Raw genomic sequence first — 57,671 nt, 5'->3', positions numbered from 1 at the left:
ACACCCTGAACGCCTTGGCCGCCATGTGCCTTGCTCTGGCGCTGGACCTACCCCTTCAGGCAGTGCGAGATGGATTGGCCGGTTTCAAACCCGATGCAAAGGACAATCCGGGGCGCTGCAACGAGTTCAACTATCATGACGCCCGTGTTTTTGTAGATTTCGCACATAACCCGCACTCGATCTCTGCCGTGTGCGAAGCGCTGTCAGGACTTCCGGCAAAACGTCGCTTTATCATGCTCAGCCATGCGGGCGACAGATCGGATCAGGACATTCGGGACGTTACCGCGACGGCTTTGAAATTCCAACCTGACGTAATCGTTGCAGCCGAACTGGAAGGCTATCTGAGAGGCCGGGCGTTGGGAGAAATCCCGGACCTGATCGAAGGGACGGCCTTGAAGCACGGATACAACGCTGATCAGATCCAAAGGGCCCAATCCCCTTCTCAGGCCGCGGCCAGGATTCTTAAACAACTTGAGCCGGGCGATCTTGCTTTGTTGCTTGTCCTGTCAGAACGCGACGCCGTTCTTGAGATGCTGGGCGCTTAGGTACGACACCTATTGGCGTACCCCGGCGATCTATTGGAAAACAAACAAACCCCGCAATGGGTTTGTGGCATCCAAGAAATCACGGCCACGAATGACTGTCGGCCTGATCATGGGTTTTCTATATTTGTGAGGACGTAATCCACCGTTCAATCTCGCCTGGGGAAACTGAGCGAAACCAATCGCCCGAGTTGTCAGGTCACGGTGGATCTCAGCGGGCATTCGGCGATCATGAAGCTTTGGAACACAGTCCGGGCCTGATAACACAACCCTGTTGTTGTTCGATTGCCGATTATCCCGGTGCGCCACTTACTCGCTCAACAGCTGCGACAGTTTTTCTGCACCCCGGCGCAAGGTGTCGAGAAATGACTTCAGACTGCCGACGTCATGCCGTTGCGTCGGGGCATGAACTGAAAGCGTGGCAACCAGCCTGCCCTGCGCGTCCTGCACCGGTACGGCAATCGCCACCATGCCCGCCATGAATTCTTCGTCGTCGGTGGAAAATCCCCGCTCGGCCGTGATCTCGATTTCACTCAGCAGGGCCTTCGGCTTTGTTAAAGAACGGGCGGTCTGCTCCTTCAGCTTTCCGGCTAACAGAAACCCGTTCAGAGTTTTGGGACGCAAGGTGGAAAGGTACATCTTGCCACTGGCCGTGCAGTGGAACGGCACCTGGGTTCCGATCGGCAATTGAATCCGCAACGGCCATTTGGTTTCCACCCGGTCTAGATAGATCATGCCTTCGCGATCCGGGATGGCCAGATTGCAGGTTTCGCCCACTTCGTCGGCCACACCGCGCAGGATGGCGAGACGCGCAGTCCGCAGGTGTTCGGCGGACATGGTATTCACGGACAACAGCCGCAATCGTCTGCCCGGACCATAAGACCGTCCGTCAAGATCGCGTTGCAGGAACCCTTCTGCCTCTGCCGTTTGCAGCAAACGATGGATGGTGGGTTTGGCCAATCCCAATGCATCGATCAGATCCGAGGGTTTGACCGCAACGCCGCGCCGTGCCACCTCTTCCAGGATCAGCAACAGGCGCAGGTTGGTGGGAATCTGAGTTTCTCTGTCTTTAGTATCAGTCTCGGCCATCCTTCAACATTCTAGTTATTTGGCAGAAGGATCAAGGCCAGTTCGGGGACCAGCGACACCAATATCCAGACGGATAGCAGGGACACCAAGTAAGGCACCGTATAGCGCAGCAACCGGAAGTACGGCACGCCCGTCACGCCTGAAGCGACATACAGGTTAAGCCCGTATGGTGGTGTGATAAACCCGATGGACGCCCCGACCAGGAAGATGACCGAGAAATGGATTGGATCAATTCCAACCGAGGCTGCGATCGGCGCAAGGATCGGGGCCAGGATGATGGTGACCGGAAGGCTTTCCAGCACCATGCCTGAAAAGAAGACGATCACCATCGATGTGAACAGAACCGCATGGTACCCCCCCATGGAGGTCACGAAGTTTCCGATTGTTTCCTGTGCGCCAAGCAGGGACAGGATCTGCTGCATCACCACCGAAATTGCGATCAACGGGGCCAGGATACCCGTAATCTGGGCAGACCTGATGACGATTGAGGGGATCTCTGGGATCGTGAACCCTTCGACCACGAACATTTCAGCGAAGCTCTTTTCGGTTGGCGGTATATCGTTCCGGGCCCCCATGATGCGGTTGATCGGGTAGCTGACCAGCCCCGCGATGACACAAAAGCCCACGGTCACGCCGGCGGCCTCTGTCGGAGAGAACTTGCCGGTATAAATGCCCCAGAGCACAAGACCGATGGCGAAAAAGCCGAGCCAGGCACCAAAGGCGGTTTTCAGCACCCGGTTCAATTGCAGCGGGATCAGATAGCCCCACCCGTTCATGCGGCAGATGATCCAGCATGCCAGTTGCATCCCGATGACCATCAGCGCACCGGGCAGAATACCGGCCACGAACAATTCGGAAATCGGCAGGTTCATCAGAAAGCCATAGACGATGAAGATGATCGAAGGGGGGATGATGATACCGACAGTGCCGCCCGCAGCAGCGGTCGCGGCGCTGAACCGTTCGTCATAGCCGCCCTTTACCATCTCGGGGTGCAGCATCGACCCGATGGTCGCCGTCGTGGCCGAGTTCGACCCGGAAATCGCCGCGAACAGCCCACAGGCACCCAGCGACGCCATTGCCAGCCCGCCGCGTATCCAGCCCAAACAGGCATAGGCAAAATCACTGAGCCTTCGCGCGATACCGGATTTGTTGATCAGATCTCCGGTCAGGATAAACAGCGGCATTGCCAACAGGGCGAAGCCCTTGTTGAAGACGTTCAGCAGTTCGGCCCCCATATTGTCCAGCGTCAAACCAAGGACAAAGGAACATCCAATGACCCAGTAACCGATGACCAGCAGCACCGGCACGCCCAGCATGAACAGAAAGGTGACCCCCAACGAGATCAGTGTAACAAGTGTTCCGTCTGTCATCAGTCTGCCCCGATCACGGCCTGCTTGATCAGCGGCTCGCCTGTTTTCCAGTTGTGCAAATCATCGGCGAGGTTCTGAAACACGCGACCGACCATCAAGAAGAATGACAATGGTGCAGCCAGCAGGAACCACCACTGCATGATATTGTCCGTGCCCAGAACGATCTGAAAGTTCGAGGCCGAAAGCGCCACCAGTCGCGAGGTGGTCACGATAACGATCACCGCAAAGATGAACCACAGTACCGCGTCAAGAAACAGGCAGGCCAATTGCCCGCCGCGGGGCATAGCGGTGCGGAATTCACTGAAACTCAGATGCGTGCGCAAGCGTACGTTGTAGGACGCTCCAAACCAGGCCATCACCATGAAAAGAAGCGGAGGAATGGTCGTGGACCAGGGTTCCTGATCATTGAAGACAAACCGGTCGATCACGCCCCAGAAAATGATCAGCGCGATGGCAAGATAAGAATACACCATGACCGACCGTTCCAGATGACGTTCGATCAACGGCACCTTGCGATAGATCAGCATGACCAGCAAACCCCCGATCGCGGCAACGACCGCACCGACGATCCAAGCGGCGTCGGATTCCAGAGCAAGTTGAATCTCGAAAGAATCCTGGCTGAGAAAAGCGCTGAATATTGCGCCAATGTCTGCCCAAAGTGACATGAAGCCCGTCCTCCCAGTGGGTATTGATTGAACCGGCCCGTTCGGGCCGGTTCTGGCAGTCTAATCAGGCCTCGCCCTTCCACCAGCGGCGCGGCTCGACATTTTCCGGCAGCGTGTCCGCGGGGATCTCTCGCGCGATGTCGTAAATCTCCTGGTATGTGTCGATGCCACCGGCCCATTTGTTCAGCCGCTCGCGCCACTGCGCCCACGGCTCGGGGTTGTAGTTCGGAGCACACATTTCTTCGGCCAGTTTGATCTGATCGTCCGGCAGGAAGGCCGGGCGGACACCGTTTTCGGCAAAGATCGTGTTGGGAAGCTGCGGCTCCGAGAAGCCAACTGTGTTCAACAACGCAGCCTCATTCGCACCTTGGATCAACGCCTGTGTGAAGTAGGAAGACTCCATCACTGCGTCCTGCAACTCGCCGCCGAGGCTGTCGAAGACCTTGGCCGACATCGAGGTATGCTCGGTGCCACAGAAGAACTTCAGGTTCACTGACTGCGAAACCACAGGCGCCATGTTCGCATAAGCCACCGCCGAGGCCCAGGTTTCCGCACCATCGATCAGACCGGTCTTGAGCGCATCCAGCGTTTCTTCCCATGCCACTGGAACAGGGTTCAGATTCAGCAGTTGCATCGCGATCCGACCCAGCTGCGTGCCCGTCACGCGGTTCTTGGTCCCGAACAACTCTTCCAGCTTGGTAACGGTCGGCTTGTCGGCAAAGGTCGAGCCCATTTGCAGACCGCGCAGTTCACAATGGGTGAACAGGAATTTCAGCCCGTGACGCTTTTCAAGCGGGTCGCGCAGGATGCGTTGGCTGGCGGGGCTGTAGAAGAAATGATACTGCGCCGCCCGGCTGGGGAACATGTAGGCATAGTCCAGGACGTTCAGATAAGGCGCACCGCCGGCCGAATTCTGGGTCGAGGCTGCGTAGATATCGACGATTCCCTGCTGGGTTTTTTCAACACAGCTGAGTTGTCCGCAGATCTGGTTGTCGCCGATGAACTCGATCCGAATCTCGCCATCCGTGCGCTCTTCCAGATCGCGTGCAAACTCGATGGCGCCGGCGCGCTCGATCAGCAGGTTGCGGGTGTTGAAGCCCGACGCACCAAATTTCAACGTGTGCTTCGGTTCTTTCGAAAAGCGTTTTTCATACGTGGATTCCGCCGCTTGCGCCAGATTGGCCAGGCTCATCGCCCCGCCAAACCCTCCTGCTGCAAGCAGCGTCGAGCTCATACCATAGCGCCCTGCCACCCGGAAAAAATCCCGCCGCGAAATACCACTCAGTTTCCGACCAATCTCCATTGCTTACCTCCCTGTTCGCAATTATTGAGACGTTTTGTATCAAAAAAGGCTAGTATATTTCTTGCATCTTGCATAGAGTTTTTTTCAACGACGTTGGAAGGAGGCGGTCATGGAAGTGGATTATGCGGTAGTTGGCGCGGGGTCTTCGGGCTGTGTCATCGCCAATCGGCTCAGCGCCGACCCCAACACGACCGTCGCGTTGTTGGAGGCTGGCGGCCGCGACACCAACCCCTGGATCCACATCCCGGTTGGCTATTTCAAAACCATGCACAACCCTTCGGTGGACTGGTGTTACAGGACCGAGCCCGATCCGGGCCTGAACGGGCGCTCGATCGACTGGCCACGCGGCAAGGTGCTGGGCGGCTCATCCTCACTGAACGGTCTGCTCTATGTGCGCGGCCAAAAAGAAGATTATGACCGCTGGCGCCAGATGGGGAATGTCGGCTGGGGCTGGGAAGACGTGCTGCCTCTGTTCAAACGCAGCGAAGACCAAGAGCGTGGCGAAGACCCGTATCACGGTGTCGGTGGGCCGCTGTCGGTGTCGAACATGCGCATTCAGCGACCGATCTGCGACGCATGGGTCGCGGCAGCGCAAGCCGCCGGATACCCGTTCAATCCGGATTACAACGGCGCAGATCAGGAAGGCGTAGGGTATTTTCAGCTGACCACCCGCAATGGGCGCAGGTGCAGCTCGGCCGTGGCGTATCTGAAACCCATTCGAAACCGACAAAACCTGAACATCATCACGAACGCATTGGTGACACGCATAACGCTGGATGGGAAACAGGCGACCGGACTTGTCTATCGGGATCGCGCAGGCAATGAGAAAACCCTGAAGGTACGACGCGAAATCATCCTGTCCGGCGGCGCAATCAACTCTCCTCAGATTCTGATGCTGTCGGGTATCGGCGACCCGGACCACCTGAAGAAAAACGGCATCGATCCGGTCCATGCCTTGCCCAATGTCGGCAAAAGACTACAGGATCACTTGCAGGCCCGTCTCGTTTTCAAATGCAATGAGCCCACATTGAATGACGAGGTGCGCAGCCTGATCAATCAGGCCCGTATCGCGCTCAAATATGCTTTGTTCCGCGCCGGTCCGATGACCATGGCGGCCAGCCTTGCGACCGGATTCATGAAAACGCGCCCGGACGTGGAAACACCCGACATTCAATTCCATGTACAGCCTTGGTCCGCCGACAGCCCCGGCGAAGGCGTGCACCCGTTTTCCGCCTTTACCATGTCCGTGTGCCAGCTGCGGCCGGAAAGCAGGGGTGAACTGCATCTGAACGGCCCGGACCCATCACAGCATGTAAAGATCATTCCGAACTATCTGTCGACGGAAACGGATTGCCGAACCATCGTCGACGGCGTGAACATCGCCCGCAGAATCGCACAGCACAATCCGCTGGCATCGAAGATTTCCGAAGAGTTCCGCCCGACGTCACAACTTTCGACCGACGATTACGAGGGCACGCTGGACTGGGTCAGGTCGAATTCCGTTTCGATCTATCACCCGACAGGGACCTGCGCGATGGGTACGAATGAAACCGCAGTCGTTGACCCCGCGCTAAAGGTGCGCGGCATCGGAAACTTGCGGGTCGCGGATTGTTCGATCATGCCGGAAATCGTCAGCGGCAACACAAACGCCCCCGCGATCATGATCGGAGAAAAGGCAAGTGACTTGCTTGCCGCAGGAACATAGCGCAGCAGGCCGCGTATCCGGATCCGAGGAAAACTGGGCAACTCGGCTTGCAGATCTCAGGGAAAGTCCGGTGATGCCATCCCTGCCCTGACCTAGCGCAGAGGCGGTGTCAGCCACTGCGCCGACATCCCATAGTTGGAATTCTTCAACTCCTGTTTGGCGATAGCCTGAAGATGGACCTCATCCGGTCCATCCGCATAGCGCAACGCCCGGGCCCAAGTGTAACTGTCGGCCAATGGCGTGTCGGGTGTCATGCCCATTGCGCCAAAGACCTGCATTGCACGATCCGTAACCTTTGCATGTACCTGGGGCGCCACGACCTTGATCAGGGATATTTCGCGGAAGGCCTTTTTCGCCCCCACCTGATCGATTTTCCAGGCCGCCTTCAGGGTCAACAGCCGCGCCTGTTCAATTTCCAACCGGGATTTGGCGATCCATTCACGGATCACGCCTTGTTCCGAGAGTTGCTTGCCAAAGGTCTTCCGTTCCTGGGCACGTTCCACCATCAGGTTCAATGCCATTTCCGCCGCCCCGATCGAGCGCATGCAATGATGAATTCGCCCGGGCCCAAGCCGCGCCTGAGCCAGTGCAAAACCGCTGCCTTCTTCGCCCAGCAGATTGCCGGCCGGGACGCGCACGTCCCTGAACACCAGTTCAGCATGGCCTTCGGGATCGTGCATGTTCAGGATCGTCGGATTGCGCACGATCTCCAAACCGGGCGTGTTCCTTGGAACGATGATCATGCTTTGCTGTTTATGGCGATCGGCGTTCGGGTCGGTTTTGCCCATGACGATGAACAGTCTGGTATTGGGGTGGCACGCATTGGTGATGAACCACTTGCGGCCATTGATGACGTATTCATCTCCCTCGCGCCGGATGGATGTCGTTATGTTGGTCGCGTCCGAACTGGCCACGTCGGGTTCGGTCATGGCAAAGGCCGAGCGGATCTTGCCGTTCAACAGCGGCACCAACCAGTCTTCGCGCTGCTCGGGCGTGGCGAACATGTGCAGCAATTCCATGTTCCCGGTATCCGGCGCGTTGCAGTTGAAGACCTCCGAAGACCAGCTCACCTGACCCATCAGCTCGGCCAAGGGCGCGTAATCAAGATTGCTGAGCCGCGTTCCGGGCTCATCATCCCGCAGGGAGGGCAGGAACATGTTCCAAAGCCCTTCGGCGCGGGCCAGCGACTTGAGGTCTTCCATGAACGAAACAGGGAAATTGCCGGCTTCTATTTCCTCTTTGTGGTCGCGAATGCGCGGATAGATATGCGCCTGCATGAAGGCTTTCAGCCGGTCGTGCATTTCCGTGGCGCGTGGCGATGGAGCAAAATCCATTGTGATCCTCTTCAGTGCGTTGCAGCAGCGATTTCGTCGAGCGCCATTTGCGCCAGAGGGGCCACCAGCCCCTTGAACGCCATTGCGTTCTCGTTCGATGCGTTTCCCGCCAGCGCACGGCTGTAAACACCCTGTGCAATCGCAGCCATCCGGAAAAAGGAAAACGCCAGATAGAACGTCCAGTTTTCAATCTCTGGCAGGTCACGCAGCGAACAATACCGCTCGATCATCTCAGCTTCGGAAGGGATGTTCAAAGCAGCGCGATCCAGCCCTTGCAGCCCCCGGATCAGACCGGTGGGCGGCAATCTGAGACACACACAGAAATACCCCAGATCAGCCATCGGATGGCCCAGAGTCGACAGTTCCCAATCCAGAACCGCGGTGATCTGCGGGGCATCCGAAGCGAAGATAAAATTGTCTATGCGAAAGTCACCGTGGATCAGACTGACCGAACCGTCACCATCGGGCAGGTTGCGCGACAGCCAGCCCATAAGCTGTTCCATCTCGGGAAGGGTACTTGTTTCTGCGGCGCGGTACTGTTTGGTCCAGCGGCTGTACTGGCGTTGGAAATAGTTTCCCGGCTTGCCGAAGTCGGACAGACCGACGGCGCCTGTGTCAACCGAATGCAGCGCGGCCAGAACCCGGATCATTTCGTCGAACACCGGATGATGGTCGGCCACGTCCAACTCGGGCAGCGCCGGGTTCCAGAAAATCCGGCCTTCCTGGAAGCTCATGACATAGAACATGGAACCGATGACTTCCGTGTCCTCACACAGCACGTAAGGTTTGGCGACCGGAACCGCAGTGCCATGAAGTGCTTTCAGAACACGATATTCCCGATCCACCGCATGGGCCGAAGGCAGCAGGTCACCTGGCGGTTTGCGGCGCAACACGTATTTCGAACCACCGGCCTTCAGCAGATAGGTTGGGTTCGACTGCCCGCCCGAAAACTTTTGATAGGACAATGGGCCGGCGAAGCCTTCGATATGGCGCCCCAAATAGGTCGAAAGCCGCTCGGTATCGAGTTCGAGGCCGGATGAGGTCATGCATGAAACTCCGTATTCCGCCGGGATGCCATTCAGCTTACCGCCCCCAATGACATTTGTGAAATTTACTTGCATGATCGTCAGCATAATTCTGGTGAATGACATGACGACCAAGCTCAACAAGATCGACCTGAACCTTTTTGTTATTTTTGACGCCATCTACACCGAACGAAATCTGACCCGCGTTGCCGAACGCCTGTCGATCACGCAACCAGCCGTCAGCAACGCCCTGACCCGGTTGCGCAAGACACTGAACGACCCGCTTTTCGTGAAGACCAGCACGGGGATGCAGCCCACGGCCCTGGCAGAGAGCATTTCGGACAGGATCTCAGCCGCTCTTCACCAGTTGCAAGCCGCATCGGCGCAGGGTGAACGGTTCGACCCGTTCACCAGCAAACGGCTGTTCCGGGTCAGTTTGGTCGATCTTCACAGCCTCATCATCCTGCCCGGGCTTTTGTCCAGGTTTCAGCGCACGGCACCCCAGGTCGAACTCAGCCTCGTGCGCATTCCCCGCCGGGATACGCGCAAGGCGTTGCAGCAGGGCACGATCGACATCGCGTCGGACATTCCGATGCCGGACAGTTCGGATCTGATCAGCCAGACCATCATGAAGGACCGCTATGTCTGTGCCATGCGACCCGACCACCCGCTGGGTTCGGGCCCATTGACGCTGGAGCGTTATCTTCAGCTGACACATCTGCATGTTTCCTCACGGCCTCAGGGGGCGAGTCCGGTCGACATCGTCCTGCGCAAACTGGGCGCACGGCGCAAACTCGGGCTTCAGATGCAAAGTTATCTGAACATCCGGGATATTCTGCACAATACAGATATGGTTGCCACGCTGACCGAATGCAGCGCGCGTGAAATGGGGCTGCGCATGTTGAGGCTGCCGGTTGAAGTGCCTCCGATCGAACTTCGCCTTTATCGGCATATCCGTTCCGACGGCGACGAAGCCGTACAATGGATGTTCGACCAAATTGCAGGTCGCACCGTCAGAGCGAACGATACGGAACAGCATCATAGGGTCGATCAGAATTGATACGGAACCCCGGGCACCATGTGTCGTCAGGATATCAGAGGCGCCAACCGTCAGGTCCGCGAAACCTCAAGGTCGGACGCGTCACGTGTTGATCTGACTTTCAGACTTCTTGGGTAACGCGTCATAGGTCGCCTGAAGATAGGCAAAGCCATATCTTCGGTCCGGCTCCAGATGCGTCCCCTCTGCCCACTCGTTCCACGCGTTTATGAAAACGATTTTTTCGTCGGCACTGTATTTTTCCTGCGCAAGAACCTGGCGGCACAAATGTTCCGTCCAGCGCTTGTAGGCATCAATCGTGAACCGCCCCATAATCCGGGGGGCATCCTGATTGCGCGCGGTATTGTCCCACGAGAGCGTAGAGGACCGAAACAGCTTGTACCGGGGTTCCGGCTTTTGAAGCTCTGCCTCGACCACGGCCTGGTAATCCAGAACGGCTCCTGTGAACTCTGGATTGTAGATCCCCATCTCATCCGTGATGTCGGTGCGCTTTACCTGATGCGGCGGGAACTCCATAGCAGCGTCAAAACCCAGTTTCTCGGGGTCGCCGATATCGAAAGTCTGGGCAGCTATGAGATACAGGTCCGGGTCGCCCCAGCTTTGTGCCTCTTTTCGCCAAGCCGCGGTTGTTTCCTCGATATTCGGTATGATGTTCGCTCGGTACACGATGAAAACCGGTTTCCCATCTATCCGAATATAACGCGGATCATCAAAATATTTGCGTATATGGCGGAGAAGGTTCAGGGAATCCTCGATCGAATGGTTCTGCGCGATAAGAACGTCGTGCGCCCGTCCGTCCCAGCGGCGCGTCCAGTTTTCATTTGCCCATGTCAGGCAAAACGGCATGTCGACTTCCGGATTGCCCAACATTTGTTCGAGCGGGTGCTCCATCAAGGTCTTTCCGCCAAACCAGTAGTAGTAATAGGAGAACCCTCCTATCCCGTAAGATTTCGCGATCCGCGCCTGTTCGACCATGATTTCTGGCAACCGCAAGTCGTAGTAACCCAGATGAATCGGACAATGAGGTTGGTAATGGCCCGGATAATTCGGAACGGCCTTTCCGACATTGGACCATTCGGTAAAGCCTTTGCCCCACCATTCATCATTCTCTTTGAAGGGATGAAATTGCGGCAGGTAATGCGCAATCGCCCGCACTGCGGGTTCAGCTTTAGCAGGCGGGTCGAAGGGTTTGAACTCTTCGGCCCGACCGATGGCTTCAAAACCCTGCCTGTTGGATTGCCCAGGTTTGTCCCAACCCCTTTTGGGGTCTCTTTTCTTGGCTGAATTTCTGAACCGCCTTGCCGTACGTGGCGACAAAGGTGGGCTGAGTTTCGACGCCGCAGTCAGCAAATAGTAAAGCAGGGTATCTTTGATGGACATGCAGTTTCTCGTACTAAGGCGCGTCGTGCCGACTATGACAAAGAAAACCTTTTTTTTCACGCAAAGCACGAGACAGAGTTACATGAAAAGTACTTGGGACTTTCATGCAACTCAATCCAACGTGGTTTTCTATTTTGTACGGGCCGCGGACAGCCATTGCTTCAGCAAGCGACCGCTGACCGTATCACGCAAAAGGCGGAAAGCTCGTTTGGTCAACGGCTTATTGGCACCATATGGGACAGGATGCGCATTGCCTTCCGTAGTTTCGCCACGGCGCGAAATTTCGGGGACACCCACATGCGTCCAGCCGGTCAGCTTTGAACCTTGGAGAGCCGCCTTGGTCGCATGCAAAAACGCATGCCCGTACTCACGATCCGGTTCCAGATGACATCCTTCAGCCCATTCATTCCATGCATTCACAAAAACGAAACGTTCTTGGTCTGGGAAGTCTTGGGCGGTTTTGCGCAAGGCACGCGAAAGCCAATATTCATAGTTTTCCGGCGTTCCATTCAAAACGATCATGGCATTTTCCTTCCGCCGGGCAGTGTTGTCCCAGGACGGAAAAACCGATCGATGAACGTTGTTCTCAGGCCCATAGCTGTGACCCAGATACTGTTCTGCGATGTCGGAAAAATCGACGCAATGGCCTTGGAAATCGTCGAACAAGTCCACTTCTGGCGAGAGGTTGGGCACGTTGATGCTGTGGGGCGGGAACTCAACACCGGAATCAAACCCGTATGACGCGTAATCCCAGTTTCGGTGCGTCAGCGCACAGGCCAGATGTATTTTCGGAATTCCAACAGACGCGCAATAGTCACGCCAAACCTGCACGGTTTTGCGCGAGTTCTTCAGATGCTGCGGCCGATAAACAATTAGGAACGGAGCGCCATCTACCGTTATGTAGCGGGGATCCCGGAAAAACGGCTCGATCGACTTAATGAACTCCAGATCATCTTCTGGCTTGTATTTCTGTTCAATGAGAATCTCGTGCTCGGCCGCATCCCAGCGGCGTGTCCAGTTCTCATTCGCCCAGCAAAGGCAGAACGGCATATCGCTTTCGGGATCCGCAAGCATTTCGTCGACGGGCCGCTCAAGAAGTCTTTTCCCGGAAAACCAGTAATAGTGATAGCAGAATCCATCAATTCCGCTGGCTTTGGCCATCTCAATCTGCTCAAGCCGCGTTTCGCGGACCCGCAGGTCATAAAACCCCAAATCCGTAGGAAGATGAGGTTGATAATGCCCGGTGAAAAGCGGCTTTGCTTTTGCAACATTTGTCCACTCGGTGAACCCTTTGCCCCACCATTCATCGTTCTCCGGGATCGGGTGGAACTGAGGAAGGTAGAAGGCAATTGTCCTGATATTGCCGAATTCACGATCCGCGGTGTTTGTGGACATTACTTCTTCAACCCCAACAGCCGCGCCAGCGATTTTTTTTTCTTCTTGGCCAGTGGGCCGGGCTCGACTCGGGAAGCGGTGCTCGTGTCCACCGGCCCGATAGTCGATTGCAAATCAATCTCTTCGGACAGGGGCAGGCCTGCCATCATGTTGGTCCAATGCTGCCTGGTCTCTTCATCGGGTTGTTCGACGGGCAAGCCCATCAGGTAGATGTCATTCTCAGCGCGTTCCTTGGGGACCGATCTGCTTACGACCTGGAAAACATGGGAATAGCGATTGCGCTGCAATGCGGCCTGAACATCCTGTGGCAAACGGCTCCAGCGTTGACAAAACTCCGTCATCTCTGGCGTACGAACCACGAACTCAGCTTGTTCAATGCTCATACCCTGCGAATTAAGCAGATGCTGTACGTTTTTGATGCCGAAAAACCGGACATGGGTCCGATCCAGCAGGCCCCAGTCACGGTATTCGAAATCTTCATCGACAAGACAACCGGCAATGGCTGCATGGCCAACATGCGGCAACGAAAGAATCACCGATCCCGTGTCGTTCAACAGCGATTTCATGCCTGAAAGAACGCTCCACGGGTCGTAAACGTGTTCCAGAACGTCCGCTGCGATCACGTAGTCGAATACCCCGTCTTTCTCGCGAACGATGTCACTCCATGAAGCATCGTTGAGATCCATCGGGTACACAGAACGTGCAAACGGCTTTAGCTTTTCGATCGCCGAAGGGTCGATCTCAAGCGCCACAACATCACATTCCAATGTGCCGGAAAGATGGCGTGTGATCGAACCTGGCCCGGCCCCAATCTCAAGCACCTTGGACCCGGGCTTTACCATGCGCAGCACGCGTGCGGGTGCTACATCACTGTTCATATCAATGTCGTATTCGTAAGTGTGTCTATCGCTCACTGCAATTCTTCCGTGATGCTTATTTCGTGCTTCAATTCGGCTGCTATATAGTTTGGTCTGGTTCTGCAATCCCCAATACCAAACCGATACGTAAGGCTTTGGATGTTGTACCCTAATTATGCTCAGTTCAGCAGTCACTGTTGCACAAAACTCCTTTAGCAGCAATGACCCCTCGCCCGGGGGTTATTCACACCAATTACGCTGTGCAACCAACGTCTAAGAAACCTATTTTGACTGAGTTCTGTTTTGTAGCCTTTTCAGCAATAGTACCGGTGCACGCATGAGCGTCGAATGGAGCCTCGTGGTTTCCTGCCGAATTTCAGTGGAGGTATGCTTAATACATTTTTTCAATAACTTACCGATATCTCGAGAAACCACGGTTTGAGCACTTTATGGCTTGCAATTGCGCGCTGGATGCTGAGCGGAAAGGCTTGCGTCTGCAACAATTTGCTGAGCCTACAGATCACCGCCAACGCATTCACCCTGGCAAATAGATTACGCCAGAATTCCGATATCGCCTTAAGGGCATGTAACGACTTACTGGTTTCAACCCGGCGACAAGCAACAATCTGCTCATTCACCACGGCCGCCGGAAATCGAAAAAATCCAAGGAGGGAAATCCTGCCGCTCCGATCAAAAAAGGCTTTGCATCCCCTAACGCGGCTTTGCCATTCTGCCATGCTTGATGATCGGTTTTCTGCCTTCGTCTCACCGGGGAAAAACCATTTCAATCATTTCTCAGATTGCCGCCGCTGAACGCACAGGATCACAGACCGTATTCAGCAGCCCGGATCCGTCGTACTGGAACCGGGGTTGACCCTAACTGTGTTTGCTAGGAAGTAACGATCAGGCCCATTCCACAGATACGGCAGGCAGGATTGTCACAGATTACGATCATAAGCGTTTGTTACAACAGCAGTGGTGTACTGCCGGAGATGCTGAATTCCATCCCAGAGGGCGTGCCAACAATTTTGGTCGACAATGGCTCGGATGATATAGAAGCGGTTCGGCAAATGGCCGAGGCACATGGCGCAACTCTGATCGAAAGCCCCGACAACATCGGGTTTGGCCGCGCATGCAACCTTGGTGCCGCCAAGGCGACAACGGACCTGCTTTTATTTCTGAACCCGGATTCCCACTTGCTGCCCGGAGCATTGGACGCGTTGCAAGAGGGGGCCGACAATCATCCCGATGCGTCAGCCTTCAACCCTGCAATTCTGGACCGGAAGGGGGCACCTCGTTTCAGGCGATACAGTGTGATCATTCCCCGAAATGAAACCCTGCCCAGGAAAACAGCCGATTCCGACTTTGAATTGCCGGTCCTCGTCGGCGCCGCCTTCCTGGTCCGCCGCGAAGCGTTCGAAGCGGTCGGCGGGTTTGATCCCGAAATCTTTCTGTATCATGAAGACGATGATCTGAGCTTGCGGCTCAAAGCCGTTTGCGGGCCACTTTACTACGTTCACAACGCTCAGATGCGCCACGCCAGAGGCAAATCCTCGCCGGGAAGCCCAGCCATCGCTGGCCTGAAGGGCTGGTATATGGGGCAATCGCGCGTTTACGTCGCCCGCAAGCATGAAGTCCCGATGGCCTTCGGTCGGGCCCTGGCATCGGCGCTACTGCAAGTGCTGTCTCCGGCTGTGTTGTTTTCAGCGAGAAAACGCGCCAAACAATGGGCCTTCTTGCGCGGCGTTTGGCATGGACGGAATGCCCGACCAGCCCCGTTCAGACCTTGATCACAAAGCGTGAAGCAGTATGCAGCCCACGCAAATTCCAGCCTGAACACGTAACCATGAGACAGCTCGCGGCCTAGCTCAGAAGCCCTTTCAGATAGGTGCCGTAAGTGGACTTGGCGAACAGGCGCGCGCGAGCCTCAAGAGCCTCGTCGTCGATCCAGCCATTTGCCCATGCGATTTCATCCAGGCTACCGGTCTGCATACCCTGACGTTCCGTGATCGTGCGCACGAAATTTCCCGCATCCAGCAAAGACCCGTGCGTGCCGGTATCCAGCCAGGCAAAACCGCGCCCCATGGTCTGCACATCCAGCAAACCTTCGTCCAGATACATTTCCAGCAGCGACGTGATTTCCAGCTCGCCGCGATCTGACGGTTTGACCTCATGTGCGCGGGCCGGAGCGTCGCCATCCAGAAAATAAAGACCCGTCACCGCGTAATTCGACGGAGGCACCTTGGGTTTTTCGACGATCGCGCGGGCTTTATTCCCTTGGAAATCCACAACGCCGTAGCGTTCTGGATCAGCAACCCGGTACGCAAAAACCGTACCGCCGCGCTTCAGTTGATCCGCCTCAAGCAGCAGGTCCGGAAGGCCATGTCCGAAGAAGATGTTGTCACCCAGAATCAACGCTGACGGGGCACCGTCCAGAAAATCCTCGGCCAGAGTATAAGCCTGCGCCAGACCGTCAGGAGACGGTTGCACGATCCATTTCAAGGACAACCCGTATTGACTGCCATCCCCTAACAGGCGCTGAAACTGATCCTGATCCTGGGGGGTGGTGATGATCGCGATTTCGCGGATCTGCGACAGCATCAAAACACTCAGCGGATAAAAGATCATCGGCTTGTCGTAGATCGGCAGCAATTGCTTGGAAATCGCCATGGTGATCGGGTAAAGCCGGGTTCCGGACCCACCGGCAAGAATAATGCCTTTGCGCTGCATAATCTGTCCTTTCAAGGTTCAGCTGGTCGCTGACTTCAACTCGCTCAATATCTCGGCCAGTCCGGCTTTCCAGTCGGGTCTCTGGATTCCGAACACATTTTCCAGCCGCGAACAGTCCATACGTGAGTTCAGCGGGCGCGGCGCTGGCGTTGGGTAAGCCTCGGTTGGAATATCCTCGATTTCGACCGACAAGCCGGATTGAGAAACAGTTTCACGGGCGAAATCCGCCCAGCTGGCATCAGGTGCACCGGAATAGTGAAACACCCCACCTTTGGCTTCGAGGCCAGCCTTGGCCATTTTCAGCAAGGTTTCAGCGATGTCTGCAGCAGGTGTTGGCCCGCCGATCTGATCTGCGACGATGGTCAGCTTGTCACGGGTTTCTGCCAGTCGGCGAATGGTCTTTGCAAAGTTCTTTCCGTGGGCCGAAAACACCCAGCTTGTGCGCAAAATGGCATAGTGGCCGCCAGCCTCTGCGATCTGGTGTTCGCCGTCCAGCTTGGTTCGACCATAGGCCCCCAAGGGCCCGGTGGGGTCATCGGTGTTCCAGGGGGTCGTACCAGAGCCGTCAAAAACATAATCCGTGGAAATATGCAGAAAAGGCAGGTCGCGGGCCGCGGCGGCACGCGCCATTGCACCGGGTGAATCTCCGTTGATCCGTTGCGCCAGGTCGCTTTCTTCTTCGGCCTTGTCCACCGCCGTATAGGCGGCCGCATTGATGATCACGTCCGCATCCGTATGCCGGATGGCGTCTGCACATTGCGACGGGTCAGACAGGTCCGCCGCGGCGCGATCCAGAGCTTCAACCAAGACACCATGCGCCTGTCCGCGACGCCGCAACTCGGTCGCCACCTGCCCCCCGTGGCCGAACACCAGCGCCTTCATTTGGCAACACCCAGCCGCTCACCCACGCCACTGCGGGCCTGCAAAGCGTTCAACCATGCGCTGTTGTCCAGATACCACTGAACCGTCTGTTCCAGCCCGGTTTCGGGCGTGTAGGAGGGACGCCAGTTCATTTCGGTGCGAATCCGGGTCGGATCGATGGCATAACGCTGATCGTGACCCGGGCGGTCAGCGACGAACGTGATCAGGTCCGCATAGGGCGTTTCACCCGGCTTGAGGCGGTCCAGGATCGAACACAGCATTCTGACAAGATCAAGATTAGTCATCTCATTCTCGCCACCGATATTGTAGCTGCGGCCCAGTTCACCCTTTTCGAGCACCAGCAACAGAGCTTCGGCATGGTCATCGACATGCAGCCAGTCGCGAATGTTGTCGCCTTTCCCGTAAATCGGGATCGGTTTGCCTGCCAGCGCGCTGAGGATGACAACGGGGATCAGCTTTTCCGGAAACTGGTAGGGGCCGTAGTTGTTGGAGCAATTGGTAAGAACCACTGGCAGGCCGTATGTTTCACGCCACGCCCGCACGAGATGATCCGATCCCGCTTTCGAGGCCGAATAGGGTGAGTTCGGCTGGTAAGGGCTGTCTTCGGTGAAAAACCCGGTTTTACCCAAGGACCCAAAGACCTCGTCGGTTGATATATGATGAAACCGGAAATGCTCGGGCCGGCCGGCACCCACCCAATAGGCGCGTGCGGCTTCCAGCAATACATAGGTCCCGGTCAGGTTCGTGTCGATGAACGCGGCCGGGCCATCGATCGAACGGTCAACATGGCTTTCAGCGGCCAGATGCATGATCGCGTCTGGCTGGTGCTTGTCCAGTATCGCCGAAATGGCGGCGGCATCCCGGATATCCGCATGTTCAAAAACGTATCCCGGCGCATCCGCAACAGAGGCAACATTGTCCAGACAGGCCGCGTAGGTCAGGGCATCGACATTGACGACCGAATGCCCATCGGCAATCGCGCGACGGATAACGGCAGAGCCGATAAAGCCCGCCCCGCCCGTAACCAGAATTTTCATTGTGTGTCCTCGAATACAAAAGGAGATTCAATTTCGCGCAGAAGTGGTGCGATCCGATCTTTGTCGGACAGCTGGGGTTCTGAATTGCTCTGTGGCCATTCTATGCCGATATCGGGATCGTCCCAACGAACCGCGCCTTCGGTTTCCGGCGCGTAGGTATCAGAACACTTGTAGACGATCTCGGTCTCCGGCTCCAACGTCACGAACCCATGCGCGAACCCCGCAGGAACCAACAGCATCCGCCCGTTCTCGAAACTCAGTTCTTCACCGACCCAGTGACCATAGGTGGGCGAGCCTTTGCGGATATCGACCGCGACATCAAACAGCCGCCCACGACCGCAGCGCACCAGCTTGGCCTGCGCCCTTGGCGGAGCCTGAAAATGCAACCCGCGTACCGTGTTCACCGTGCTCGAAAGGGAATGATTGTCCTGAACGAATTGCGTATGAATCCCTTGTGCCGCAAAACTGTCGGCATTGTAGGTTTCCTCAAAGAACCCGCGATGATCGCCGAAACGCTTCGGCGTGATCAGTTTCACTTCCGGAATGGAAAGCGCCAATATTTCCATTGTTACTAATTTTCATCTCTGTGTTGATGTCTCGGCCTGCTATGTCACATTTGCTCCACCGACGCCAAGACCTATGTTGTCCGATCAGCAATTTGAGCGGCTTATCGGTTCTGAAGGTCAGGCGATTATCGCAGGCAAGTTGCGATTCTGGTAGAATTCATTGAAATTATTGGACCATCTCCGCATGAAAACACAGGGATGGAACAGATAGTGAAGCCGCAGACGCGACAACGCTTGGGTCGAAACCAGAAGCACCGCGACATGGGGCAGCATTCGAGCGCTGAGGCTGGGGCGCGTCCATTTGGCCGCAAAAGCCACTCCGCACCTTACTGCTTAAAAAAGGTACAAGCCTGCTTTGGCCGAGATATCTTTCGGCGCTCAGGCCGCTTCGAGATTTCCCAACAGGATGGAGGTCATGTCCACGTTGATGACCCCATCCACCGCCACGACGTCGACACCCGTCTGATAGGTTACATTGTCCTTGGTAATCCCTGAAAGGTCCGCGTTCTCATCCAGAAATACCCATTCAGGGCCATGGGCCGTGGGCTGCCCAACGGCGACTTGCAAAATTGCAAGCGCATCCAGGGCGTTTACAGTGCCATCTGTGTTGACGTCTGCGGCTATCAGGTTTTCCGCGGTCGCGGGACCCCATGTCGGGTCGAGACCAACCGAGATGCGCAACACTTGCAAGGCGTCCAGCGCGTCAATCTTTCCGCTTGCCGTGGAATAGTGTTTGGTGATGTCCAGCGCTCCGGGAAAGGTGCCATCGGGCAATTCCAGATCGAACCGCCCCTGATCATCTGCGGTGGCGGATACCGTGCCCCCGCCGTCCGGCGTGAACCGGATTTCCGCATCCGTCAGCCCCGGATTCGCAGCCTCGCTGTCCACCGTAATCTGCCCGACCAATCCACCAGAGCTGCCCGGTGTCTGCCCGCCCAGGTCCCCGAAATCTACCGGGATGTGATCCGGTCCGGCGAAGCCTGCGCCAAAGATATCCGTGCTTGTCAAAGCGCCGCCCGAGGCGGATTGGACCTGCACGACCTCGCCACGATATTCGATCTGAGCCCCGTTTGCCGTGCTGGTAAAGGTCAGTTGCTGAGGCGACCGCAACAGCGGGTAGTCGAACATATCCAGACGATCCACGCCTGCCTGAAAATCGGTTATTGTGGTCAGACCACTACCGGACTGCATCACGAAGATGTCGGCCCCTGCACCACCCGACATCGTCGTCGCACCCTTCCCCGCGATGAGAATGTCGTCTCCGGCGTCCCCCAGAAGGGTCGTGTCCAGAATACCGCCGCTGAGGATATCGTCCGACGCGCTCCCGTTCACGGTACCGAACCCCTTGCGCACCACACCCAGATCATCGACCGGGACCGTCAGGACGTTCACCCCGGCATCCTGTTGTGACGTCACGAGAATTTGCAGCTCGTCGCCCACATGCGCAACGCTGATCGATTCGACATTCTGTAAGCCGCTCGCCACCGTATCCGCGAAACTGTCCATATGAACCAGTTGACCTTCGGGTGTCAGAGTGAACAGAGACAGGCCATCATCGCCCCCGCCTGCAACCACAAAGACCCGACCGTTCACGTCTATGACCTCCAGATCCTGAACCGATTCAAACCGCGCATGAAGCGTATCAAGCACATGGTCCGTCGCCTTCAAACTTCCATCGCTGTTCAATTGAAGAACACTGAGAGAGTTGCTGCCGGACCCCGCCACCACGACCCAGGATTTACCGTATGCCTCTACGGTCTCGACATCCGTTGGAGTAGAAACACCAAGGGTTCCGAGCGCCGAATCATTGTTGATCTCGGTTAACGTGCCGGTGCCGGAATCGATGCGATATGTCGAGACAGAGTTTGTTGCCGCGTCACTTGAGATCAGAAAAGTATCCGCACCCGACCGCAACGTCTGCATGGCATCCGCTGTGCCGGCAATCAAACCCGCAAGACTGAGCGTCCCGTTCGCGTTCACATGGTAGGTTCCGATATTGCCTGTATCCTCATGCGCCATCGCAAGGACATCCGAAGACCCAAGTGAAAACTGTACGATGGCCGAGATATCTCCGCCTCCGTTGAGCACACCCGTTTCCTTCAGGTTACCGATCGTTCCGTCCGCGGTCACGTCATACCCGACCAGGCCCGTGGCAGTGTTGATGTCGAGCGCAATCTGCTCGGTTCCCGCCAGCGTTATCGACGTGGCACTGCGCCCCACCTGGAAGGTGATCGAACCGCTGTAATACTCGGTATCAACCAGCTGCGGCGGGGCACCGTCGACCAGCCGCCAGACCGCGACGCCGCCACCCGGGCCGGTCACCGTGTAGAGATACGTATTCCCGTTAAGCGTTTTTAAAGCCGTATCGCCGATACCTGAATCGAGCGCCGTGCTCCCCGTTGCCACTACACTTTCGAACTGAAGCATCACAGCCATCACCTCCCGCGCCACCCCTGGCAGTTACGGCAAGATGACCAGATGAGCAGACCGAAACCGAAGCAGAATTGTGGTGAAAACGAGAAGTTCGGTTTCAGTTTAACTCAATTTTTTCAGGTCCGATCGCTACGGCAACAAATGGGAAAGACAGATGAGCAAAACGCCAAACAGCACATCCTTTCCTGTTGCGATGATCGCGGACACCATATGCGAGGGCAAGATGACCAAAGCACCTGAGGCCAACAATCGTCCGGCGGCTGACTCGACGGACGGAGATCGCAAATCTCAAGTTCAACAATGGATCAATGGTAAACTTGGTCGTTGGGCGGGTCGAGGCGCGGCTGGCAGCCTCATGTCCACGTTGATGGCCTTGCCTGCCTTGTCACAAGCAACCATCGAAGAGCTTTACGCCTTCCAGTTCGCAGAGACTATTCCGGGTGTGCGATCCGCCAAGTTGCTGAAAAACGGCGATGTTCTTCTGAAAATGGCTGACGGTCGGACGATGATCGTGGCGGCGGAAAACGTACAGGTCCTGGACAGCGGCGCAATCATGATCGCAGAAGAGGCGGTTGCTGAAATCGCCCAGTTCAGCGCAGCTGAAGCCGGCGTAGCAGCTGGCGGAATCAGCGGCGCCGGGGCTGCACTGGGCGGTCTCGGGCTGGCTGGTGCAGCTGCCGCCGCGGGCGGAGGTGGCGGCGGCGGCGGCGATTCCCCGGAACCTGTCGCGCCTGGACCCCAACCCCAACCGGAACCGAGCTATACCAGCCTGAACCTGGCTGAACTTCAGGCAACGGCATTGAACAGCGCCATTACCAATGCCGCCGCACCAGACGGAACATCGACAGTCGAGGTCACGATAGGTTCGCTGGTCAAAACCGTAACACCCAACGGTGACGGCAGCTGGAGCGTTTCTCTCACTGCGGCCGAAGCAAATGCGCTTCCGCAAGGCGTCTCTACGGTGACAGTCAGACATCTGGACGATTCAGGCACGGAACTGTCAAGCGAATCCGTCAAGTTCGATATTGATTCAATTCCCCCTACCCTGTCGATCACCGGGTTTTCCGATGGCGCTGTTTTGAATTCGATCGAACAGGCAACGGATCTGACGGTCACCGGAACAACCGATGCAGAAGACGGGCAGACCGTTACCGTCTCAATGAACGGGCAAAACTATTCGGGAACGGTATCCAATGGACAATGGAGCGTCACCGTTCCGGCGGCAGACCTCTCAGCCCTTCCTGATGGCGCGACGATTGCCGTTACGGCGGATGTTGCCGACGCGGCGGGAAATTCAGCACCACAGGCGAGCGGGAGCTTCGATACTGATTTCACTGCACCAACTGTTTATCTGGATCCCGTGGCTGGCGGCTCGATAGAACTGATCGACGTAGCCGGCGACCTGGCCTTGACCGGTTCCACCACGGCAGAGGATGGTCAGACCATCATCGTCACGTTCAACGGACAAGTGCATACAGGCACCGCTTCTGGCGGAAGCTGGAGTGTAACGATCCCCAATTCCGATCTGAGCAGTCTTTCCACCGGAGTACCTGCATCTGTTCTGGTAGCCGTCGAGGACGTGTCGGGCAATCCGGCAGTGCCGCTTCTAGTATCGGTTCCCGTAGACCTGACCGGTCCTTCCATTTCGATAACACCGCTTCCTGTTGGTTCCGTACTGAACGCAACCGAAGCCGGATCCGACTTGACCATCAGCGGGCTGACGTCAAATGTTGAGGATGGTCAGCAAGTTACCGTAACCCTCGATGGTCAAACATATTCCGGAACAGTATCCGGCGGGGCCTGGAACGTGACTGTGCCAGCTGGGGATCTGGCGTCCTTGTCGGATGGAGGCAACTTCTCTGTTACCGCAGATGTCGACGACGCCAGTGGCGTGACGGCACCGCAGGCCGCAGTGACACTTTCCAAGGATGTGACCGCGCCGACGCTCAGCATCGACAGTTTCTCGGACGGAGCTGTCATGAATGCAGCCGAGCGGGCCACGGATCTTTCCATCTCGGGCAGTACGACAGCTGAAGACGGGCAAATCGTAACCGTCAGTCTAAACGGGCAGTCCTATAGCGCAACGGTTTCCGGCGGCAATTGGAGCGTAACTGTACCTGCTTCGGATCTGGCAGGTCTATCTGACGCGTCGACCGTCACCGTAACTGCGGATGTCTCGGACGCTGCCGGGAATCCGGCTCTGCAAGCGAACAACAGCTTTACCACCGATTTCACGCCACCGACGATCGGAATTTCAACCGTATCCGACGGGGCCGTCATGAACGCCGCTGAACAAGGAACCGACCTGACGGTGTCAGGAACTTCCGATGCGCCGGACGGAACCGTTGTTACCGTCGAAATCACGCGCGCTGACGGCACTACGGACGTCACCGGAACGGCAACGGTAACCGGGGGCACTTGGACCTATACGGCAACCGTGACAGATTTGTCTGCCCTGCAAGACAACGAGACTTACAATATCAATGCGTCGATCTCGGACGCGGCGGGAAACAACAATCAAACCACGACAAGCTTTGCCACTGACTTCACAGCACCTTCAATATCCATAAACAGTCTGCCTGTGGGTACCGTGTTGGACGTGACCGAGAGGGGCGTGGATCTTGCAATCTCAGGCACGACCACGGCTGAAGATGGCCAGACCGTTTCGGTCACATTCGGCGGGCAAATCTATACAGGCGTTGCATCAAATGGTTCGTGGGCAGTTACCGTTCCAGCAAGTGATCTTGGAATGCTCTCTGACGGAACGAGCTATACCATTTCCGCCACTGTTGACGATCTGGCCGGAAACAGCTCGGCCGCGGCGAACAGCTCACTTTCCACAGATTTTCGCCCCCTGTTGACGTTGAACGATGTCGGGGTCAACAATTCGATTGGTCTTGCCGATGCCAAAGCTTCCGGAATTACTCTCGGCGGGTCATCGACCGGATTGTCAATCGGCCAGTCGGTGGATGTCACGTTAAACGGCAGTTCGGTCGGATCTGCAACGGTGGCCGCAGACGGATCCTGGTCGCTGGCTGTCGCGGCGTCCAACTTTTCGGCAGTGGAGGCAGGTGATGACCTTGTCTTTTCCGCGCAGGCGACAGTTGCGGGTGGACCAGATCCGCTGCCGGTTTCCGAGCAGGCCGTTGCGCACGAACCCGCCGCCTATGTGATCTCTGAAGTTGGGCGCTCGGGATCTACTGTAACATTCGCAATCTATGCCGAAGCCGACCGCGATATCTCTGGCGGTCTGGCTTTGACGGCAGAGCTTGGATTTGACCCTTCGGTTGTCACATTCAACACGGCGTCGGTTTCGGGAAACAACGCCTTCGATTTGTTCTTGGCCAGCCCGGGCGCCGGGGGCGCGATGAATTTTGCCGGCGCCGCGACAACCTTTACAGATCTTTCTCAGCCGCTTGTCACCTTCACGATGACGATCCAGGACTCCAGCCAGCCTATTGAGCTGACAATCAAAACGTCTGATGGCGGGCCGACGACAGTGCAGTTTGGCACCAATGGTGATGACACGCTCACCGCTGCGAATACGGACACCATCACGCGCGGCGGTGACGGCGACGATACCATTGATGTTTCTGCAGCAGGGCGAGACATCGTCGTCTTCGAGGCCGACCCGGCCAGCAATGGTACAGACAGTGTGACTGGCTTTACGATTGGCCCGGCTGCGGATGTAACCGACGCACTGATGTTCCACGGGCTGGACACCAATACGTTTCGCGGTGATGGCACCGGATTCGAATTGCTTTCCACCGGAGACACGTTGGGCACGAACACCGGATTTGTCGGCCTCAGCACGGTACTCACCGACCTCAACCTCAGCACAATCGAAGCCGCTGTCGAGAGTCTTGCCGGAGTCATGGCGGGCGATGAGCTTTACTTGATGGCAACCGACGGAACAGACAGTGTTCTGGTCAAGGTAGATTTCCAGGCGGCGAACGATGCCAGCGTTGAAACCGTGGCCACGTTCCAAGACCTGAGCGATCTGAGCGGCCTGACCGCAGATAACATCCTGCACACCGACCCGACCGGGGCAACGGCCTGATCCAGACCGGCGCACATACAGACGTAATTCAACATCATGAGGCGGTTATGGCACAGAATGGCTTAACTCAGGTCAGTCTTGGACGACATGGTCATCGGTTCTGGAGGCGGTTCACCTCGTTCGATTTCGCACGGACTATGGCAGATTGCCCTGTGGTCGAACTAGAAATTCTTCAGGCCGCCGCCACATTTCCAATCACTTTTCGGAAATCTGAACACGGGTTTTATCCAGTGGCTGTATTGTCCGTGCAACCGGACCAGCCTACGCCATTTGTGTCAGCACATGGCAAATGGCTCGCGACTTATGTGCCATGCGTCTTGCGCTGTGCTCCGTTCCGGCCACGACTGACTGAACCGGATGGTAACGGCCGTGACGAATTGCTTGTCGACGAAACGGCGGGGCTTATCACTGACAATCCGGAAGACGAGGTATTCTTCGACAAATCAGGTCAACTTGCGCCGGAACTGAAAAAAGTCGCAGCTTTCTTTCGCGCCCTGAAAGAGTCGATGAAACACACAACGCATCTGTGTCGTGTTCTTGCTGACATGGGATTGTTTGGTTCACTGACCACTTTTCAGGGAGTTGAGTTTCCAAGCGGGCATTTTGGCGTCACGCAGAACGCCCTGGAGAAAATTCCCCGCGCGCACTTGTCACTGCTTACTTCGAATGGGGGGTTGCGACTGATTCACGCTCATCAGATTTCGCTGACCCACAGTATCTGGCTGACACACGCACATGCCCGCGCGCATCGGGAAGCTGATACTTCTCTGACACAACAGACCACCGGTGTTTCAGGGTTCTTGGACGCGTTGGTTGCGGCGCAACAGAAAGAAGAAGCCATGGACCATTGCAGGCAGGAGGGTCATCATGCGTTCCTGTAAAGCAGTTTTGTCCTGGGTTGCGTTCGCTCTGCTCGCAATACCGTTGTCCGCCTGCACGCCCCCTCCTGATTTGACTCTAGTGGCAGTGTCTTTTGCACCCGGGACCACCGGTGCCGGGGCAGTAAAGCCATCGTTAAAGCTCAGCAGTAGTGCATTCGGGCAACGCGTGCGCCAGGCGGTAGAGACAAGCCCGACATTGGCGCAAAGCAATACCAGGATGGATATCGCATCAGCCAATCAAGATGCAGCGGAAGGCGCCTTTCTTCCGCAGATTTCGTTGGGAATAAATGCACGGTCCGAACGGGTCGAATCGGACATTGCAGATGTTTCACCCTATCTGAGAATTTCACAATTGGTTTATGACGGTGGGGCTGCCTCGGGGGATCTGACGGCAGCCCGGGCTCGTGTTCTGGAAACACGGGGCGATCAGATTCAGACGGCATCGGCCACGGCGCTGGCCGCCATCGAGACCTATGTGCTTGTCATTGATCAAAGAAAGTTACTCCGCATCGCGGCTGACAATGTCTCGGTTCATGAAGAACTGGTGCGTCAGATTTCGGACCGCACAGCGGGTGGCGCCGGTTCAAATGCAGATGTTCTGACCGCACAATCCAGAATGGCGGATGCACGTACAAGACTTGCTGACGCACGAGCACGAACTGATCGGGCCGAAGCGCGGTTTCGAGAAGTGTTCGGGACTTTTCCCGGCTCATTGCCCCCTCCTGTACCGGCCCCACTGCTGAATAGAAGTGATGCCCAGATCGTGATGAACAGCCCTCAGATCCGCAGGGCGGATGCTGGCTTGCTGGCAGCCAAAGCGGAGTGGTCGGCAGCTCAGGCACGGCGGAAACCGAATGTTCGGGTCGCCGCATTTGCCAACCAGGATGACACTCGGGATGCAAATTTTGGCGTCGATCTTTCTTTCAACTACGAGCTGGACAGCACCGGCCAACGCCGCGCCGCCATCGCAGCAGCAGAAGCCAAAGTGAAAGAAGCAGAATTCGCGAGAGAGCAATTGGTTCGCGAAATCATGCGGGAGCTGGGCTTTATTCGATCCGATCAAAAAGCAGGCGCGGAACGGCTGCGCGCGGCCCGTATTGCGGCAAGTGCCAATGCCGACAGCGTTACTGCGTCCCGCGCACAGTTCTCGATTGGGCGTCGCAGCCTGATCGAAATCCTGGACGCTCAACGCGATTACGTAAAAGCGCAAGAACGCCTGATTCTGGCCGAACAGAGTTATTTTCTGACCAACTACGCGGCTCTGAGCCTTACCGGAGACATTCTGGACCTGCTCGGAATTTCGCTTGGCAATTGGAACGAGGTGAAATGAGCACGTTGGAATCAATGCAAGACCGCGCTCGCTTGACATGCTACGAAGCCTGCCTTTTGAACATTGCCGCGACGCTTGAACGCCCTCTGACCCTTGCAACGATCCAGGCATCGCAGACCGGTTCAGACGGGGATCTGACTGTTCGTGACATCATCTCGGTGGCGGAAAACACAGGTCTACAGGCGGGCTATGGCGAGCGGCGCATCACGAGTTTTGACGAAGCATTGGCTCCGGCCTTGTTGCTGATGACCGAAAACAAGGCTGTTGTGTACCATGGCCGCACAAAAAACGGTGCCTTGCTGGTCTATGACCCGGAACTTGGCGAAGGAATCGGCGAAGTTTCAGAAGAACGGCTGGCCAAATCCTACACCGGTTTCGCTGTCTTGTTTCGGCGAAATCATACAGATGAGCTGGACGCCGGCCACACAGCTTACCGAGGTCATTGGTTTCGCGCGGCACTGTCCGCCAATCGATGGACTTACGTACAGGTTGCTCTTGCTGCGGCGCTGGCAAACCTACTTGGCTTGTCGACGTCAATTTTCATTATGGTCGTCTATGACCGTGTGTTGCCCAATGAGGCAACCGAATCGCTCATTGCCTTGACGGCAGGCGTGGCTCTGGCGCTTCTTTTTGACTTCGCGCTGAAACTGCTGCGGGCCGCGTTCATCGACAAGGCCGGGCAAAAAGCCGACTTGCTGATGGGACAGCGAATTTTCGACCACGTTCTGAATATCCAGATGAAGTCGCGCTCGGGTTCCACCGGCGCCATGACCAGTACCATCCGTGAATTCGAGACCCTGCGCGAGTTCTTCACGTCCGCAACGCTTGTTGCCGTCGTGGATCTGCCGTTCATCGGGTTGTTCGTATTTGTCATTTACCTGGTCGGCGGACAACTGGCATTGGTCCCGGCTCTGGCCGTACCTGTGGTTCTGCTGACAGGTTTGGCCGTACAGCCGCTTCTGTCCCGCATGGCAGAAAAGAGCCTGTCTGACGGGCAATCCAAACAATCGGTCCTCGTCGAAGCTGTCTCGGGCCTGGAAACCCTAAAGACAACGGCCGCTGGCCGGCAAATGCGTTCCCGTTGGGAGCAGGCGATAGAACGGCAATCCTCGCACGGTGCTCAGAGTCGGGCCGTTACACAATTTGCCCTCAACCTGACCGGTTTTACGCAACAAGCTGCTCAGGTGTTGATCGTATTTTATGGTGTTTTTCTGATCACAGACGGGCAGACCAGCATGGGCGCTTTGGTTGCCTCGGTGATGCTGACAGGGCGGGCCCTGGCACCTTTGGGGCAACTGGCTCAGACGTTGACAAGGCTTAACCAAGCCCGAAGTGCATACCGAAACCTCAACGCGCTGATGATGGCGGAAAGCGAACGCCCACAAGGCCGAACATGGGTGAACCGGCCCCATTTCAAAGGAGCGATCGCCTTCAACAACGTGTATTTTTCCTACCCTGACCAGGGGGAAGATACCCTGCAAGGCGTTTCATTCACGATCAAACCGGGTGAAAAAGTGGCGATCCTGGGTCAGATTGGCTGCGGGAAAAGCACCATCGCACGTCTGATGCTGGGATTGTATGCGCCGCGTGTTGGATCTGTTACGTTCGACGGCCTTGATATACGCCAGATCGATCCTGGCGATCTGCGCCGCAATATCGGATCCGTCCTGCAAGACATATGGCTCTTTTCCGGATCTGTCCGAGACAATATCGCAAGTGGCGCAATCCGGCCCAAAGATCGCGAACTGATCGAAGCAGGCCGCGCCGCCGGGGTTGAGGATTTCTTAGCCAACCATCCCGGGGGTTACGATCTTCAACTCGCGGAACGCGGCGAAGGCCTCTCTGGCGGACAGCGGCAAGCCATTGCCCTGGCAAGGGCGCTCATAGGCCGTCCGCCGGTTCTCCTGCTGGATGAACCAACAAGCGCGATGGATGTCAAAACCGAAGCCCAGGTTATCCAACGTCTGAAAGAATGCACGGCAGAGTCCACCATGGTTGTCATTACACACAGAACCAGCCTGTTGGAGCTTGTTGACAGAGTCATCATCCTTGAACACGGGAAAATCGCGGCAGACGGCCCCAAAAGCATGCTGACGCAACATGTTCGTCGGACAGGGAGGCACCTGAATGTCGCAGCATCCTGATCTGGCCTCTCTGGCACGAGAGATGCAGGGACGCTCTCCTGTTCGGAGTTCCTTGCTGCTTTTGGTGATTCTGCTCTGCCTGATCGCCGCCGTATTGTGGGCGCATCTGACCGAACTGGACGATGTCACGCGCGTGGACGGCCGGATCGTGCCTTCCGGCGACATTCAGCTGATCGAAGCCACCGAGCCCGGCGTATTGCAGTCGTTGCACGTGCGCGAAGGCCAGCTGGTCGAAAAAGGTTCACTGCTGATGGAGCTTGAAACAACCCAAATTGACAGTCAGCTCAGTCAGGAACAGCAACGCGCGTTCGGGCTGATGGCGCGCATCCAACGTCTTCGGTCTGAAATTGATGGGACACAACTGGATTTCGATGTTCAACTGATCAACGGCGCGCCTACCGTCGTGCAATCTGAAACCGCGCTGTACCAAGGACGGCGGGCCGAATTGGAGGCAGAAATAGCCATCCTGGAGCGTCAGCGTCAGCAAAAACAGCGAGAGTTTGAGGAAGGCCTGGTCGATCAAGTGACGGCAGAGGAAACCCTGTTGGTCCTGGCCGAAGAAAGGGCGATCATGGCGCCGCTGGTCGAGCGTCAAATGGAGCCTGCAACAACATTGCTTGCGTTGCGGCGGAGTGAAGCCGAATGGCGCGGTCGCAAGGTGCGGGCAGAAGCTGTAACCAACAGATTGCAAACGGGCCTGGACGAAATCGACGATCGGATTCAGGCGGTGCGAAGCCGGTTTCGCAGCGCCGCGCTGACGGACCTGGCGCTTGCCACTGCCGAGCTGGCTGCTTTGCAACCCGCCCTGCCCGCTTTGCGCGACCGGGCGTCAAGGGCGCAGGTTCGGTCTCCGGTACGCGGCATTGTAAACCGGATTCATCGCTCAACCATCGGCGGTCTCGCCCGCAGTGGAGAGGACCTTGTTGAAATCGTGCCGCTGGACGACACATTGCTGGTTGAAGCCTATGTAAAGCCTGAGGACATTGCGTTTCTGCACGCGGGTCAGCCTGTGAAGGTCAAAATCACGGCTTATGATTTCGCACGATACGGGGCGTTGGATGGTGAAATCATCCGCATCGGTGCAGACACGGTCACACGATCAGAGCGGAATGACGAAGAGGTCTTTGTGGTCGAAATCCGAACCAAAAGCACCATGCTTGACGGGAATGGCATAGCAGTCGAAATCATACCTGGAATGATCGCCGAAGTGGACATTCTGTCTGGCCGGAAATCAGTGCTGGATTATGTTCTGCAACCGGTTGTTAAAATAAAGGATCAGGCATTGCGCGAATGAGCGATGGGGCAATTGGGGACAGACGAGCGGGTTCCAATATGGATATCACGGTGTCAGCAGCCTCCGGGAAAACCGGGGCGGTTCAAACAGACATGGAAAACAACTCATCTGACCAAGTTTCTACCGGTCGGATCTGCATCTACTTCCAACCAACATCACCCAAGAATATATACCCTGCTCCATAGATCGTCTTGATCAACCGCGGGTTCTTGGGATCCTCTCCCAGCTTGGTACGCAACCTGGAAATCCGAACATCCATCGCCCTGTCAAAACTGTCTCCGGCTGCGCCGCCCAGGGACTCCTGCATTTGTCCCCTGCTGATCAGCCGCTTGGGGCTTTCCAGAAACAGCCGCAGGACTTCCCCCTCTGCATGGCTGAACGGCGTTTCGTCACCTGATTCACTTTCAAGCACGTATCGGTCAAAATGTGCGGTCCAGCCGTTGAATTCCGCCGTATCCGAATGAGAGGTCTGAGTGCGGGGTGTTCTTAATCTTGCCCTGATCCGCGCCACGACTTCCGCAGGGTCAAACGGTTTTGTAATATAATCGTCTGCCCCAAGTTCCAGCCCCGTAACACGGTCCTGCACCTGCGCGCGCCCCGAAATGATGATCACGGCCGCGCCTTGTTCCAACGCCAGACGATGAACCAACGCCAGCCCATCCGTATCCGGCAATGACAGGTCGACCAGACAGACATCGGGCGTCACACGGTTGAGCGCAGCCTCGAATTCTCGCGCGCGGGAAAAACTCTGCGTACGGAAACCGGCATCCTCCAAAGCGTCCGTCAGGATGCGTCGGATTTCGGGTTCGTCGTCGAGGATGGTAACCAGCGGTTGCGTCATCAGGCGGCCTCGGTTTGGATCAGGGCTGACAATTGAGCCTGCGAAAACGGTTTACGCAACACCGGGGCCAACGCAAGGGCGCGCTGGTACAACGGGTCCGAACTGGGCAGCGATGTCATAAGGATACATGGCAATCCCGGCTTCACCTGCCGCAAAATATCCAGACCTGTACCACTTCCTTCGAGACGGATATCGGACAGGACAAGAGAAATGTCTTCAACGCTGTCTATCAACGCCAGCGCCTCATCTACCGAATTGGCCTCGATGACGGCGAAGCCCAGCTCTACCAGCATATCCCGAAACTGCCCCCGCAAATCTTCGCTGTCTTCGACCAGAAGCACCAAACCGCCTTGCACGGGCGGAGCTGGCCGATAGGGCAACCGCAAAACGACGGATGCGCCCGATGGCGTGTTCTTGAGGTTCAGATCGCCCCCGGCTAGCTTGACAGTGTCATACACCATGGGCAGTCCAAGCCCCGACCCGTCGCTTCCCTTGGTGGTAAAGAACGGGTTCAGCGCCTTTTCCAGCGCCTCAGGTGTAAAGCCCGGGCCGGTGTCCGATACGGTGATTTCAACCCAGATTTCTCCGATGGTATGCGCGCTGATTGTAATCTGGCCCGAACTGCCGCAGGCATCCCGCGCATTCAGCACCAGGTTCAGCAACGCATCCTGCACCATTCCCGGGTCCAGCATCAAAGCCCGGTCGGGCAAAGTGTTGACCACCGACAAACCGACGCCGCGCGGCAAGGAAGGCGAGGCCAATATTCTCAGGTCTTCCAGCAGCGCCTTCATGTCCGTGGCCTGAGGATGTGGCGTTCGGTTCCCGGTCATGTCCGCAATCCGGTTCAGCAATTGCCCACCCCGACGCGCCGTTTGCTGTGTCGCGGCAACCAGCTCATGTGCTTCATCCGACAGGTCCATTTTGTTCAGTTTGGACTGCATCCCAAGGATGATCGTCAGCAAGTTGGAGAAGTCATGAGCCAATCCACTGGTCATCTGGGCGGCCATAGCTCGGCGGCGCGTTTGCTGCAAAACGACGCGCGCCTGCGTTTCTTCGGTGATATCAACCGACATTACATAGACGCCACCGGCGTCATCCGGCGTGAATGAAACGCGGATGCGGCGGGAATCCTGATCCTCGTTGAACTCGAATACGGAGGTTTCTCCGTCATAGGCTTTTGCCAGATGCGTTTTGACCCGCCGATACGCGGCGGCACCAAGCGCTTCGGATATGTGAAGCCCAAGAATCTCCGACGGACGTCCGGGCAGGACCGCGCTCAAACGGCGGTTGGAGTAGTCATATCGACCAGTGCGATCCAAATGCGCGATATGAGCCGGCATCATTTCGGTCATCATGCGTGTGCGGGCTTCGATTTCGGTCAGCTCGCGTTTGGCCTCTTCCAATGCCTTGATCGTGGCCGCAAGCTTTCGGTTGGTTGCAGACAGTTCTTCGGCGTGGCCGAGCAATTGTTCCGACAATTCTTCTGATCGCGCCCGCAGCAGGTTTTCTGCTCGCCGGGTGCCGGTAATGTCAGTGTAGACCGCAACCCATCCACCCTGTGGCAACGGCGCGCCTTCAATCGAGATAACCTGCCCGTTGGGCCTTACGCGCTCCATGTAATGAGGCTCGAAAGCCAAAGCCTGCTCGACGCGCAGGTTCACCATTTCTTCCACACTTTCTTCGTCACCGTATTCGCCACGGCTGGCGAGAAAATGGATGGTATCCCGAAACAAAGCTCCGCGTTCGACCAGCTCGTCCGGCAGGTCGAACATTTCCTTGAACCGACGATTGCTCAGCACCAGTTTCAGGTTGCTGTCATAAATCGAAAGCGCCTGACCGATGAGATTCAGTCCGGCAGTCGTCATCGCCTTTATGCGCTGTTCGGTGATGTCCAGGTTCGTCTTCTCCACGCCCCATGGGTACCATCAGAATTGATGCGCCGGTAGTGGAATTGATGCACGACAAAACGTCTCATGCAACTTGCCTGATCCAACTGAAAAGAGCGCGAAAGCGTGCAGTGATCCTAATATCTGGAACGGGACTTCGCGCCTTCGGAAGTAATGGAGTGCAACGACAAGGTATGATCCATGTTTCGCATCCGATGGCGCAGCATCTGTCTGCCCAACCGGGCAAGATCAGCCGCAAACGCAGGGTTTTCCGCAAGGTTTTCGAATTCTCCCTGTCCCTGGTGATCAAACAGGATCGGCGGCAGGTCGGCTGCAAACTCGACCAACGTGAACCGTTCGTCCCGCAATATTCCCAGACAGGAATCACTGTTGCCCGTTCCCAACCGCCGTTGCCAGAGCGTAGGTTCTTCGGGTTCCGAGAAATCCAGCTCGCTGAAGGAATAGCTGCGCCAGTCATCGGGAACGTCGCCGTGCAACAAGGGCAGCAAAGACCTGCCATCCATGGCGTTTGGGACAGTCTGCCCAATCCAATCAAGGATAGTCGGCGTGACATCAATCGACTCGGTAGGAACGGTCACTTTCGCGCCGGCCATGGCCTCGTTCCCCGGAAGGCGTATCATCAACGGTGTGTGATAGGCAGCGTCGTACACAGTCATTTTGCCCCAGCTGTGCCTGTCGCCCAGCATTTCGCCATGATCAGCCGTAATGACCAGCATGGTATCGTCGTATTGCCCGCTGTCCTTGAGATACTGAACGACGCGCCCGATATGGTGATCGACCTCGGTCGCCAATCCCAGATAAACGGCACGCAAAGTGCGAATGTTTTCATCCGTTGGCTCAACGTCAGCAAAGCCATGAACGAACTTTTCTGCCGTATAGGCGTCCAGCTTTGGTCCGAAAAACGGATGCAGCGCCTTTTCAGCGGCTTCGCTCGGAAGGCGTTTCGGCAGAGGGATTTCCACCGGATCGTACATGTCGTTATACGGGGCAGGCGCAACCAAAGGTGGATGAGGACGGATGTAAGTCAGATGAGCAAACCACCCCTCGCCTTGATGAGGTGCAATCCCGTCCAGAAACGCACCGGTCAGGAAGGCTGTGTCGCTGTGTTCTGCCCGATACATGGCCGGGTCGTTCAGCTTGGGCGTTTGACCATCCGGTGAGACAGGCTTGTAGACATCCCAATATGTATCGAACGTATAGCCATTTTTCATCAAATATGATCGCCAAGGGTATGACTCTTCCAGGCGCATTTCGACAACTTCAAGGAACCCGTTCATCGATTGCTCGTAAGATTTGAGCACGGGGTCGTTGGGATCATGGACTCGGGGATCGGCAGACGTATCGGTGTACCCGAACAGCATCGGCATATATCCCGCCTTTCGCATTTCCGTGGCGATGTTCGGCGTGTCATGACGCAGCGGAGTACCATTTCGCACGGAACGGTGGTTCATCGCGTATTGGCCGGTCAAAATCGATGCGCGGGATGGCCCACAGGGGTTGGTGACGGAGAAGTGGCGCGTAAAACTTACCGCCTCGTCCATGAAAGCCCGCAAGTTCGGTAGCTGCACGTGCTCGGCCAGAGCGCCGTTCAGGCAATCTGCCCTCAATTGATCGATGATGATGAACAGAACGTTCTTGGCGTGATGCATACCGACTTCTCCGAATTCCGCAGCCTGGTTTCCGCGGCGGAATGTGTCCCGCTTCCGTTTTTCGCGCAACCGATTAGTCGAACAGCCCTGCGTTTTCTTATCCGGCCTGACTTGAGCCGCGAAAAGTAACGGACAGGTCTCCAATTATGCTTGCTCCTACTCATGGTCCGGCGTGACGCCAAGGCCATCCTTTCCGGCAAAAACCGGGTCAAAGGGCACAAAGTCATTGCAGGCATTGAATGTTTTACTTCACATGGCACCATGACGCAGCCAACGATCACATCAGAGCGCGACGCCAGCGGCAATCAAGTGCGCATTTCTGGTGAGTTGCTCACACAATCCCTGCAAACCGTGGAGCATGATTTTGCTGCGGTCCAACCTTGTGGGGGCAAGGTCGTTTTTGATCTGTCCGGCATAGAAGCACTGGATACGGGCGGGGCCTGGCTGGTTGCGGACCTAGGCCGGAGGTTCACGTCAATCGGTGCCACGCTGGAGTTTCAAGGCGTGAAACCCGCACATGCGACACTGATAGACACGGTGACACGCAGCATCCCGGACAAACCCGGCAAGCTTGAGGAGCCTCGCGGTTTTCTGGACTGGGTCGCTCATGTGGGTCAGGGCACATTCGGGGCCTGGAAGGATACCCTGTCGATCCTCGAATTTCTGGGCCTTACCCTGCACCGCTTGTTTCGGACCCTGGTCATGCCGTGGCGCCTGCGCAAAGCGGCCCTTGTCACACATATGGAGGAAACCGGGGTCAAAGCCCTTCCCATCGTGGCCCTGATGGGTTTTCTGATCGGTGTCGTGCTGGCATTTCAGGGTGCGACACAATTGAAACAGTTCGGGGCCGAGATCTTTGTGGTCGAACTGATTTCGATCTCGATTCTGCGAGAGCTGGGAATTTTGCTGACCGCGATTATTGTTGCCGGCCGCTCGGGTTCGGCATTCACGGCCTCGATCGGTTCGATGAAAGTACAGGAAGAGATCGACGCCATGCGGACGCTGGGCCTTGACCCGATCGAGGTTCTTGTCATTCCACGTGTTTTGGCGTTGCTGATCATGCTGCCCATTCTTGGGTTTGTCGCAGATATGGCCGGCCTGTTCGGCGGCGCACTGATGAGCTGGATCGATCTGGGCGTAAGCCCGGGCATGTTTGTCACTCGTCTGAAAGAAAACACCGATGTCTGGCAACTTGCAGTTGGTTTGATCAAGGCACCGTTCTTTGCATTGGTCATCGGGGTCATAGCCTGCTGGCAGGCCATGCAGGTCAAAGGATCTGCCCAGAGTGTCGGGCAGCGTACAACCGCCTCGGTCGTGCAATCCATTTTCATGGTGATTGCAATCGACGCATTGTTTTCGATTTTCTTTTCCGAAATCGGAATCTGACATGAACAATAGCACGCAACACGAAACGGAACAGAACGCATCGCAGCGTGACGCCGTGATCCGCGTTCGCGGTCTCAGGAACCAATTCGGAACGCAGGTGGTTCATGACGATCTGAACCTTGATGTCTGGCGTGGCGAGGTTCTGGGCATCGTTGGCGGGTCCGGAACCGGAAAATCCGTTTTGCTTCGTACGATTGTGGGTCTGAACAAACCAGCCGCCGGCAGTATCGAAGTGCTGGGCGTGGATGTCTTAAACGGCCCTGAAGAAGATCGCCGCAGGATCGAACGCCACTGGGGCGTGGCCTTTCAGGACGGTGCGCTGTTTTCATCGCTGACCGTATTGCAAAACGTGATGGCCCCACTGCGAGAACATACGGGCATCAGTGAAAAACTGATGGAATCGCTGGGTGCGTTGAAGATCAGCCTTGTGGGTCTGCCCCAGCTGAGTTGCGTCAAGTTTCCATCGGAACTGTCGGGCGGCATGCGAAAGCGCGCCGCCCTGGCACGGGCGCTGGCGCTTGATCCCGAAATCGTTTTTCTGGATGAGCCGACCGCCGGATTGGACCCGATTGGCGCGGCTGCATATGATGAACTGATCGGCGAATTGCAGCAGGCACTTGGGTTGACTGTTTTCATGGTCACCCATGATCTGGACAGCCTTTACGCCATCTGTGACCGAATTGCAGTGCTTGCAGAAAAACGCGTGCTGGTTGAAGGTCCGATTGAGGATATGACCAAAGTGGATCATCCTTGGGTGCAGGAATATTTCACAGGCCCCCGCGCCCGCGCGGCGCAACAGAAGGGTCAGGACAGGTAAAGGCGATGGAAACCAGAGCAAATTACATCCTGATCGGCGCGTTCACCCTTGCGGGGCTGTTGGGCGTATTCGGCTTTTTCCTGTGGTTGGCGAAATTCGAAGTGACCCGCCAATACGCTTATTACGATGTATTGTTCGATAATGTCTCGGGGCTTTCGGCGGCGGGCGGAGTGAATTTCAACGGCCTTCCTGTTGGGCAGGTGATCTCTCTGAACCTGGACGAGGACGATCCCTCCAAGGTTCGCGTGCGAATAGAAGTGGATGCAGATATTCCGATCACCGAAGAAACGATCGCCCAGCTTCAATCGCTGGGTGTTACCGGCGTCGGTTACGTTGAACTTACCGGCGGGTCACCGACTGCCAAAAGGCTGCCGCAAGACAGCGTGATCAATAGCAAGCGCAGCACCATCCAGTCATTGTTTGAAGGCGCACCAAAAGTGCTGGACGAGGCCGTTACACTTCTGGAAAGCCTGAACAAGGTCGTCGACGACAAGAACCGGCAAGCCGTGAGCAGCATTCTGGACAACCTTGCCTCTGCGACCGGCCGGCTGGACAAAACACTGACAAGCTTTGAATCCGTGGCCAGCGACATTGGCAGTGCAGCCAAGGATATTGGTGAATTTTCAAAACGTCTGGACCCCTTGATCGAAACGGCGGATACGACCCTCAAAACCGGCACGGAAACGCTCAATTCGGTCAAGTCCGCGTCCGAGTCAGCCAGGGTCGCGCTGGACGAAGCGAAAACGACGATCGAATCGGCAGACCGCATCTTGCAGCAGGACGTTCGACCTTTCATCGAACGCGGGTCGCAACTGGCCGAACGGTTGACCCTCTTGTCGGATGAAGGCAGCGTCACGCTGGGGATCGTGAACGAGACCGTGTTGAACGCCAACACGACACTTGGTTCGATCACATCCGCAATGGACACGGCCAAAGGTGCGCTGTCTTCGGCGGAAACGGCCTTTGAATCAGCCAACCGCGTCATGGAAGAAGACGTGGCGCCCGTTGCGGAAGATATCCGGAAGGCGGCCAACCAGGTCACCGAAACAGTCTCGAACATCACCGGTAAAATCGATCAGATTTCAGACGATGTCCTGAGCGCGTCGAACTCTGCCTCAGAGCTGCTGGGGACAATTGACGGCATCGTTCAGACCAACCGCCGGCAGGTGTCAGACTTCCTGCGCGTGGGTCTGCCGCAATTTATCCGCTTCGTCGAAGAATCCCAACGCCTGGTAATCAGCCTCGACCGTCTGGTGGACAAGGTCGAACGTGATCCTGCGCGGTTTCTGCTGGGCACCCAAGCATCGGAGTTCCGTCAATGATCAAGCCTGCAATTGCAATTCTGACGTTTGCATTGGTCGGTGGATGTGCCGGGTTGGGCACTTTGAAACAAGCCGCGAAACCCAACGATTTATATCTGTTGACACCCAAAAGCACGTTTTCGTCGGCGCTGCCGCGAATACAGAAACAGATCGTTGTTGAAGAACCAACTGCAACCGCTGCGGTGAACACGGATCAGATCGCCATTCAGCCCACCCCGTTTCAGGTTCAGTATTTGCCACGGGCGCGATGGGTGGATCGCGCACCTCTGATCGTTCAGACGCTATTGATCGAAAGCTTTGAGAACTCCGGCAAAGTCGCCGCCGTCGGCCGGTCAACGGTTGGTCTGCGCGCTGATTACGTGATCGCACCGGACCTGCGCGAGTTTCAGGGCATCGTTGTTTCGGATCCCGAAAACGGAGACAAAATCCGTATCGAAGTGCGCATGAACATCAAGGTCATCGATGAATACGACGACAAGATCATCGCTTCGAATTCGTTTCAGGAAAATGTCGTTGCCGCAAGCGACCAGACATCAGATTTGATCAAAGCGTTTGATTTGGCCTTGGGGCGCGCGATGCGGGATTCCGTTGAATGGAGCATTCGCAGGATCAACACGCATGTGGCCAACAATCCCAGATCGAACCCCAGTTGAGGTAAGCCACATGTCGAAACGGCGGGCGCGGGCGCAATTCGCCCACACCCCTTCTGGGTAAACGGTTGTTTGTTCCGGATCCCGCCTCAGAAACGAGATGCCGAAGCGCGTTTCCAATCCGCCGCGAATCCCTCGGGAACCACATCTGCCAGCAACGCACCATCCTCCAGATAGGTGTAAAGCTCGCCATAGGTGCGCTCATGCTCGTCCGCCGTGCGCCGCAAAATGTCGCGCGGATGCAGCTCGGACACTTTTTCCTTTCCCATCGCACCCAAGAGTTCGCGGAAGCTTTCCAGTGTTGCGTCGTGATAGCGGTGAACGCGCCGCCGCTTTTGCGGGATGTTCACCGCGCGCCCACGAACGGGATCCTGGGTGGCGACCCCGGACGGGCAACGGTTGGTGTTGCAATGCAAGGCCTGAATGCAGCCCACCGCAAACATCATCGCCCGTGCCGCATTGCAAATATCCGCACCAAGCGCGAATTTCTCGACCATGTCGTATCCGGTCGCCACTTTGCCCGCACAAATGATCCGGATCTTGTCGCGCAGCCCTACGCCACGCAGGCAATTGTTTACAAAAATAAGCGCCTCGTTCAGGGGCATGCCCAGACGGTTGGTGAACTCGACCGGGGCCGCGCCGGTACCCCCTTCTGATCCGTCAATGGTGATGAAGTCCGGCAAAATTCCTGTCTCGAGCATGGCCTTGCAGATCGACATGAACTCGGACGGGTTGCCAATACACAATTTGAAGCCGACAGGTTTGCCGCCGGACATTTCGCGCAGATGCTGAACAAAATGCATCAACCCCGAAGGCCCTTCAAAGGCACTGTGAGTTGGGGGGGAAATCACATCCTGATGCTCGGGCACCCCGCGGATTTCGGCAATTTCGGCATCGACCTTGGCAGCGGGAAGAACGCCCCCATGCGCAGGTTTGGCACCTTGGGACAGTTTGATTTCGATTGCCTTGACCACATCCTTTGTGGCCCTTACGGCAAACTTGTCCTTGTCAAACCCGCCTTCCGGCGTTCGACATCCAAAATAGCCCGTCCCAATCTGCCAGATGATGTCGCCGCCTTCGGCCAGATGGTGAGGAGACAACCCGCCTTCACCGGTATTGTGGGCAAAGCCTCCGTCCTTTGCCCCGCCGTTCAGCGCGCGGATGGCGTTGGCGCTCAACGCGCCGAAGCTCATGGCCGAAACATTGAGACGCGAGGCGCTGTACGGCTTCGTGCATTGTGGCCCGCCCAACATGACGCGATCTTCGCTTTTATCCACATGTTTGGGCGCAAGCGAATGATTTGCGCGGTGATATCCAACCTCGTTTATGTCGTATTGCGTTCCGAAGGCCTGCGTATCCATCTGGCCCTTGGCGCGGGAGTAAACCAGGCCGCGTACGATCCGGTTGTAAGGTCGGCCGCTTTCGTTGGTTTCAACGAAATACTGTCGAATTTCCGGGCTGACGAATTCAAGCATGTACCGGAAATGCCCCAGAACCGGATAGTTGTTCAGAACATTGTGCTTGGTAGTCAAAACATCATAAAGGCCGATGACCGCGTAGGGCACCAAGATGACCAAAAGCCAATGTACGGGCGGCCAGAAGAACCCCAACAGCAACACGAGCGGCAGGCAGACATAGCTCAGAAAATAGTAGATCCTGCGTACAATCATGTTCCTGTCTCCTCGTGGTTCCGACCGGCAGTTGCGCGTTCCAACAACACTCAACGTGAAACAGATTGATTTTTAATTGCAAGCTTTCGCGGGAATTTATCCGCCCGAAGACGAAAACGTGAAAACGCGCTACGTTGGCTCAACAGTTGAACAGGGTGTCGCCAGTGGATATGCCACGCATACCAGAAGACGACAGGCATTCACTTGACAAAGACGCATTCCCAACACCGGCGCGACCGAAAGAGCCTTATGTTTCTCGCCGTCTTTGCCGGAGGGGCGCTGGGATCGTTGTTGCGCGAAGTTTTCGCGCTGGAAATCCCCGGCCTCAGTTTCCTCACGTCGACCTTCGGCATCAACGTGGCGGCCTGTTTCGTCTTGGGGTGGCTGTATTCAATACGCCACAAGGTGCACGCGCATGTGCTGCATCTGGGCGCGGTCGGATTTTGTGGTGGGTTGTCCACCTTTTCGTCTTTTGTAGCTGATCTGGAACGTATTGCCGAAAGTGATCTGTGGGCCGTGCCGCTTGCTGTCGGGTTGGAAATCGCTTTCGGCATTGGCGCTGCGCTGGTCGGAGAGAAGCTGGGCAACCATTTTCATTCCGAGAGGTCACCGTCATGAATGACCTCTATCTTCATGCGATGTTCGGACTGGGCGGAGGCCTGGGGGCGGTCCTACGTCATTGGCTGGCTTTGAAAGTGCGGCACGATTTGCCCTTTTCAACGTTGATCGTAAATGTACTGGGCAGCCTGCTGCTGGGGATCTGGATCGGCTATCTGGGCGGCCCTGTCGACATTCCCGAGGATCAAAGACGGCTGGTCTTTGGATTCTGCGGCGGGTTCACCACGTTTTCCAGCTTTGCCTATCAATCTCTTGAACTTCGGCGCGAGCGGACTCTGGTTCTGGCAGCTGGCAATATCCTGATCAGCCTGGCGCTGTGCTGGTTTGCCCTGTGGCTTGGGCTGACCTTGACGCGCTAATGCACATGAGCGGCAACATGTGACCCGGGCTTCGGAGCGCGACAAAAGAAAAGCAATGGAATAGTGGCCAAGGCAAGCAGACCCAGATTGTTGAACACGGTCAAATAGGAAATCATCTCGGCCTGCTTCATGATTTCCTGGCCCAGAATGGCAGCACCTTCAGCGCTGTCTGGCGCGAGGCCAAGCGGGCTCAGATACGCCTGGGCTGCGGGGTTGTAGGGCGTCACATTCTGGCTGAGCACCGCCGTATTGGTCTGCAACCCGCGTACAACCCAAGTGCCGACCAGCGAGATGCCAACCGACGATCCCAATTGCCTTGTCACGTTGAACAGACCAGAGGCTTCGTCCTGCCGGCCTTTACTGATGCTCTCGAAAGCCAGTATCGACATCGGCACGAACACAAGACCCATCCCGAGGCCGCTGATGGCCCCCGGCCACGCGAGCTCCCAAAAACCGGCATTGAGGTTGATGGCCCCCATCATGAAATTCCCGACCGCCGTCAGCAACAGACCGATGCCCGCCAGCAGGCGCGGATCAAAGCGGTTTACCAGAACTGCGCCGGTCAGAACCATGGACAGCCCTGCGGTCAGGCCACGCGGAATGAACAGATGGCCCGACGCGATGACTGGGAAATCCAGCAGGCTTTGAACCAGCGTCGGCAAAATCGCGATGCCCCCGAACAGAGACACGGCAAAACCCGCGATGATCAGATTGCACAGGGCAAAGTTTCGATCTGCGAACAGACGCAGGTCCACAACCGAAATGCGAGAGGTCAACGCGTGAAAAATGAAACCAAACGCCCCGATAACTGCTGCGATCACGGCCACCTGGATGACGCGGGACGACATCCAGTCCAGTGTCTCGCCTTGATCCAGAACGAATTGAAGGCACCCGATTCCAAGAGCCAGCAGAGCAAGGCCTTTCCAATCGATCTGAACCTCCTCGGTTTTGTCTTCCGGCAATTCTCCGGCCAGCAGAAGCAGTGCAAGGGCCGCCACGGGAACGTTGACAAAGAAGACCATCCGCCAGGAAAAATATTCGGTCAGAATTGCACCGACCGTTGGCCCCAGTACCGGCGCTACCACGACGCCCAGACCGAAAATGGCCATTGCCTGTCCGCGCTTTTCCCGCGGGAAGGCATCGAACAGAATGGACTGGGACAAAGGGATCAGGAAAGCGCCGAACATGCCCTGAGCCAGCCGAAAGGCAACGATGACCTCAAGGCTCCAGGACATGCCGCACATCATCGACATGACGGCAAAACCAGTCACCGCCGTCAGAATCAACCGTCGTCGGCCCACGCGTCGGGCGACGAACCCTGTCAACGGCATGATGACCACCGCGGAAACGATATAGCTGGTCAGAATCCATGTCGCCTGATCGGTCGTCGCCCCGAATGCGGCCTGGATATGCGGCAACGCCACATTGACGATCGTACTGTCCAGGACTTCCAGAATGGCGCTGAGAATAACGGCGATCACGATCACCATGTTCACATGGCCGGACGCCGCAGGGGTCATTTGCCGTCCACCGGACCTGTTGTATCTACGACAACTTTGCTGCTGCCTCCGACACGCAAGGGCGCATCGGTCGGGTCCAGCGCGATCCGAACCGGAAATCGCCGGGTGACCTTGACCCAATTCCCGCTCGCATTTTCCGAGGGCAACAACGAAAACGTGTCCCCGGACCCTCGCCCGATTGACGCCACCTTACCTGTAAGCGTTGCTCCGGGGAGCATATCGACATGTATCGTGACTGGCTGCCCCGGACGAATGCGCGCCAATGCGGTCTCTTTGAAGTTCGCGTCCACCCACCAATCGGACGATTCGACAATCGAAAATTGCGGGGCATTGGCGGACACCGAGGATCCGGGGCGAAGGGTCAGATTGGCGATCCATCCGTCGGCCGCGGCATGGATCTTGGTCCAGGCAAGGTTGGTTTGCGCTATTTCAAGCTGTGCCCGCGCAGACAAGATATCATCCTGTTTCGCCTGCAACCCGCTTTTCAGTGCCAAAAGGCTGGACTGGCTGGTCGTCAACCGTGCAGAGGCTTGGGCGAATTCCGATGCCGTCTGATCCAGCGATGCCTGTGCGACATCGCCTGATGCGAACAGGGCTTTCGCACGTTCAAAACTCTTCAATGCAGTATCGTAGGCCGATTGGGCGCTGTCCACCGAAGCCTCTGCCGCCGCAATCTGTGTGGAATAGGATTTGGCCTGTTGTATCGCACTGTCCAGATTGGCTTTGGCTGCATCCACCGAAGCCTTGAATTGAGTGTCGTCGATCGTGAAAAGCAGATCGCCGTTTTTCACGGGCTGGTTTTCGATCACATGTACATCGGCCACCTGCCCTGTCACCTGCGCAGCGACATAAATGATGTTCGCGCCCAGATATGCATCCTGAGTGGACGGGTACCGCTCTTCGTGTCTCCAGAACAGAACAAGACCGACTGCAATTGCTGCAAGTATCAAAGCCACGGCTGCGATTTTGAGTGGCTTCATTTTCGTATCCCTTTCTGCACACGAACCATGAGCATCACATCACATGCATGTGCATTCGTATTGCCAGATTGCCCAGCACCCAGACCGTTCCAAAAATCATGATCAACAGAACCATCGTGGAAAACAGAACCAGATGCAGGTCTTCACGACTGCTGCGCCGGCGATCGATGTGCAGGAAATATACAAGTTGCAGAACAAGTTGGGCCAGACCCAGCAATCCAATTGTCAGGTAAACACCGGGGGTTTCGATCCCAAACAGATGGGCCACGCCGAAGGTCGCAAAAGTCAACAGCAGCGAACCACCGTATCCGATCAAATAGCGCCGACGCTCGCGACGGTGCATTTCAGAGCGTTTATCCATAGGTCAGACCTCCGAAATAAACGATGGTGATGATCCCGATCCAGATCAGGTCCAGAAAATGCCAGAACAGGGCCAACCGAACCACACGCGAGATAATGACATCCGTCATCCCTTTCACGCGCAGCTGAATACCCAGAACGATCAGCCACAGGCACCCTGCGGCGACGTGCAGACCATGCAGCGGAACAAGGCCGAAGAAGGCCGACAAGAAACCGCTGCGCTGCGGAATGCCACCTTGTTCCGCCATGGCCATGAAATCACGCACCTCCAGCACTAGGAAGCTGATGCCCAGAAAAAGCGTGACGCCAAACCACAAGACAATGCGAGCGCGCGGCAGATTGTATTTCAGCGCCAGCATGGCAAGGCCAACCGTCAGGCTGCTTGTCAACAGGATGAGCGTCTGCGCAAAGACGCTTTTGAGATCAAACAGCTCGTGCGGGCCGGGACCACCGGCCTGTGCATCGATCATCGTGATGTAAATCGCAAACATCAGGCCGAAATAGACCAGATCGCTCATCAAAAAGACCCAGAACCCGAAGGTGACGACCTCGGTCGCCTTGTGAGCACTCGCGTGACGTTCCCCCAGGTTGATACCCGGATAGCTGTGGGTGGGCGCGCGCTTCATGTCACCGCCTCCAGATCAGGGCGGGCGAGGCCGCGATTTTCCGGAGACGTCTCGGAATCGCGATCCACCGCCTTTTCACCGTGAACCAATGCAAGCCAGGCTTCGTGATCCTTGCGCACTTCTTCCGCAGGTATGGTCAGCTCGGTACTGTCGTCGAACGTCCAGATGATCACCGCCAGGATCATCAGAACCGTCATCAATGCAGCCAACCACCAAATCCACCAGACCAGTGCGAACATCCAGATACCACTCATGACACACAGAACGAAACCAATGCCTGTATTGCGCGGCAAATCGATATCTTCATAGGCGTCGGGCGTTGGATAGGCCGCCCCCTTTTCCTTTGCTGCCGCAAAATCATCCCGGTCCGTAACGGTTGGGATGATCGCAAAGTTGTACGGCGGCGGCGGCGACGGGATAGACCATTCCAACGTCCGCCCATCCCATGGATCTCCAACGGGAACGCGGGTCTTTTCGCGGTCGCGGATGCTGACCCAAAGTTGGATCAGAACCGAGAGCAACGCGCAGGTAATCACCAGCGCCCCGACGATCGCCACCATCATGAAGGGATGGAAAGATGGGTCATCATAGCTGAAAGAACGGCGCGGCATCCCCATCAGCCCGACGAAGTAAAGCGGCATGAAGGTCAGCAAAAACCCTAAGGTCCAGAGGGCGACGGTCACACGGCCCCAGAATTCGTTCAGGCGAAAGCCGAAAGCCTTTGGAAACCAGTAGTTATAGGCGGCCAACAGCCCAAACAGCACACCCGGCAACAGTACGTTGTGGAAGTGGGCCACCAGGAACAATGTATTGTGCACCTGATAATCCACGGTCGGATTGGCCAAGATCACCCCGCTCAGTCCGCCAATCACGAACAACATCAAAAATGCCAATCCGTACAGCATCGGCACCGAGAACCGGATGCGCCCCCGCCACAAAGTCGCCATCCAGTCATAGACTTTTACACCGGTGGGGATGGCGATCAGCATGGTTGCGATGCCAAAAACGGCGTTGATCAGGGCGCTCTGCCCCATGGTGAAGAAGTGGTGCAGCCAGACGGTAAACGACAAAACCGCGATCGACATCGTAGCGATGACGAGCGAGTTGTAGCCGTAGAGCCTCTTGGCCGAAAAAGTCGCAAAAACTTCGGAGTAGATGCCGTAAGCGGGCAGAACCAGCAGGTAAACCTCGGGGTGGCCGAACAGCCAGAACAGATTGGCATAGTTCATCATATTGCCGCCGAGGTCATTGGTGAAAAAGTGGAAGTCCAAATAGCGGTCCGCAGCCAGCAAAAGCGCCGCGACGCCCAACGGCGGCATCGCAAAGACGATCAGGATCGAACTGCATATGATGGTCCAGCAATACATCGGCAACCGCATGAAGGTCATGCCCGGCGCGCGCATCTTGTAGATCGTAACGGCAAAATTGATACCGGTAAGCGTCGTGCCGACACCCGAAACAACGATCGCCCAGATCCAATAGTCCGGCCCAACTCCCGGATTGAAAGCGGCGCCGGTATACGGTGGGTAGGCCGTCCAGCCACCGGTCGAGAACCGCCCCACGACCAGCGAAACCATAAGCATCATGCCCGAGGAAACCGTCAGGCCCAGACTGATCTGGTTCAAGCGTGGGAACGCCACATCCCGCGCCCCGATCATCAGCGGGACGACATAGTTCGCGATGCCAAAGACAAAGGGCACCGCGACAAAGAAAATCATGATCGTGCCATGGGTACTGAACAGCTCGGCGAAATGTTCGGCTTCCAGGAACCCGTCGCCCGGGCCGGCAGCCTGCTGCGCGCGCATGACAACGCCTTCCAACACGCCGCGCGCCAGCATGACGATGGCAAAGACGACATACATGATCCCTATCTTCTTGTGATCAACACTGGTCAGCCAATCGCGCCAAAGGGGCGTCCACAACCGAAACCAGCTGAGCAGGCCGACCACGACGAAAACGCCAACCAAGACGATTGCGGCGGCGGCGTTGGCAACGATCTCATTCGCGTTCGGGTTCTGGATCAATCCTGTGATCGGAAGCGCATCCCAGTCGAGGCGGCCGAGGAAGCCTGAATAGGACGGCGTCATTGCTGCACCTCCTGCCCGAAGGATGCCGTTCCCGGCTGTTGATCCACCGGCAGCGCTTTGCCGCTGTGATAGCGGTGCAGGATCGTTTGAAACAAATCTTGTTCCATCGTGAAGTACAGCGCGTCCTTTGGCATCTTGTCGGTGCCCAGCGCCGCCTGCACCTCATCCCTGTCTGTCCGCATCGCAAGCGTCTGATACGTTTCCGGGTCCAGTCGGATACCATTTTCGCGGACTTTCTGGGCCCAGCTTTCAAATTCATCACTGTGCATGGCAACGGTACGAAATTTCTGTTTGGTAAAACCCCGCCCGTTGTACTGCGTGTTCTCGCCTTGCATGACCTCGGGGACGTCCGCGACCAGATGCAGTTGCGTGGTCATTCCCGGCATCGCGTAAATCTGGCCTGCCAGCGCAGGGATCATGAAGGATTGCATGACGGTATCGGTGGTCAGAGTCATGGCCACTTGCCTTTTGGTGGGAATGCCGAACTCGCCCACACTGGCGATACCAAGATCGGGATAGATGAACAGCCACTTCCAATCCAGCCCGACAACCTGCACGCGCAAGGCCGGATCTTCACCAAACGCCGACGCGTACGGATCAAGCCGATGGGTGGCCTTCCAAAGGTAGAACGACAGGAGCGCCACAATCACAACGGGCACACCCCACATGAGGAATTCCAGTTTCGCGGAAAAATCCCAATCCGGTCGGTAAGCTGCGTGGCTGTTCCTTCGGCGGCGATAACGAAACGCGATCAACGGCACCAGTATCAGCACAGGGATAACAGCCACCATGATCAAAGCGGTCGCCCGCAGCAGATGCGTTTTCTGGATGGCGGCAATAGGTCCTTGCGGATCCATAAAACTGTCGCTGGCGGCAACCATTTGCGGCATCGACACAAACAGGATCAACGCCATCGCGAGCCGAGGGACTTGATTGGGCATTTTTACTTGTGCCACAACTGACTGCCCTTTCCTCAAACAAAATATCATTCGACTATCGACAAGTGCGTGAATTTTCTCAAGAGTTTTTCAAACCACAAATTGCCCAAGTCTAACCCGATTCAACTTCGGGTATATGGAACCAAGGATGCGCGGTATCTTCCCATTGACTTGCAATCCCAACCGGGACAGACAAAATGAAGATGCGTATTCTGGTATTCTCCTTCGGGTTGATCCTGCTCTTTCAGCCCTCGTTGGCGCAGGATCGTGCGGCGATCGAACGCCAGTTTCAGTCGTGGTTGCAGGAAACCGTTTGGCCCCGGGCAAAGGCCAAAGGTGTGACACGAGAGACGATGCAACAAGCCCTCTCTGACGTGACCCTTGACTGGAAATTGCCGGATCTGGTGCCACCGGGAAGCACGCGCATAACTCCCAAGGTCCAGAAACAGGCCGAGTTTGGCTCACCCGGTCGCTATTTCAATCCGGGGTCGGTACAAGGCGCAACATCGGCAGGACGTAGAATGGCACGGCGCCATACCGCAACTCTGGCGGCGGTCGAAGCCGAAACCGGCGTTCCTGCCCGCATTATTCTGGCGATCTGGGGAAGAGAGAGCGGATACGGACAGGTTCCGATCCGGCATGATGCTTTCAGGGTACTGTCGACCAAGGCCTTTATGAGCACCCGTGCAGACTATTTCACAACCGAACTTGTTGCCGCCCTGCAAATCGCAGAGGCAGGGCACCAGCCCGCCCGGCAAATGAAAAGCAGTTGGGCTGGCGCTTTGGGTCAGCCTCAGTTCATGCCGTCCAACTACTTGTCTTATGCTGTCGACGGCAACGGCGACGGGGCGGCTGATATTTGGGGGTCACCCGAAGATACGATTGCTTCAATCGGAAACTACCTCATGAAGCACGGCTGGGTTCCTGTACGGGACTGGGGATTCGAGGTTTTCGTACCCCAAAATGTCTCTTGCGCTTTGGAAGGCCCTGATCAGGGGCGACCTATTCAGGACTGGGTTGAGATGGGTGTACGTCGCGTCTCGGGCAACCCCTTTCCGGCCCATGAGCTGCGTGGTGACGGGTATTTGATGATGCCCGCAGGACGACATGGTCCGGCTTTTCTGGTTACGCCAAACTTCTACGTTCTAAAGGAATACAACAAAAGCGACCTGTATGCCTTGTTTGTCGGCCATGTTGGCGACCGTATTCAATACGGAATCGGCGATTTCAATGGCGCTTGGGGAAAGGTCGGCGGGCTGTACAGATCCGATATTGCCAAGATGCAGCAGGCGTTGGAACAAAAAGGACATGATGTCGGAGGAGTCGATGGACTGCCGGGGTTCAAAACGCGTCGTTCGATAGGTCGATGGCAAGAGACCGTGGGCATCGAACAGACCTGCTTTCCGGATGCGCTGATGAAAACAAGCCTGGCCCCGTGAGGCAAACCAAGGTGTCCAGCCGACTCTGACATCCGGCCTGCTCATCGATCCAATGTGCAACAATCAGGCGTTCCCAGAACCTATCTATGGAACCGCGTGACAATTGTTGCCCATTCGAGAACAGAATTTGAAAGGGCAAATCAAAAACTCGGATGCGTTGAACAAGGCGGTCAGCCGCCCTTTTGCCAAGGAAGATACTCTGTCCGTCTGCACCCTTTGACGCGGCTTGTCCTTCAAGCCGTTTGCTTCCGAAAAGAGGGTTGTGGGCGACTTTGGGCGGGTTGCGGTTTTCCGCGTCGGAAAACCACGCAAAAATAACATGATACGCGGCGCGGCAACCCGGTCGGGTCGGTTCAGGGAACGCCATGAGCTGCAAGACAAGCCGCGAAGAACAAGCCTATGAATTTTTCGTAATGGACCGGCGGTGATGTGTCCCGCTCTACGCCGTGCAGTCAGCCAATGATCCAAGCACCTTGTGCACAAGTATTGTATTGATACCGCATCAGACCGGGCTTTTGACTCCTCCTTGGCAAGGTGGCACGATTTGACTGATAGCAGCCTGATCCATCAGGCATCATTGATTGACAGGGTATTGCAGCCTATGAGGACATTCCGGACATTTCCTGCTCTGCTGGCAAAACTTGATAATTGAGAGGCACCATGACACGCAAAGTTACCAAAGCGGTTTTTCCAGTAGCGGGCATGGGAACGCGTTTTTTGCCAGCAACCAAATCCGTTCCGAAAGAGATCATGACGCTGGTGGATCGTCCATTGGTGCAATACGCAATTGACGAGGCCCGTGCCGCCGGGATCAAGGAGTTTATTTTTGTAACGTCACGCGGCAAATCCGCGCTGGAAGATTATTTCGACCACAACCTGGTGCTGGAGCAGGAGCTGAAAGCCAAAGGCAAAAACAAACTTCTGGATGTGCTGAACAAAACGAATATGGAAAGCGGCGCGATAGCTTATATCCGCCAGCACAAAGCTCTGGGGCTGGGACACGCGGTCTGGTGCGCCCGACGGCTGATCGGCGATGAACCATTTGCCGTCATGCTGCCTGACGACGTCATCGCCGCCGACAAACCCTGTCTGCAACAGATGATCGAGGCCTACGAAGACACCGGTGGCAACATGGTCGCGGCGATGGAAGTTCCAAAAGAAAAGACAAGTTCCTACGGCGTGCTCGATGTTGGCGACAATATCGGGTCTGTCGTCCCTACCCGAGGAATGGTTGAAAAGCCTGACCCATCGGAAGCACCATCCAATCTGGCGGTCATCGGTCGGTATGTGCTTCGGCCGTCCGTTTTGAACAACCTCAACGCAAAAAAAGCCGGAAGCGGCGGCGAAATCCAGCTGACCGACGCCATCGCCCAGGACATTGCCGCGGGAGTGCCGGCCTACGGCTATAAATTCGACGGTCAGCGTTTTGATTGCGGTTCAAAATCAGGCTTTCTGCAAGCCACCGTTGCTTTTGCTCTTGCCCGCGAAGACCTGCGCGATGATCTGAGCCAATATCTGAATGACATTGTCGCCACGGGGAAAGCTGCTCAGTAGCCACAGATTGTTTTACTTGACTAAAAACATGGCAATACTGTCAGTCACCCGCAATTCGAAGGCACGTGCATGACCAATACAGTCTACCCCGTCATTCTTTGCGGAGGTTCGGGAACACGTTTGTGGCCCCTGTCACGCAAAAGCTATCCCAAGCAATTCGTTCCTCTGGTCGGCGAAACAAGCCTGTTGCAGAATTGCGCGGAACGGATGCTCGGCCCTTCGCAGGCGCCGTATGCAAAGCCACTTGTTCTGACCAACGAGGCTTTTCGCTTTATTGTCCCGGAACAATTGATGGCCGTCGGAATTGACCCCGGGCCAATTCTGATCGAGCCCGAAGGTCGAAACACCGCCCCCGCTGTTCTTGCCGCAGCCTTGTATCTGGCGGCGCGAGATCCGGATGGCATCATGCTGGTGGCGCCGTCTGATCACGTGGTTCCGGACATGGACGCCTTTCATCAAGCCGTTGCCGAAGGCGTACGGGCAATAAGTGAACGGCGCGATCTGGTAACTTTCGGCATCACTCCGACGCACCCGGAAACCGGATACGGCTATCTCAAACTCCGCCATCCGCCGGATACGACCCATGAGGCTGTCCCATTGGATCGTTTTGTGGAAAAACCTGACCGGAAAACGGCCGAGGCGATGCTGTCGGATGGCAGCTATCTTTGGAACTCGGGGATCTTCCTGTTTGCAGTTCGCGATATCCTTGCAGCATTTGAACAGCACGCGAGCGAACTGATCCCGCCGGTTCAAAAGGCCGTTGCCGAGGCAAAAACGGATTTGGGCTTTCTTCGACTGGACCCGGCAGCATGGGCGGGTGTGGAAGACATTTCAATAGACTACGCAGTGATGGAAAAGGCCCTGAACCTGAGCGTGGTGCCTTATTCCGCTGGCTGGTCCGATGTCGGAAGCTGGACCGCGGTTCAAGAGCTGTCGAACCCCGATGAAGACGGTGTGGCGACCAACGGAGAAGTAACGGCAATCGACTGCCGCAATGCGCTGATACGGTCCGAGTCGCCGGCGCAGGAAGTCGTGGCAATGGGTTTGGAAAACGTAATTGCCATTGCGATGCCCGATGCGGTTCTGGTCGCGAGCATGGACAAGGCCCAGGACGTGAAACAGGCCGTTGCAGCACTGAAGGCCAAGGGGGCGAAGCAGGCAGAAGCCCTGCCGGTGGATCATCGTCCGTGGGGCTGGTTCGAAAGCCTTGTGATCGGAGACAGGTTTCAGGTCAAACGCATCCATGTGCATCCCGGTGCGTCGCTCAGCCTGCAATCTCACCATCATCGTTCCGAGCATTGGATCGTGGTTGAAGGCACGGCCAAGGTCACCATCGATGATCAGGAGCGTTTGGTAACCGAAAACCAATCCGTCTATATCCCACTGGGAGCGACACACCGAATGGAAAACCCCGGGAAAGTTCCCATGGTTTTGATCGAAGTACAGACTGGCACCTATCTGGGTGAAGACGACATCATCCGATACGAAGACATTTACGCCCGCGATTGATTCCCGGGCATTGCTCTGCACGGGAACACCCATCGGCGGGTTCCCCGCAGACATCAGAATCTTACCAAAATCTTCCCTGGGCGGTCGGCCCGGTCAGACAGGATTGACGCGCTTTGCGGCAGGGTAGCGCGCAACCGAAGCTTCGGACCGACGCCACAGGAGGAACCCCCGTGTCACAAACATCCCCCCGATTGAACCTGCCTTTGCTGCAACCGGCACAAGCGCAAAAACACGTTACCCACAACGAAGCCCTGAGACAGCTCGATCTGGTCGTGCAACTCTCGGTACGGTCAACAGATTCCGGGACACCTCCTGTTGCCCCCGAGCAAGGCGAAGTTCATGCCCTTGGAGCCAACCCGACCGGGGACTGGACAGGACATGCCGGTGAACTTGCCGCCTGGCTGGACGACGCCTGGCATTTCGTGACCCCCGACATTGGCTGGCGCGCCTGGGATGAAGCGGCCGGAGATCTGAAATACTGGACAGGAACAGCCTGGGCCCCCCTGCCTGTCAGCACTCAGAACCTGGACGGAGTCGGGGTTGCGACCAATTCAGACAGTACGAACCGTTTGTCCGTTCGCAGCCCGGCGACCTTGCTGAGCCACGAAGGCGGCGGGCATCAGCTGAAGATCAACAAAGCCAGCGCAGATGACACCGCGTCGCTGTTGTTCCAATCGAACTGGACAGGTCACGCGGAAATGGGACTGTCTGGCACAACCGGATTTTCCATCAAAGTGTCTCCTGACGGCGGCAACTGGATTGAAGCGATGACCTTTGATCCCGTAGCCGGAACCGTGTCGGGGGCAGCTGTTCAGGCCGACGCCAGCGATACGACTTCGGGCCGACTGATGCGCGCCGACTATGGATACGGCCCTGGAAACCTTCTTGGAACAGTGACGGAAAACGCAGGTGTTCCGACCGGCGCTGTCATTGAGCGCGGCAGCAACGCCAACGGAGATTATGTGCGGTTTGCCGACGGTACTCAGATCTGTACGGCCACTCTTGCGCCCGTGGCCTGTACGACTGTTGAGGGTGCTCTTTTCAAAAGCGGCCCAATAACCTGGGATTTTCCGGCTGACTTTTCGACGCCCCCGAACCTGAACGGTACCGGAGGCGTTGCAACCCGTTTTACCGGGTTTGATACACCTTCGTCGTCCCAATCGACATTCATTGTCTTCTCGGCGATCTCGGATGCGGCAGCCTTGGCGCCATCCGTCACAGCAATTGGTCGCTGGTTCTGACAGGCAGGGCCGCCTGGATACCGGATCAGGCGGCCAATCCGGCAGCAGATCGGTTGCGACCCGCTCCGCTTTTACCCGCGCCACCAGATTTGCAGCCCTTCATCACCCCGAAAAGCAGGATGGTTGCTGGAACTCCTGCTCGCGGAACGCAGCAAACAACTTGTAATAAGGAGGTTTGCACCGACCAAACATGCGCGATCTGCCCGTCCGACTTCTCGTGCCAAGTCGAAGCCGAAGACAATATTCGTTTACAGTCAATCAGAATCGGTAGGTCGCCCCGATCACCGGCCCGGATTGATGGAACTCGAAATCATTGCCGCCGATCTCATGGTCGAAGGCGATATAGCGATATCCGCCGCGGATCACCCATCTGTCATTGATGGCATAATCTGCGGTCAACAGAACCTGCCACGTTTCGCTGTCACTGCGGAAGCCACCATAATCAATGAACCCGGTTCCCGTCCATTTGTCGGAAAAAACGTAACGTATTCTTGCGCCAATGACCGGGTCTACCCAATCGTCGTCAACAACGGTCGTGCGCCCAGGTGCCGAAGCGGACGTTAGTGTGAAATTGGTTTCGGTGCTGAACCATCTGAAACCACCGGCAATGTCCAGTTGAACGGAAGGATCTTCATAGACCCGATAGGCCACGTACCCACTTAGGAACTGGGTGGTGAATGATGTGTCGAGAGTGGATCCAGACGGACCGGCACCACTGTTGCTGAAGGATAAATTTGTATAATTGTAGTCAGCCAGCAGGCTCCAACGCCCATTGGATGCCGCAAACGCGCCCATAAAGGCGAAATCCAGGTTGCTCAGAGCGTCAGAGAAACTCAACGTGCCGTCCAATGTCCCAGACGGGGTTTCGATAGACGTTTCCGTTTCAGGCATGAAAAGGTAAATCGTCGCTTCATAGGACCAATCGCTTTGCTGCGCGGAAGCGGTTGTGCCAAACGCCGCAACCAAGGCCAAACCCGCGCCTTTCATTGCCAGTTCTGTTTTCATCTCGTCCCTCCAATATTTCAGATGTAATTCAGCTTTTTGGTGATCCAAAACAGGATTTCAGCCAACACACCGATTGCGCCCGCCTTGTCCGTAATTACCAGTGCCGTGCCAGAAGTCCCGAATGGAAAATCTTCGATATTGATCTGGTCCGGAACTTCGATCAGCACCGGATAGCTGGACACGCCAGCCAGATCGCGCAGTGAAGGAAGGCCCGTGCGCGAGTCAACAACGCCCTCTGCCGTTCCTACGGGCAACGATATGACGGTCCCAGTTATTTCGCCGCCCGGCTGGATTCGCAGCGCAAGGCGGATCTGGTCGCCGACGGAAACGTTCATGCGACTTGATTGGGGCAAACTTGCGATCAGATGGCGGTCATCGGGGACAACAAAAGAGATCGCCCCCTGTGCGATAGATACACGATTTCCGGGACGCAGAGAAACGGCGGTGACAAAGCCGTCTTCCGGCGCGCGCACGACTGTTTGCTCCAAATTCCAAAAGGCCTGCGCCAAAGCCTGCTCAGCCTCGACCACGCCGGCATCAATGCCGTCGATCTTGGCGGCAATCCGCCGCTCCAGACCGGCTTTGCGCGCCTCGGCCGCGCGCAGGCTTGCGGACAATTGATCGATGGCAGACACGGCTTCCTGCAACTGGAAGGTCGTCGATGCCCCCCGCTTCTCAAGATCGACAATGTCGTCACGGCGCTGGACGCCAAAGGTCAATTGCGCGGTGAGGGATTCAATGTCGGCTTCCGCCGCTGCCAGGTCGGACTGTAACTGATCTGCCGCAGAACGCGCGGTTTCAAGACTGGCTGTCAGCCGGGCGACTTCGATCCGAAAGGGTGTATCGTCAATCCGGAACAGCGGATCCCCTTTCGCGACCCGTTCGTTGGGGCGGACCGAAACGTCAACGACAGTACCTGACACATTGGGGGCAATGTTGGTGGCAACGCCCTGCACCGAAACAGGCCCTGTCGGTGTAGTGTGGTTGAGGGCACCGATTACAACCAGAGCAATGATTGCGGCACCCCCATAGACGACAGATTTCCAGAACCGGTTCCATGGAAGCAGCCCCAGCTTGGAAAACACCACCCAGATCACTCCGAAATAGAGACCTAAGACAATAAGCATATGTTTACTCCATTGCGCAGAGCTGCTGATACCAGCGGGGCGCAATATTTGTTTCGGATGCGGCTAAGAAGTACGCCAACGCTTGCCCTATTTGCGTGTCGATTTCGCGGCCGCGCATTTCTGTTGACGCGCGCGGCCTTGTTTCATTGTTGCGCCGCAGATCTTTTGACCATGAAAGCCTCGACTGCCTGTTGCGTTTCCGGCCGCAGGTTTTCAATTCCTTCATACGGCATTCCTGTGGCCGGGGCAGTGTCGGGGAAAAGCTCTTTTCTCGCCATGTGGCGTCCCAGTATGCGGACGAACTCCTGCCCGCCCCAAGCACCAACTTCGGTCGAAACCGGGTACTTTTCGTGCGTGTCGCGCATCACATCAAAGAAATCTGCAATGATCGCGTTTTGACCCGGCCCGGGCAGGTTGAGCTTCAGCTTGTCCTTGACGACCGCCTTTGGGGTACTCACCGAATAGATGATCACGTGATCACGCCGACCTTTGCTTTCATCTTGAAACAGGATCGAGGCAGATTGATCCACGCCATCAATCAACCGGTCTCGGGGAATATGCTGAACCGCGCCGCCGAATCTAGCCAGCGTCGTATAAAGATCAGACACATGAATAATGTTGTTGATCATGCTGTCTGGTTCAATCAGACCCGGCCACCTTATGAAAGCGTCCACGCGAACCCCGCCTTCGGTCGTATCGCCTTTGCCTCCGCGAAAGACCATTGGCGTAAAACCGGATGCCGGTGAATACTTGGTGAAATGGCCGTTGTCGCCCATCAACACGACAATCGTATTATCTGTCACGCCGAGCTCGTCCATGCGTGTGAAGATTTCGCCCAAATACGTATCCAGCTCTTGCAGTTTGTCGGCGTACAGACCTCCATTGACGCTTTCCGGTCCGTCACGCCCGGCCCGCGTGTTGTCCAGCGGGATCATCGGCCAATACTGTAGGAAGAAAGGCTCAGTACCGCCGGCCAAGCGTTCCAGT

At 56.4% G+C, this 57,671-nt stretch carries 47 protein-coding genes (2 of these 47 running past the window's edge); 19 read left to right on the top strand and 28 right to left on the bottom strand.

Translation table 11 applies throughout. The annotated features are described in order from the left end of the window. Positions 1-545, top strand: the end of a protein-coding gene (locus tag GS612_RS13435; RefSeq protein WP_171640975.1) for a Mur ligase family protein. The gene continues 1,192 nt to the left of window position 1, outside the view; 545 of the gene's 1,737 nt are visible here — the last part of the coding sequence; its start codon lies off the left edge, out of view; it ends in the stop codon at positions 543-545. A gap of 306 nt (positions 546-851) precedes the next feature. Here the strand turns inward: GS612_RS13435 and GS612_RS13430 are convergent, their stop codons facing one another. The 4 genes from GS612_RS13430 to GS612_RS13415 form a co-directional block, all read right to left on the bottom strand. Then, positions 852-1,631: an IclR family transcriptional regulator gene (locus GS612_RS13430; RefSeq protein ID WP_171640973.1), complete on the bottom strand. Its 780-nt coding sequence runs from the start codon at positions 1,629-1,631 to the stop codon at positions 852-854. Positions 1,632-1,642: 11 nt separating this feature from the next. After that, positions 1,643-3,001 (bottom strand): TRAP transporter large permease, encoded by a 1,359-nt coding sequence (locus GS612_RS13425; RefSeq protein ID WP_171205791.1) that lies wholly within the window; start codon positions 2,999-3,001, stop codon positions 1,643-1,645. Beyond that, positions 3,001-3,666: a TRAP transporter small permease gene (locus GS612_RS13420; protein ID WP_152460474.1), complete on the bottom strand. Its 666-nt coding sequence runs from the start codon at positions 3,664-3,666 to the stop codon at positions 3,001-3,003. The genes GS612_RS13425 and GS612_RS13420 overlap by 1 nt, the downstream gene beginning before the upstream one ends. 64 nt (positions 3,667-3,730) lie before the next feature. Beyond that, complete coding sequence (locus GS612_RS13415; protein ID WP_171640971.1) at positions 3,731-4,969, bottom strand: TRAP transporter substrate-binding protein; 1,239 nt, start codon at positions 4,967-4,969, stop codon at positions 3,731-3,733. A 109-nt stretch (positions 4,970-5,078) separates the two neighbouring features. On the opposite strand from GS612_RS13415, the gene GS612_RS13410 reads away from it, so the two are divergent. Beyond that, the gene (locus tag GS612_RS13410; protein WP_152460476.1) at positions 5,079-6,674 is read left to right on the top strand and encodes a GMC family oxidoreductase; all 1,596 of its coding nucleotides are present in this window, start codon (positions 5,079-5,081) and stop codon (positions 6,672-6,674) included. A gap of 92 nt (positions 6,675-6,766) precedes the next feature. On the opposite strand, the gene GS612_RS13405 is transcribed toward GS612_RS13410, so the two are convergent. Together GS612_RS13405 and GS612_RS13400 are read right to left on the bottom strand one after the other, a co-directional pair. Then, entirely contained in the window at positions 6,767-8,008 is a 1,242-nt protein-coding gene (locus tag GS612_RS13405) for an acyl-CoA dehydrogenase family protein (protein ID WP_171640969.1), read from the bottom strand. Between the two features lie 11 nt (positions 8,009-8,019). Beyond that, on the bottom strand, positions 8,020-9,054 hold the full coding sequence (locus tag GS612_RS13400; protein ID WP_171640967.1) for a phosphotransferase family protein: 1,035 nt from the start codon (positions 9,052-9,054) through the stop codon (positions 8,020-8,022). A gap of 73 nt (positions 9,055-9,127) precedes the next feature. Here GS612_RS13400 and GS612_RS13395 point away from each other — a divergent pair, with 73 nt between their 5' ends. Continuing rightward, positions 9,128-10,093 (top strand): LysR family transcriptional regulator, encoded by a 966-nt coding sequence (locus tag GS612_RS13395; protein WP_171640965.1) that lies wholly within the window; start codon positions 9,128-9,130, stop codon positions 10,091-10,093. An 81-nt stretch (positions 10,094-10,174) separates the two neighbouring features. On the opposite strand, the gene GS612_RS13390 is transcribed toward GS612_RS13395, so the two are convergent. The 4 genes from GS612_RS13390 to GS612_RS13375 form a co-directional block, all read right to left on the bottom strand. Beyond that, positions 10,175-11,470 carry a glycoside hydrolase family 99-like domain-containing protein gene (locus GS612_RS13390; protein ID WP_171640963.1) on the bottom strand — a complete coding sequence of 432 codons (1,296 nt, stop codon included), beginning with the start codon at positions 11,468-11,470 and terminating at the stop codon, positions 10,175-10,177. 129 nt (positions 11,471-11,599) lie between these two features. Then, complete coding sequence (locus tag GS612_RS13385; protein ID WP_171640961.1) at positions 11,600-12,865, bottom strand: glycoside hydrolase family 99-like domain-containing protein; 1,266 nt, start codon at positions 12,863-12,865, stop codon at positions 11,600-11,602. After that, on the bottom strand, positions 12,865-13,917 hold the full coding sequence (locus GS612_RS13380; RefSeq protein WP_152460482.1) for a class I SAM-dependent methyltransferase: 1,053 nt from the start codon (positions 13,915-13,917) through the stop codon (positions 12,865-12,867). The genes GS612_RS13385 and GS612_RS13380 overlap by 1 nt, the downstream gene beginning before the upstream one ends. 209 nt (positions 13,918-14,126) lie before the next feature. After that, the gene (locus tag GS612_RS13375; protein ID WP_171640959.1) at positions 14,127-14,510 is read right to left on the bottom strand and encodes a hypothetical protein; all 384 of its coding nucleotides are present in this window, start codon (positions 14,508-14,510) and stop codon (positions 14,127-14,129) included. Positions 14,511-14,657: 147 nt separating this feature from the next. Between GS612_RS13375 and GS612_RS13370 the strand changes: the two genes are divergently transcribed. Next, positions 14,658-15,512 (top strand): glycosyltransferase family 2 protein, encoded by an 855-nt coding sequence (locus GS612_RS13370; RefSeq protein WP_152460483.1) that lies wholly within the window; start codon positions 14,658-14,660, stop codon positions 15,510-15,512. A 73-nt stretch (positions 15,513-15,585) separates the two neighbouring features. Here GS612_RS13370 and rfbA read toward each other — a convergent pair whose 3' ends face one another. The 5 genes from rfbA to GS612_RS13345 form a co-directional block, all read right to left on the bottom strand. Continuing rightward, positions 15,586-16,452, bottom strand: coding sequence for a glucose-1-phosphate thymidylyltransferase RfbA (gene rfbA, locus GS612_RS13365; RefSeq protein WP_171640957.1), 867 nt, complete (start codon positions 16,450-16,452; stop codon positions 15,586-15,588). Positions 16,453-16,470: 18 nt separating this feature from the next. Then, positions 16,471-17,334, bottom strand: coding sequence for a dTDP-4-dehydrorhamnose reductase (gene rfbD, locus GS612_RS13360; RefSeq protein WP_171640955.1), 864 nt, complete (start codon positions 17,332-17,334; stop codon positions 16,471-16,473). Then, entirely contained in the window at positions 17,331-18,371 is a 1,041-nt protein-coding gene (gene rfbB / locus GS612_RS13355; RefSeq protein WP_171640953.1) for a dTDP-glucose 4,6-dehydratase, read from the bottom strand. The genes rfbD and rfbB overlap by 4 nt, the downstream gene beginning before the upstream one ends. After that, positions 18,368-18,937 carry a dTDP-4-dehydrorhamnose 3,5-epimerase gene (rfbC, locus tag GS612_RS13350; RefSeq protein WP_171640951.1) on the bottom strand — a complete coding sequence of 190 codons (570 nt, stop codon included), beginning with the start codon at positions 18,935-18,937 and terminating at the stop codon, positions 18,368-18,370. Before rfbC ends, rfbB begins: the two co-directional genes overlap by 4 nt. A 378-nt stretch (positions 18,938-19,315) precedes the next feature. Next, positions 19,316-21,364 (bottom strand): dockerin type I domain-containing protein, encoded by a 2,049-nt coding sequence (locus tag GS612_RS13345; protein WP_253286174.1) that lies wholly within the window; start codon positions 21,362-21,364, stop codon positions 19,316-19,318. A 160-nt stretch (positions 21,365-21,524) separates the two neighbouring features. Between GS612_RS13345 and GS612_RS13340 the strand changes: the two genes are divergently transcribed. Genes GS612_RS13340 through GS612_RS13320 form a run of 5 tightly spaced genes read left to right on the top strand, consistent with a single transcriptional unit; the run spans position 21,525 to position 31,079 of the window. Next, complete coding sequence (locus GS612_RS13340) at positions 21,525-25,430, top strand: Ig-like domain-containing protein (protein ID WP_253286173.1); 3,906 nt, start codon at positions 21,525-21,527, stop codon at positions 25,428-25,430. Between the two features lie 47 nt (positions 25,431-25,477). Next, positions 25,478-26,311 (top strand): SapC family protein, encoded by an 834-nt coding sequence (locus GS612_RS13335; RefSeq protein ID WP_171229447.1) that lies wholly within the window; start codon positions 25,478-25,480, stop codon positions 26,309-26,311. Further along, entirely contained in the window at positions 26,298-27,641 is a 1,344-nt protein-coding gene (locus tag GS612_RS13330; RefSeq protein WP_256367766.1) for a TolC family protein, read from the top strand. The genes GS612_RS13335 and GS612_RS13330 overlap by 14 nt, the downstream gene beginning before the upstream one ends. Continuing rightward, entirely contained in the window at positions 27,638-29,785 is a 2,148-nt protein-coding gene (locus GS612_RS13325) for a type I secretion system permease/ATPase (RefSeq protein ID WP_253286171.1), read from the top strand. Before GS612_RS13330 ends, GS612_RS13325 begins: the two co-directional genes overlap by 4 nt. Beyond that, positions 29,769-31,079 (top strand): HlyD family type I secretion periplasmic adaptor subunit, encoded by a 1,311-nt coding sequence (locus tag GS612_RS13320; protein WP_171640945.1) that lies wholly within the window; start codon positions 29,769-29,771, stop codon positions 31,077-31,079. The genes GS612_RS13325 and GS612_RS13320 overlap by 17 nt, the downstream gene beginning before the upstream one ends. Before the next feature lie 139 nt (positions 31,080-31,218). Here GS612_RS13320 and GS612_RS13315 read toward each other — a convergent pair whose 3' ends face one another. From GS612_RS13315 to GS612_RS13305, 3 genes are all read right to left on the bottom strand, one after another. Continuing rightward, a complete protein-coding gene (locus tag GS612_RS13315; protein ID WP_152460491.1) occupies positions 31,219-31,920 on the bottom strand; it encodes a response regulator transcription factor in 702 nt (233 codons plus the stop codon). Further along, entirely contained in the window at positions 31,920-33,785 is a 1,866-nt protein-coding gene (locus GS612_RS13310; RefSeq protein WP_371419767.1) for a PAS-domain containing protein, read from the bottom strand. The genes GS612_RS13315 and GS612_RS13310 overlap by 1 nt, the downstream gene beginning before the upstream one ends. A gap of 158 nt (positions 33,786-33,943) precedes the next feature. Next, positions 33,944-35,476 carry an alkaline phosphatase family protein gene (locus tag GS612_RS13305; RefSeq protein WP_171233351.1) on the bottom strand — a complete coding sequence of 511 codons (1,533 nt, stop codon included), beginning with the start codon at positions 35,474-35,476 and terminating at the stop codon, positions 33,944-33,946. Between the two features lie 261 nt (positions 35,477-35,737). Between GS612_RS13305 and GS612_RS13300 the strand changes: the two genes are divergently transcribed. From GS612_RS13300 to GS612_RS13285, 4 genes are read left to right on the top strand one after another with little or no spacing between them, the layout of a single operon-like run. Beyond that, a complete protein-coding gene (locus GS612_RS13300) occupies positions 35,738-36,862 on the top strand; it encodes an MlaE family lipid ABC transporter permease subunit (protein WP_171640943.1) in 1,125 nt (374 codons plus the stop codon). Position 36,863: 1 nt separating this feature from the next. Further along, the gene (locus GS612_RS13295) at positions 36,864-37,679 is read left to right on the top strand and encodes an ABC transporter ATP-binding protein (RefSeq protein ID WP_171640941.1); all 816 of its coding nucleotides are present in this window, start codon (positions 36,864-36,866) and stop codon (positions 37,677-37,679) included. 5 nt (positions 37,680-37,684) lie between these two features. Beyond that, on the top strand, positions 37,685-39,001 hold the full coding sequence (locus GS612_RS13290) for an MlaD family protein (protein WP_171640939.1): 1,317 nt from the start codon (positions 37,685-37,687) through the stop codon (positions 38,999-39,001). After that, on the top strand, positions 38,998-39,654 hold the full coding sequence (locus tag GS612_RS13285) for an ABC-type transport auxiliary lipoprotein family protein (protein ID WP_171363340.1): 657 nt from the start codon (positions 38,998-39,000) through the stop codon (positions 39,652-39,654). The genes GS612_RS13290 and GS612_RS13285 overlap by 4 nt, the downstream gene beginning before the upstream one ends. Before the next feature lie 86 nt (positions 39,655-39,740). On the opposite strand, the gene GS612_RS13280 is transcribed toward GS612_RS13285, so the two are convergent. Continuing rightward, positions 39,741-41,321: an FMN-binding glutamate synthase family protein gene (locus GS612_RS13280; protein ID WP_171640937.1), complete on the bottom strand. Its 1,581-nt coding sequence runs from the start codon at positions 41,319-41,321 to the stop codon at positions 39,741-39,743. Positions 41,322-41,570: 249 nt separating this feature from the next. Between GS612_RS13280 and GS612_RS13275 the strand changes: the two genes are divergently transcribed. Further along, positions 41,571-41,939, top strand: coding sequence for a CrcB family protein (locus GS612_RS13275; protein WP_152460497.1), 369 nt, complete (start codon positions 41,571-41,573; stop codon positions 41,937-41,939). Beyond that, a complete protein-coding gene (crcB, locus tag GS612_RS13270; RefSeq protein ID WP_152460498.1) occupies positions 41,936-42,298 on the top strand; it encodes a fluoride efflux transporter CrcB in 363 nt (120 codons plus the stop codon). The genes GS612_RS13275 and crcB overlap by 4 nt, the downstream gene beginning before the upstream one ends. On the opposite strand, the gene GS612_RS13265 is transcribed toward crcB, so the two are convergent. From GS612_RS13265 to GS612_RS13240, 6 genes are read right to left on the bottom strand one after another with little or no spacing between them, the layout of a single operon-like run. Beyond that, on the bottom strand, positions 42,295-43,818 hold the full coding sequence (locus tag GS612_RS13265) for a DHA2 family efflux MFS transporter permease subunit (protein ID WP_171640935.1): 1,524 nt from the start codon (positions 43,816-43,818) through the stop codon (positions 42,295-42,297). The two genes, crcB and GS612_RS13265, sit on opposite strands and share 4 nt — an antisense overlap. After that, the gene (locus GS612_RS13260; protein ID WP_171640933.1) at positions 43,815-44,798 is read right to left on the bottom strand and encodes an HlyD family secretion protein; all 984 of its coding nucleotides are present in this window, start codon (positions 44,796-44,798) and stop codon (positions 43,815-43,817) included. The genes GS612_RS13265 and GS612_RS13260 overlap by 4 nt, the downstream gene beginning before the upstream one ends. A gap of 34 nt (positions 44,799-44,832) precedes the next feature. Further along, positions 44,833-45,159 carry a cytochrome o ubiquinol/quinol oxidase subunit IV gene (locus GS612_RS13255; protein ID WP_253286170.1) on the bottom strand — a complete coding sequence of 109 codons (327 nt, stop codon included), beginning with the start codon at positions 45,157-45,159 and terminating at the stop codon, positions 44,833-44,835. Next, the gene (locus GS612_RS13250) at positions 45,152-45,784 is read right to left on the bottom strand and encodes a cytochrome c oxidase subunit 3 (RefSeq protein ID WP_171331479.1); all 633 of its coding nucleotides are present in this window, start codon (positions 45,782-45,784) and stop codon (positions 45,152-45,154) included. The genes GS612_RS13255 and GS612_RS13250 overlap by 8 nt, the downstream gene beginning before the upstream one ends. Further along, positions 45,781-47,871, bottom strand: a complete 2,091-nt coding sequence (locus GS612_RS13245) for a cbb3-type cytochrome c oxidase subunit I (protein WP_171640931.1) — start codon at positions 47,869-47,871, stop codon at positions 45,781-45,783. The genes GS612_RS13250 and GS612_RS13245 overlap by 4 nt, the downstream gene beginning before the upstream one ends. Beyond that, positions 47,868-48,812 carry a cytochrome ubiquinol oxidase subunit II gene (locus tag GS612_RS13240; protein ID WP_253286169.1) on the bottom strand — a complete coding sequence of 315 codons (945 nt, stop codon included), beginning with the start codon at positions 48,810-48,812 and terminating at the stop codon, positions 47,868-47,870. Before GS612_RS13240 ends, GS612_RS13245 begins: the two co-directional genes overlap by 4 nt. A gap of 200 nt (positions 48,813-49,012) precedes the next feature. On the opposite strand from GS612_RS13240, the gene GS612_RS13235 reads away from it, so the two are divergent. The 4 genes from GS612_RS13235 to GS612_RS13220 all read left to right on the top strand — a co-directional run bounded on the left by GS612_RS13235 (position 49,013) and on the right by GS612_RS13220 (position 54,552). Next, positions 49,013-50,248: a lytic murein transglycosylase gene (locus GS612_RS13235; protein WP_371809346.1), complete on the top strand. Its 1,236-nt coding sequence runs from the start codon at positions 49,013-49,015 to the stop codon at positions 50,246-50,248. Positions 50,249-50,908: 660 nt separating this feature from the next. Further along, positions 50,909-51,802 (top strand): UTP--glucose-1-phosphate uridylyltransferase GalU, encoded by an 894-nt coding sequence (gene galU, locus GS612_RS13230; protein WP_152460504.1) that lies wholly within the window; start codon positions 50,909-50,911, stop codon positions 51,800-51,802. A gap of 69 nt (positions 51,803-51,871) precedes the next feature. Next, positions 51,872-53,311, top strand: a complete 1,440-nt coding sequence (locus GS612_RS13225) for a mannose-1-phosphate guanylyltransferase/mannose-6-phosphate isomerase (RefSeq protein WP_171640928.1) — start codon at positions 51,872-51,874, stop codon at positions 53,309-53,311. A 170-nt stretch (positions 53,312-53,481) separates the two neighbouring features. Beyond that, the gene (locus GS612_RS13220; protein ID WP_171640926.1) at positions 53,482-54,552 is read left to right on the top strand and encodes a DUF2793 domain-containing protein; all 1,071 of its coding nucleotides are present in this window, start codon (positions 53,482-53,484) and stop codon (positions 54,550-54,552) included. A gap of 258 nt (positions 54,553-54,810) precedes the next feature. Here the strand turns inward: GS612_RS13220 and GS612_RS13215 are convergent, their stop codons facing one another. The 3 genes from GS612_RS13215 to GS612_RS13205 all read right to left on the bottom strand — a co-directional run. After that, complete coding sequence (locus GS612_RS13215; protein ID WP_253286168.1) at positions 54,811-55,557, bottom strand: outer membrane protein; 747 nt, start codon at positions 55,555-55,557, stop codon at positions 54,811-54,813. A gap of 17 nt (positions 55,558-55,574) precedes the next feature. Further along, on the bottom strand, positions 55,575-56,684 hold the full coding sequence (locus GS612_RS13210; protein ID WP_171640924.1) for an HlyD family secretion protein: 1,110 nt from the start codon (positions 56,682-56,684) through the stop codon (positions 55,575-55,577). Positions 56,685-56,827: 143 nt separating this feature from the next. Then, a protein-coding gene (locus tag GS612_RS13205) for a sulfatase-like hydrolase/transferase (protein ID WP_171640922.1) crosses the window boundary here: on the bottom strand, positions 56,828-57,671 show its 3' portion. Its footprint extends 821 nt past the window's final position; the window shows 844 of its 1,665 coding nt (coding positions 822-1,665); the start codon falls outside the window, past its right edge; it ends in the stop codon at positions 56,828-56,830.

This window comes from Ruegeria sp. HKCCD6157 (genome assembly GCF_013110685.1).
Classification (GTDB): domain Bacteria; phylum Pseudomonadota; class Alphaproteobacteria; order Rhodobacterales; family Rhodobacteraceae; genus Ruegeria.
The sequence above is the reverse complement of the archived record's forward strand: the minus strand, read 5'-3'. Positions and strand labels throughout refer to the sequence as shown.

What these genes read in the sequence shown, in the direction of transcription:
- GS612_RS13295 (WP_171640941.1), top strand. Translation starts at nt 36,864, where the DNA reads ATGAACAATAGCACGCAACACGAAACGGAACAGAACGCATCGCAGCGT.
- GS612_RS13390 (WP_171640963.1), bottom strand. Translation starts at nt 11,470, where the DNA reads ATGTCCATCAAAGATACCCTGCTTTACTATTTGCTGACTGCGGCGTCG.
- GS612_RS13285 (WP_171363340.1), top strand. Translation starts at nt 38,998, where the DNA reads ATGATCAAGCCTGCAATTGCAATTCTGACGTTTGCATTGGTCGGTGGA.
- rfbB (WP_171640953.1), bottom strand. Translation starts at nt 18,371, where the DNA reads ATGAAAATTCTGGTTACGGGCGGGGCGGGCTTTATCGGCTCTGCCGTT.
- GS612_RS13255 (WP_253286170.1), bottom strand. Translation starts at nt 45,159, where the DNA reads ATGGATAAACGCTCTGAAATGCACCGTCGCGAGCGTCGGCGCTATTTG.
- GS612_RS13210 (WP_171640924.1), bottom strand. Translation starts at nt 56,684, where the DNA reads ATGCTTATTGTCTTAGGTCTCTATTTCGGAGTGATCTGGGTGGTGTTT.
- galU (WP_152460504.1), top strand. Translation starts at nt 50,909, where the DNA reads ATGACACGCAAAGTTACCAAAGCGGTTTTTCCAGTAGCGGGCATGGGA.
- GS612_RS13410 (WP_152460476.1), top strand. Translation starts at nt 5,079, where the DNA reads ATGGAAGTGGATTATGCGGTAGTTGGCGCGGGGTCTTCGGGCTGTGTC.
- GS612_RS13305 (WP_171233351.1), bottom strand. Translation starts at nt 35,476, where the DNA reads ATGCATCACGCCAAGAACGTTCTGTTCATCATCATCGATCAATTGAGG.
- rfbD (WP_171640955.1), bottom strand. Translation starts at nt 17,334, where the DNA reads ATGAAGGCGCTGGTGTTCGGCCACGGGGGGCAGGTGGCGACCGAGTTG.
- GS612_RS13265 (WP_171640935.1), bottom strand. Translation starts at nt 43,818, where the DNA reads ATGACCCCTGCGGCGTCCGGCCATGTGAACATGGTGATCGTGATCGCC.
- GS612_RS13245 (WP_171640931.1), bottom strand. Translation starts at nt 47,871, where the DNA reads ATGACGCCGTCCTATTCAGGCTTCCTCGGCCGCCTCGACTGGGATGCG.
- GS612_RS13290 (WP_171640939.1), top strand. Translation starts at nt 37,685, where the DNA reads ATGGAAACCAGAGCAAATTACATCCTGATCGGCGCGTTCACCCTTGCG.
- GS612_RS13275 (WP_152460497.1), top strand. Translation starts at nt 41,571, where the DNA reads ATGTTTCTCGCCGTCTTTGCCGGAGGGGCGCTGGGATCGTTGTTGCGC.
- GS612_RS13420 (WP_152460474.1), bottom strand. Translation starts at nt 3,666, where the DNA reads ATGTCACTTTGGGCAGACATTGGCGCAATATTCAGCGCTTTTCTCAGC.
- GS612_RS13320 (WP_171640945.1), top strand. Translation starts at nt 29,769, where the DNA reads ATGTCGCAGCATCCTGATCTGGCCTCTCTGGCACGAGAGATGCAGGGA.
- crcB (WP_152460498.1), top strand. Translation starts at nt 41,936, where the DNA reads ATGAATGACCTCTATCTTCATGCGATGTTCGGACTGGGCGGAGGCCTG.
- GS612_RS13335 (WP_171229447.1), top strand. Translation starts at nt 25,478, where the DNA reads ATGGCACAGAATGGCTTAACTCAGGTCAGTCTTGGACGACATGGTCAT.
- GS612_RS13340 (WP_253286173.1), top strand. Translation starts at nt 21,525, where the DNA reads ATGAGCAAAACGCCAAACAGCACATCCTTTCCTGTTGCGATGATCGCG.
- GS612_RS13395 (WP_171640965.1), top strand. Translation starts at nt 9,128, where the DNA reads ATGATCGTCAGCATAATTCTGGTGAATGACATGACGACCAAGCTCAAC.
- GS612_RS13310 (WP_371419767.1), bottom strand. Translation starts at nt 33,785, where the DNA reads ATGACGACTGCCGGACTGAATCTCATCGGTCAGGCGCTTTCGATTTAT.
- GS612_RS13330 (WP_256367766.1), top strand. Translation starts at nt 26,298, where the DNA reads ATGCGTTCCTGTAAAGCAGTTTTGTCCTGGGTTGCGTTCGCTCTGCTC.
- GS612_RS13260 (WP_171640933.1), bottom strand. Translation starts at nt 44,798, where the DNA reads ATGAAGCCACTCAAAATCGCAGCCGTGGCTTTGATACTTGCAGCAATT.
- GS612_RS13300 (WP_171640943.1), top strand. Translation starts at nt 35,738, where the DNA reads ATGACGCAGCCAACGATCACATCAGAGCGCGACGCCAGCGGCAATCAA.
- GS612_RS13345 (WP_253286174.1), bottom strand. Translation starts at nt 21,364, where the DNA reads ATGCTTCAGTTCGAAAGTGTAGTGGCAACGGGGAGCACGGCGCTCGAT.
- GS612_RS13225 (WP_171640928.1), top strand. Translation starts at nt 51,872, where the DNA reads ATGACCAATACAGTCTACCCCGTCATTCTTTGCGGAGGTTCGGGAACA.
- GS612_RS13405 (WP_171640969.1), bottom strand. Translation starts at nt 8,008, where the DNA reads ATGGATTTTGCTCCATCGCCACGCGCCACGGAAATGCACGACCGGCTG.
- GS612_RS13250 (WP_171331479.1), bottom strand. Translation starts at nt 45,784, where the DNA reads ATGAAGCGCGCGCCCACCCACAGCTATCCGGGTATCAACCTGGGGGAA.
- GS612_RS13400 (WP_171640967.1), bottom strand. Translation starts at nt 9,054, where the DNA reads ATGACCTCATCCGGCCTCGAACTCGATACCGAGCGGCTTTCGACCTAT.
- GS612_RS13425 (WP_171205791.1), bottom strand. Translation starts at nt 3,001, where the DNA reads ATGACAGACGGAACACTTGTTACACTGATCTCGTTGGGGGTCACCTTT.
- GS612_RS13430 (WP_171640973.1), bottom strand. Translation starts at nt 1,631, where the DNA reads ATGGCCGAGACTGATACTAAAGACAGAGAAACTCAGATTCCCACCAAC.
- GS612_RS13415 (WP_171640971.1), bottom strand. Translation starts at nt 4,969, where the DNA reads ATGGAGATTGGTCGGAAACTGAGTGGTATTTCGCGGCGGGATTTTTTC.
- GS612_RS13240 (WP_253286169.1), bottom strand. Translation starts at nt 48,812, where the DNA reads ATGCCCAATCAAGTCCCTCGGCTCGCGATGGCGTTGATCCTGTTTGTG.
- GS612_RS13385 (WP_171640961.1), bottom strand. Translation starts at nt 12,865, where the DNA reads ATGTCCACAAACACCGCGGATCGTGAATTCGGCAATATCAGGACAATT.
- GS612_RS13235 (WP_371809346.1), top strand. Translation starts at nt 49,013, where the DNA reads ATGCGTATTCTGGTATTCTCCTTCGGGTTGATCCTGCTCTTTCAGCCC.
- rfbC (WP_171640951.1), bottom strand. Translation starts at nt 18,937, where the DNA reads ATGGAAATATTGGCGCTTTCCATTCCGGAAGTGAAACTGATCACGCCG.
- GS612_RS13280 (WP_171640937.1), bottom strand. Translation starts at nt 41,321, where the DNA reads ATGATTGTACGCAGGATCTACTATTTTCTGAGCTATGTCTGCCTGCCG.
- GS612_RS13215 (WP_253286168.1), bottom strand. Translation starts at nt 55,557, where the DNA reads ATGAAAACAGAACTGGCAATGAAAGGCGCGGGTTTGGCCTTGGTTGCG.
- GS612_RS13315 (WP_152460491.1), bottom strand. Translation starts at nt 31,920, where the DNA reads ATGACGCAACCGCTGGTTACCATCCTCGACGACGAACCCGAAATCCGA.
- GS612_RS13325 (WP_253286171.1), top strand. Translation starts at nt 27,638, where the DNA reads ATGAGCACGTTGGAATCAATGCAAGACCGCGCTCGCTTGACATGCTAC.
- rfbA (WP_171640957.1), bottom strand. Translation starts at nt 16,452, where the DNA reads ATGCAGCGCAAAGGCATTATTCTTGCCGGTGGGTCCGGAACCCGGCTT.